General features: G+C 41.9%; 54 protein-coding genes, 1 tRNA gene and 3 pseudogenes (1 of these 58 running past the window's edge). 32 read left to right on the forward strand and 26 right to left on the reverse strand.

Annotation, left to right across the window (positions count from 1 at the left end; translation table 11 throughout):
- Both V7K31_RS16130 and V7K31_RS16135 read left to right on the forward strand, forming a co-directional pair.
- The coding region (locus tag V7K31_RS16130) for a type I restriction endonuclease subunit R (RefSeq protein WP_335095316.1) at nt 1-2587 on the forward strand (2587 nt) is incomplete at its 5' end.
- Nucleotides 2584-2916: a M48 metallopeptidase family protein gene (locus tag V7K31_RS16135; RefSeq protein ID WP_335095317.1), complete on the forward strand. Its 333-nt coding sequence runs from the start codon at nt 2584-2586 to the stop codon at nt 2914-2916. The genes V7K31_RS16130 and V7K31_RS16135, both read left to right, overlap by 4 nt.
- An 11-nt stretch (nt 2917-2927) precedes the next feature.
- On the opposite strand, the gene V7K31_RS16140 is transcribed toward V7K31_RS16135, so the two are convergent.
- Entirely contained in the window at nt 2928-3536 is a 609-nt protein-coding gene (locus V7K31_RS16140; protein WP_335095318.1) for a type II toxin-antitoxin system PemK/MazF family toxin, read from the reverse strand.
- Between the two features lies 1 nt (nt 3537).
- Nucleotides 3538-4023, reverse strand: coding sequence for a type II toxin-antitoxin system antitoxin SocA domain-containing protein (locus V7K31_RS16145; protein ID WP_335095319.1), 486 nt, complete (start codon nt 4021-4023; stop codon nt 3538-3540).
- Nucleotides 4024-4677: 654 nt separating this feature from the next.
- Between V7K31_RS16145 and V7K31_RS16150 the strand changes: the two genes are divergently transcribed.
- Nucleotides 4678-5064 carry a hypothetical protein gene (locus tag V7K31_RS16150; protein ID WP_335095320.1) on the forward strand — a complete coding sequence of 129 codons (387 nt, stop codon included), beginning with the start codon at nt 4678-4680 and terminating at the stop codon, nt 5062-5064.
- Nucleotides 5065-5076: 12 nt separating this feature from the next.
- Here the strand turns inward: V7K31_RS16150 and V7K31_RS16155 are convergent, their stop codons facing one another.
- From V7K31_RS16155 to V7K31_RS16165, 3 genes are all read right to left on the reverse strand, one after another.
- Nucleotides 5077-5667: a hypothetical protein gene (locus tag V7K31_RS16155; protein WP_335095321.1), complete on the reverse strand. Its 591-nt coding sequence runs from the start codon at nt 5665-5667 to the stop codon at nt 5077-5079.
- A 2-nt stretch (nt 5668-5669) separates the two neighbouring features.
- A complete protein-coding gene (locus V7K31_RS16160) occupies nt 5670-6044 on the reverse strand; it encodes a hypothetical protein (protein ID WP_335095322.1) in 375 nt (124 codons plus the stop codon).
- Between the two features lie 76 nt (nt 6045-6120).
- Nucleotides 6121-7434: a lipid-A-disaccharide synthase gene (locus tag V7K31_RS16165; RefSeq protein ID WP_335095323.1), complete on the reverse strand. Its 1314-nt coding sequence runs from the start codon at nt 7432-7434 to the stop codon at nt 6121-6123.
- A 102-nt stretch (nt 7435-7536) separates the two neighbouring features.
- Here V7K31_RS16165 and V7K31_RS16170 point away from each other — a divergent pair, with 102 nt between their 5' ends.
- The 3 genes from V7K31_RS16170 (at nt 7537) to V7K31_RS16180 (ending at nt 9392) form a co-directional block, all read left to right on the forward strand.
- Complete coding sequence (locus V7K31_RS16170) at nt 7537-8379, forward strand: Rpn family recombination-promoting nuclease/putative transposase (RefSeq protein WP_335095324.1); 843 nt, start codon at nt 7537-7539, stop codon at nt 8377-8379.
- A 4-nt stretch (nt 8380-8383) separates the two neighbouring features.
- Nucleotides 8384-8602, forward strand: a complete 219-nt coding sequence (locus V7K31_RS16175; protein ID WP_335095325.1) for a hypothetical protein — start codon at nt 8384-8386, stop codon at nt 8600-8602.
- Between the two features lie 187 nt (nt 8603-8789).
- Entirely contained in the window at nt 8790-9392 is a 603-nt protein-coding gene (locus V7K31_RS16180; RefSeq protein ID WP_335095326.1) for a hypothetical protein, read from the forward strand.
- 344 nt (nt 9393-9736) lie between these two features.
- Here the strand turns inward: V7K31_RS16180 and V7K31_RS16185 are convergent, their stop codons facing one another.
- Entirely contained in the window at nt 9737-9934 is a 198-nt protein-coding gene (locus V7K31_RS16185) for a DUF2283 domain-containing protein (RefSeq protein WP_335095327.1), read from the reverse strand.
- A 34-nt stretch (nt 9935-9968) separates the two neighbouring features.
- Nucleotides 9969-10457 (reverse strand): helix-turn-helix transcriptional regulator, encoded by a 489-nt coding sequence (locus V7K31_RS16190; protein ID WP_335095328.1) that lies wholly within the window; start codon nt 10455-10457, stop codon nt 9969-9971.
- 139 nt (nt 10458-10596) lie between these two features.
- Between V7K31_RS16190 and V7K31_RS16195 the strand changes: the two genes are divergently transcribed.
- The 5 genes from V7K31_RS16195 to V7K31_RS16215 all read left to right on the forward strand — a co-directional run bounded on the left by V7K31_RS16195 (nt 10597) and on the right by V7K31_RS16215 (nt 17909).
- The gene (locus V7K31_RS16195; protein WP_335095329.1) at nt 10597-10941 is read left to right on the forward strand and encodes a hypothetical protein; all 345 of its coding nucleotides are present in this window, start codon (nt 10597-10599) and stop codon (nt 10939-10941) included.
- A gap of 54 nt (nt 10942-10995) precedes the next feature.
- Entirely contained in the window at nt 10996-12276 is a 1281-nt protein-coding gene (locus V7K31_RS16200) for a hypothetical protein (RefSeq protein WP_335095330.1), read from the forward strand.
- 645 nt (nt 12277-12921) lie between these two features.
- Nucleotides 12922-16908 (forward strand): magnesium chelatase subunit H, encoded by a 3987-nt coding sequence (locus V7K31_RS16205; RefSeq protein ID WP_335095331.1) that lies wholly within the window; start codon nt 12922-12924, stop codon nt 16906-16908.
- 258 nt (nt 16909-17166) lie between these two features.
- On the forward strand, nt 17167-17586 hold the full coding sequence (locus tag V7K31_RS16210; protein ID WP_335095332.1) for a XisH family protein: 420 nt from the start codon (nt 17167-17169) through the stop codon (nt 17584-17586).
- The gene (locus V7K31_RS16215; protein ID WP_335095333.1) at nt 17574-17909 is read left to right on the forward strand and encodes a XisI protein; all 336 of its coding nucleotides are present in this window, start codon (nt 17574-17576) and stop codon (nt 17907-17909) included. The genes V7K31_RS16210 and V7K31_RS16215 overlap by 13 nt, the downstream gene beginning before the upstream one ends.
- 51 nt (nt 17910-17960) lie before the next feature.
- Here the strand turns inward: V7K31_RS16215 and V7K31_RS16220 are convergent, their stop codons facing one another.
- The 5 genes from V7K31_RS16220 to V7K31_RS16240 all read right to left on the reverse strand — a co-directional run bounded on the left by V7K31_RS16220 (nt 17961) and on the right by V7K31_RS16240 (nt 20360).
- Complete coding sequence (locus V7K31_RS16220; RefSeq protein WP_334866902.1) at nt 17961-18941, reverse strand: hypothetical protein; 981 nt, start codon at nt 18939-18941, stop codon at nt 17961-17963.
- Between the two features lie 186 nt (nt 18942-19127).
- Entirely contained in the window at nt 19128-19334 is a 207-nt protein-coding gene (locus V7K31_RS16225; protein ID WP_335095334.1) for a hypothetical protein, read from the reverse strand.
- 37 nt (nt 19335-19371) lie between these two features.
- Nucleotides 19372-19671, reverse strand: coding sequence for a type II toxin-antitoxin system VapC family toxin (locus tag V7K31_RS16230; protein ID WP_335095336.1), 300 nt, complete (start codon nt 19669-19671; stop codon nt 19372-19374).
- Nucleotides 19672-19726: 55 nt separating this feature from the next.
- The gene (locus V7K31_RS16235; RefSeq protein ID WP_335095337.1) at nt 19727-19990 is read right to left on the reverse strand and encodes a hypothetical protein; all 264 of its coding nucleotides are present in this window, start codon (nt 19988-19990) and stop codon (nt 19727-19729) included.
- 202 nt (nt 19991-20192) lie between these two features.
- Nucleotides 20193-20360, reverse strand: a complete 168-nt coding sequence (locus tag V7K31_RS16240; protein WP_335095338.1) for a hypothetical protein — start codon at nt 20358-20360, stop codon at nt 20193-20195.
- Nucleotides 20361-20390: 30 nt separating this feature from the next.
- Here V7K31_RS16240 and V7K31_RS16245 point away from each other — a divergent pair, with 30 nt between their 5' ends.
- Both V7K31_RS16245 and V7K31_RS16250 read left to right on the forward strand, forming a co-directional pair.
- Entirely contained in the window at nt 20391-20615 is a 225-nt protein-coding gene (locus V7K31_RS16245) for an addiction module protein (protein WP_335095339.1), read from the forward strand.
- Between the two features lie 3 nt (nt 20616-20618).
- Nucleotides 20619-20909, forward strand: a complete 291-nt coding sequence (locus tag V7K31_RS16250; protein WP_335095340.1) for a type II toxin-antitoxin system RelE/ParE family toxin — start codon at nt 20619-20621, stop codon at nt 20907-20909.
- Nucleotides 20910-21556: 647 nt separating this feature from the next.
- Here the strand turns inward: V7K31_RS16250 and V7K31_RS16255 are convergent.
- The 3 genes from V7K31_RS16255 to V7K31_RS16265 all read right to left on the reverse strand — a co-directional run bounded on the left by V7K31_RS16255 (nt 21557) and on the right by V7K31_RS16265 (nt 25211).
- Nucleotides 21557-23002, reverse strand: a complete 1446-nt coding sequence (locus V7K31_RS16255; RefSeq protein WP_335095342.1) for a PQQ-dependent sugar dehydrogenase — start codon at nt 23000-23002, stop codon at nt 21557-21559.
- Between the two features lie 750 nt (nt 23003-23752).
- Nucleotides 23753-24559, reverse strand: coding sequence for a pentapeptide repeat-containing protein (locus V7K31_RS16260; protein WP_335095343.1), 807 nt, complete (start codon nt 24557-24559; stop codon nt 23753-23755).
- 10 nt (nt 24560-24569) lie between these two features.
- Nucleotides 24570-25211 carry a hypothetical protein gene (locus tag V7K31_RS16265; RefSeq protein WP_335095345.1) on the reverse strand — a complete coding sequence of 214 codons (642 nt, stop codon included), beginning with the start codon at nt 25209-25211 and terminating at the stop codon, nt 24570-24572.
- A gap of 779 nt (nt 25212-25990) precedes the next feature.
- On the opposite strand from V7K31_RS16265, the pseudogene V7K31_RS16270 reads away from it, so the two are divergent.
- A pseudogene (locus tag V7K31_RS16270) lies at nt 25991-26080 on the forward strand (ISAzo13-like element transposase-related protein); the annotation flags it as partial.
- Nucleotides 26081-26360: 280 nt separating this feature from the next.
- Here the strand turns inward: V7K31_RS16270 and V7K31_RS16275 are convergent.
- Nucleotides 26361-26639, reverse strand: a complete 279-nt coding sequence (locus tag V7K31_RS16275) for a hypothetical protein (protein ID WP_335095347.1) — start codon at nt 26637-26639, stop codon at nt 26361-26363.
- Between the two features lie 748 nt (nt 26640-27387).
- On the opposite strand from V7K31_RS16275, the gene kdpA (V7K31_RS16280) reads away from it, so the two are divergent.
- The 10 genes and pseudogenes from kdpA (V7K31_RS16280) to pabB all read left to right on the forward strand — a co-directional run bounded on the left by kdpA (V7K31_RS16280) (nt 27388) and on the right by pabB (nt 39812).
- A complete protein-coding gene (gene kdpA / locus V7K31_RS16280; RefSeq protein WP_335095349.1) occupies nt 27388-29133 on the forward strand; it encodes a potassium-transporting ATPase subunit KdpA in 1746 nt (581 codons plus the stop codon).
- 61 nt (nt 29134-29194) lie between these two features.
- The gene (gene kdpB, locus V7K31_RS16285) at nt 29195-31336 is read left to right on the forward strand and encodes a potassium-transporting ATPase subunit KdpB (protein WP_335095350.1); all 2142 of its coding nucleotides are present in this window, start codon (nt 29195-29197) and stop codon (nt 31334-31336) included.
- A 6-nt stretch (nt 31337-31342) separates the two neighbouring features.
- Entirely contained in the window at nt 31343-31612 is a 270-nt protein-coding gene (locus V7K31_RS16290; protein ID WP_334826210.1) for a potassium-transporting ATPase subunit F, read from the forward strand.
- The gene (kdpC, locus tag V7K31_RS16295; protein ID WP_335095351.1) at nt 31612-32250 is read left to right on the forward strand and encodes a K(+)-transporting ATPase subunit C; all 639 of its coding nucleotides are present in this window, start codon (nt 31612-31614) and stop codon (nt 32248-32250) included. Before V7K31_RS16290 ends, kdpC begins: the two co-directional genes overlap by 1 nt.
- A gap of 495 nt (nt 32251-32745) precedes the next feature.
- The gene (locus tag V7K31_RS16300) at nt 32746-33111 is read left to right on the forward strand and encodes a TrkA C-terminal domain-containing protein (RefSeq protein WP_335095352.1); all 366 of its coding nucleotides are present in this window, start codon (nt 32746-32748) and stop codon (nt 33109-33111) included.
- 93 nt (nt 33112-33204) lie between these two features.
- Nucleotides 33205-33603, forward strand: coding sequence for a hypothetical protein (locus V7K31_RS16305; RefSeq protein ID WP_335095354.1), 399 nt, complete (start codon nt 33205-33207; stop codon nt 33601-33603).
- Nucleotides 33604-33647: 44 nt separating this feature from the next.
- Nucleotides 33648-35348, forward strand: a complete 1701-nt coding sequence (gene kdpA, locus V7K31_RS16310) for a potassium-transporting ATPase subunit KdpA (protein WP_335095455.1) — start codon at nt 33648-33650, stop codon at nt 35346-35348.
- A 179-nt stretch (nt 35349-35527) separates the two neighbouring features.
- Nucleotides 35528-35782, forward strand: a pseudogene (locus tag V7K31_RS16315) (DUF7219 family protein).
- A 117-nt stretch (nt 35783-35899) separates the two neighbouring features.
- Entirely contained in the window at nt 35900-37360 is a 1461-nt protein-coding gene (locus tag V7K31_RS16320) for a hypothetical protein (RefSeq protein WP_335095355.1), read from the forward strand.
- 301 nt (nt 37361-37661) lie between these two features.
- Nucleotides 37662-39812, forward strand: a complete 2151-nt coding sequence (gene pabB / locus V7K31_RS16325) for an aminodeoxychorismate synthase component I (protein ID WP_335095356.1) — start codon at nt 37662-37664, stop codon at nt 39810-39812.
- Nucleotides 39813-40105: 293 nt separating this feature from the next.
- On the opposite strand, the gene V7K31_RS16330 is transcribed toward pabB, so the two are convergent.
- The 4 genes from V7K31_RS16330 to V7K31_RS16345 all read right to left on the reverse strand — a co-directional run bounded on the left by V7K31_RS16330 (nt 40106) and on the right by V7K31_RS16345 (nt 45516).
- On the reverse strand, nt 40106-41503 hold the full coding sequence (locus V7K31_RS16330; RefSeq protein ID WP_335095357.1) for an ATP-binding protein: 1398 nt from the start codon (nt 41501-41503) through the stop codon (nt 40106-40108).
- A gap of 436 nt (nt 41504-41939) precedes the next feature.
- On the reverse strand, nt 41940-43604 hold the full coding sequence (locus V7K31_RS16335) for an FAD-dependent oxidoreductase (protein ID WP_335095358.1): 1665 nt from the start codon (nt 43602-43604) through the stop codon (nt 41940-41942).
- A gap of 64 nt (nt 43605-43668) precedes the next feature.
- Nucleotides 43669-43878: a hypothetical protein gene (locus V7K31_RS16340; RefSeq protein WP_335095360.1), complete on the reverse strand. Its 210-nt coding sequence runs from the start codon at nt 43876-43878 to the stop codon at nt 43669-43671.
- Between the two features lie 600 nt (nt 43879-44478).
- Nucleotides 44479-45516 carry a J domain-containing protein gene (locus V7K31_RS16345; protein ID WP_335095362.1) on the reverse strand — a complete coding sequence of 346 codons (1038 nt, stop codon included), beginning with the start codon at nt 45514-45516 and terminating at the stop codon, nt 44479-44481.
- An 845-nt stretch (nt 45517-46361) separates the two neighbouring features.
- Here V7K31_RS16345 and V7K31_RS16350 point away from each other — a divergent pair.
- A complete protein-coding gene (locus tag V7K31_RS16350) occupies nt 46362-47066 on the forward strand; it encodes a mobilization protein (protein WP_334826425.1) in 705 nt (234 codons plus the stop codon).
- 436 nt (nt 47067-47502) lie between these two features.
- Here V7K31_RS16350 and V7K31_RS16355 read toward each other — a convergent pair whose 3' ends face one another.
- The 3 genes and pseudogenes from V7K31_RS16355 to V7K31_RS16365 form a co-directional block, all read right to left on the reverse strand.
- Nucleotides 47503-49227: a potassium channel family protein gene (locus V7K31_RS16355; protein ID WP_335095364.1), complete on the reverse strand. Its 1725-nt coding sequence runs from the start codon at nt 49225-49227 to the stop codon at nt 47503-47505.
- A 167-nt stretch (nt 49228-49394) separates the two neighbouring features.
- Nucleotides 49395-49871: pseudogene (locus V7K31_RS16360) on the reverse strand (NAD-binding protein); the annotation flags it as partial.
- Between the two features lie 270 nt (nt 49872-50141).
- Complete coding sequence (locus V7K31_RS16365) at nt 50142-50915, reverse strand: glucosamine-6-phosphate deaminase (protein WP_335095365.1); 774 nt, start codon at nt 50913-50915, stop codon at nt 50142-50144.
- 535 nt (nt 50916-51450) lie between these two features.
- Here V7K31_RS16365 and V7K31_RS16370 point away from each other — a divergent pair.
- Both V7K31_RS16370 and V7K31_RS16375 read left to right on the forward strand, forming a co-directional pair.
- Complete coding sequence (locus V7K31_RS16370) at nt 51451-52149, forward strand: HAD family hydrolase (RefSeq protein ID WP_335095367.1); 699 nt, start codon at nt 51451-51453, stop codon at nt 52147-52149.
- Between the two features lie 172 nt (nt 52150-52321).
- Nucleotides 52322-52393, forward strand: a tRNA-Thr gene (locus tag V7K31_RS16375).
- Between the two features lie 290 nt (nt 52394-52683).
- Here V7K31_RS16375 and V7K31_RS16380 read toward each other — a convergent pair.
- The gene (locus V7K31_RS16380; protein WP_335095369.1) at nt 52684-53955 is read right to left on the reverse strand and encodes a HEAT repeat domain-containing protein; all 1272 of its coding nucleotides are present in this window, start codon (nt 53953-53955) and stop codon (nt 52684-52686) included.
- 37 nt (nt 53956-53992) lie between these two features.
- Nucleotides 53993-54238, reverse strand: a complete 246-nt coding sequence (locus V7K31_RS16385; RefSeq protein WP_335095370.1) for a hypothetical protein — start codon at nt 54236-54238, stop codon at nt 53993-53995.
- A gap of 286 nt (nt 54239-54524) precedes the next feature.
- On the opposite strand from V7K31_RS16385, the gene V7K31_RS16390 reads away from it, so the two are divergent.
- The 4 genes from V7K31_RS16390 to V7K31_RS16405 all read left to right on the forward strand — a co-directional run bounded on the left by V7K31_RS16390 (nt 54525) and on the right by V7K31_RS16405 (nt 56489).
- Nucleotides 54525-54764, forward strand: a complete 240-nt coding sequence (locus V7K31_RS16390) for a hypothetical protein (RefSeq protein ID WP_335095371.1) — start codon at nt 54525-54527, stop codon at nt 54762-54764.
- A 28-nt stretch (nt 54765-54792) separates the two neighbouring features.
- Complete coding sequence (locus V7K31_RS16395; RefSeq protein WP_335095373.1) at nt 54793-55701, forward strand: HEAT repeat domain-containing protein; 909 nt, start codon at nt 54793-54795, stop codon at nt 55699-55701.
- Between the two features lie 106 nt (nt 55702-55807).
- On the forward strand, nt 55808-56107 hold the full coding sequence (locus V7K31_RS16400) for a type II toxin-antitoxin system HigB family toxin (protein ID WP_335095374.1): 300 nt from the start codon (nt 55808-55810) through the stop codon (nt 56105-56107).
- The gene (locus tag V7K31_RS16405; RefSeq protein ID WP_335095376.1) at nt 56091-56489 is read left to right on the forward strand and encodes a helix-turn-helix domain-containing protein; all 399 of its coding nucleotides are present in this window, start codon (nt 56091-56093) and stop codon (nt 56487-56489) included. Before V7K31_RS16400 ends, V7K31_RS16405 begins: the two co-directional genes overlap by 17 nt.
- A gap of 345 nt (nt 56490-56834) precedes the next feature.
- On the opposite strand, the gene V7K31_RS16410 is transcribed toward V7K31_RS16405, so the two are convergent.
- Nucleotides 56835-57443 carry a HEAT repeat domain-containing protein gene (locus V7K31_RS16410; protein ID WP_335095377.1) on the reverse strand — a complete coding sequence of 203 codons (609 nt, stop codon included), beginning with the start codon at nt 57441-57443 and terminating at the stop codon, nt 56835-56837.
- Between the two features lie 30 nt (nt 57444-57473).
- On the opposite strand from V7K31_RS16410, the gene V7K31_RS16415 reads away from it, so the two are divergent.
- Nucleotides 57474-57671: the 5' portion of a hypothetical protein gene (locus V7K31_RS16415; protein ID WP_335095378.1), read on the forward strand. The gene runs 12 nt beyond the window's last position; only the first 198 of its 210 coding nucleotides appear in the window; its start codon is at nt 57474-57476; its stop codon lies beyond the right edge, outside the window.

Here is a 57671-nt window from a genome sequence, read left to right on the forward strand (position 1 = left end):
AATTCATTCCCAACTTTCCTCTGTTTTTGGTGTTTTTCTCAAGGAATCATCCTTCCATGTTATATTTTCTCTCTGGACAATTAATCCACCCTGCCCTTCCCTTGCAGGGAAGGGGGCTGGGGGGTTAGGTTCCATTATCCAAGAAGGCGACTATGAAGAGAAAATCAAAACCTTCTTCGACCATCAACGCTTTTTAGATATTCTCAGATATTACATTGTTTTCCTAGAACGCGATGACGGCTTAACCAAAGTCATTTTACGCCAACACCAAACCCGTGCAGTCGAAAAAGTCCTGCAACGCATCCAAGACCCGAATAAAAAACGCGGACTAATTTGGCATACCCAAGGCAGTGGTAAAACCCTCACCATGATTACAGTTGCCGCCCAACTCCGCAATATTAGCGGCGATAATACCGTAATCATGATTATTGACCGCAACGAACTAGAAAACCAACTAGACAAAAACCTCAAAGCTTATGGCATCAAAAGCTATGAAGTCGCAACCAGTAAAGCAGACTTAGAAAAACTAATCCAAGATGATTATCGCGGGTTAATCGTCGCCATGATTCACAAATTCGACAAGATGAGAGTAGAAAATCAGCGTTCTACTATTACCGTCTTAGTCGATGAGGCACACCGTAGCACAGGCGGTAATTTCGGCATATATTTGATGGCTGCCCTCCCCAACGCCACATTTATCGGTTTCACAGGTACACGCGTCAGTAAAGCAGCTAAGGGAAAAAGCACTTTCCAAACTTTCGGCGAACCTAGTGACGACAACTACAGCCTAGATTCCTATTCAACCGCCGACTCAGTACGAGATGGCACAACCCTGAAGCTAAATTATGCCCTTGCTAAATCAGAGTTTCGCGTTCCCAAAGAAATTTTAGAAAAAGAATTTCTCCAACTCCAAGCCGCAGAAGACATCAACGACATAGAGGAACTTGATGGCATTCTCGATCGCGCGGTTAAATTAAAAGAGTTTCTCAAAAGTGCAGATAGAGTAAATAAAGTAGCTAAATTTGTCGCCGAACACTTCCGTGACTACGTTGAACCAATGGGCTTTAAAGCCTTTATGGTTGGTGTAGACCGGGAAGCTTGTAGACTTTACAAACAAGCCTTAGATAAATATCTCCCTAGCGAATATTCAACCGTCGTTTATTCCCGAACTACAGCCGAAGGACTGCGGGAGTATAACCTGACTGATGCCGAAGAGAAAGAAGTCCGCAAAGCCTTTATTAAAAAATCCGTCGTTTCTGCCAGAATATCCTTACCGGATGCAGTCATCGACTTTATCGAATCTCGCCCGAAAGATTTTAATTACGACACCAGCAAAACCCTAACTTTTACAGGTTATTGTTCTGCTGAAGATGCCCAAAATTTAGAAACCCTTTGCGGTGGCGATGCTGATGCTGTTACCAAAATTCGCCAACTGTACGAAGACTACCGCAAAGCCTTGCCCAAAATTCTCATCGTCACCGAGAAACTACTGACGGGGTTTGATACGCCGGTACTTTACTGTATGTATCTCGACAAACCGATGCGGGATCACGTTCTCTTGCAGGCGATCGCCCGTGTGAATCGCCCTTATGAAGACGCACAAGGTTTAGTTAAGCCCTACGGCTTTGTTCTAGATTTTATCGGTATCTTTGGCGACAAACTAGAGCAAGCCCTGGCCTTTGAGTCGGGAGAAATTAACGACATCATCCAAAATGTTGATGTGATCAAAAACCTCCTGCAAACGATGATGGCAAATACTGCACCTGAGTATTTACCGCTAGTTAAGGGATGGGACGACAAAGCAAAAGAACGGGCGGCGGTGCATTTTGCAGACAAAGATTTGCGCGAGAAATTCTTTAAATTTGTCCGCCAACTCCAATCAATTTACGAAATCCTCTCTCCTGATCCTGACTTGCGTCCCTTCATGGAAAATTATCAAAACGTCGTCAGGCTTTACGGAACCATCCGCGCTGCTTACAATACTAGTCCCTACATTGATATTGAACTCACCGCCAAAACCAAAGAACTGGTACGCCGCAACGTCACAATCGGCGAGTTGGAAATGCCAGGGACTATCCACGAACTCAATAGCCAACAATTAGAACAATTCCGCCAAAGTAGCACGACGGATACAGTAAAAGTTCTAAACTTGACTAAGGCACTGTTGAAAGCAGTACACGAGCAAAGTCAGCGATCGCCTTTCTTGCTGAACATTGGCGAACGTGCCGAAATTGTCCGCGCCAGCTTTGAAAAGCGCCAAATAGACGCACAACAAGCTTTAGCCCAACTAGATGAAATTGCCAATGAATGCGTAGAAGCAGAAGAAGAACGGCAACGGCTCAAGGTTGATGAAAACACCTTTGCGATTTACACTGTGATCAAGCAAGCAGGCGATCGCCTTGATATCAACCAAGCCGAAGGCATCAACGCCATTTATAGCAACTTCCCTGATTATTGGTGGGATGCGCGTCAGGAAATTGATTTAAGAACTGAACTTTACGCTACTATTTATCCGATTACAAGCTCAGTTGAGCAAACCATCGAAGTCACCAACAACTTGCTGAAACTCGAACGAGTCGAATCATGATTGCTAACTGCGACAATCTCAAATGGAAAGACGCGCAAGCATTTAAGGACGCTGTGGGAGAATGGAGCGATCGCATTAAAGTCCAAGTTAAACAAATTCAATTGCGTCCAATGAAGCGCAAGTGGGCATCTATTTCTACTACCGGACGCTTAACGCTGAATACTGAACTGCTAGATTTACCAAAAGAGTTGGGTGAGTTTGCGATCGTTCACGAACTGGTGCATTTACTCGTTCCCAATCACGGCAAGGTTTTTAAGTGTTTTATGTCTGCTTATCTGCCTGATTGGGAAGAGAGGGAGAAACGGTTACAAAATAGTTTTCAGAGATGATTGCCCATTCATTATGAGCTTAAATTATTTATTAATTCATCTAAAGCAGAATGTTTTATATCTTCAGGTAGATAATTAAAGACTTTTTGTAAAAGTTCTGGAGATGTATTTTTAGCGAACCAGTCATCACTAGGATTTTCTGTAATATTTAAAAAATACTTTAAACGTTTTTCTATAGCCTCTCTGTCTAGTGGTTCCAGTTGTCCAATTCGATTTAGCCAATCTCCTGCTAAGTCTTTAAAGCAGTTAGCATCAACAGTACATATTTGATGTACTAAGGCAAATGATTTTTTTTTCAGACCATTTTTGCTTGTAGGGTTAATCGGATATACTGTTGGTAAACCTTTATATGTTTCTTTTGAAGTTAATGGAATAAGCGTAAAAGTTTGTATATAGTTACAGTCATCTTGCAATTGGTCATTTGTCCAAATGATGTGAGGATGCTCTCCCCTGAAAACGCGACTAGAATTAATTTGCAGCGTACATGAGACAGCCTTACATTCTAGCTCACCCGGTTCATTTAGGTCATAAATATGATTATGACCTAATGTGCAACGAAGAGATACTCTATGGGGATTTATAAAATAGATCCAACCCTGTTTAGGTTTATATCCAGCCACTCTATAATCCTAATTCACTTATTAATTTTTCTCTTTCCGTTTGTAAGTTAAGCAGAACTTTTTCATCTGGTTTATGGATATCTTTAACTTCAAGCATTGGAGCAGTACTATATACATAATCTAATAACTGATTCAGTTTATCTTGTCCTGAACCAGCCCACTCTCTTCTAATATTATCAAGCACTAGCTTGAGACTCACAGGCAATTCCAGATAATCTGAACTAACCGCTTCAGCACCAAGTTTGATCAGCGTTGTATTTCCTTGAGATTCTTGAATAATCTCTTTTCCATTCATTTTATTTAAAGCAGCATCTATGTCCTCATGCCAAGGACCATAGTTATAATAATACCATTCTAGTTCAGTAAGCTGTTTTCCCGTCCATTTAACAGAGTAAAGGTCAGCCAAGTACAAAAACTTAATTAGTTGTGTTTTTGTGATATACCCTTTTGTCTCGTAGACAAAATACTTTATGAGCTTGTCCAGCATAGCTCTTCGTTCTTCTGATTGTTGATAAGTTGTTGGTTAAGCATTGATATACATAATGAATATTCGTGCTAAGTATTGTTTATTACTGTACCAGATAAACATTTCACAAATAATCAATAATGCAACCTTGTTAGCTCAAGTCTTAGTTCATATGTACTATTAATTTTAGTACATATTCAACAAGCTTGTTAAAACTTTACAATTAACTCAATAAAACAATATGGTTCTGTAAATCCCGCACAGCGTCCTGCTCCTTCCTTGTAATCTGAAGCGTAAAGCCTTCCAACGCTCAATTTGCGGGTGAAGTTCCTGAACGCGATCGTGTCTAAACAGCTTTCTGCAACTCTACCATTTCCCTACTCGATTTTGCTATGACAGAAACGCTCAAAAATAACACACTGCAACCTTATACAATTGAAATGTCTGAGGCTGCCCGCGAACTAATTGCAGGTGTGGAATTAGACGATGAGTCATTAGAAGATGGCTAATTTTGTCAGTAATGGGTGGAGAGTTTACTTTCATCCACAACTATTTGGTACTGAAGTTGTCAACTAGTTTAAATCTTGTTATCATTTATGCTTAAAATTGCATAAGAGGTTTATTTAGCAATCTACTAAAAGCTAAAGTTGACCCTTTGCAGGACTCCCGTAACCGATGCTGACTGAAATTTTGCCTTTCCGCTTTGAGTTAGACACGATCGCGATCGCTGGAGCGAGTTTGTGGTCATTGGCGCTATATCTAGGTTTATCAAGAGTCAATGAATGGGTAATCGAGCAACTCAATCGCTGGTTTAATTTTGCGGAGCGATCGCTTTATACCAGCCAGACAGAGTTTGAAAAGACTCGTAAAGGCAGAGAATCCCAAAACGCTTTTTATGCCTCATTATTTAGCATCGCGCCTTTTTTAGTAGTTGGTGCTTTATGTAACTGGGGTCTGGAAATTAGTTTAGGTGAGAGTTGGGGGATTAGTACAGGAATATTAGCTTGTATGAGCGCTGGCATTTATGAACTTGGCCGCAGGGATGGAGAATCTTCGGATTAAGGGACTTGCAAATCAGAAGTTCACAAAGATTAGTTCGAGAACCTTTTTCAAGGGTGACTTGATATTATAAGACCTTGCCTGTTCTCGAACTATCACTTCAATAATTGCATAAGCTAGATCGTGAAAAAATGCTTTAGAAGAGCCTATTTCGCCAAATCCACCCCATCTAAAAGAAATTTCACCAGAGCCAAATATGTTGCTCACTCCAGTTTCTTGAAGCTTCAATTTTGCGCCATCAACAACACTTGGGGCGTACTCTTCAGTTATGCCAACTCTCACTATATCTAACGATGATGCTAGAGTTGTATTGAGTTGGCGCTCAAATTCAGTTGAAATGCTAACCTTTAATACTAATTTGCCAGAGTCATTTGGCTCAAAAATAGCACCTAAGCAGCCATACAAAAATCTAGCTCCTAGAGGCGCTAATATCTCAATCATTACTCCTCTTTTTGAAAATGAACCAATTTTTATATTATCAAGGATGATTTCTATCCTTTCATCTATTACAGGATAAAAAACAGGTTGGGAATCTCCAGGAAAATATAATGGTTCATCCTGCCAAATACGAGCTTTTCCCGTTAAACCTAAATCAAGTGCTTTCATATTTACTCAATTCCCCAAGCTTTTCTCCAATTTCTATTGAAGTCTTCTGGATAAGCTTTAATTACTTCAGGATGATACAAGCTGTATGGTGATATACCATAATATGCTATGGCCATAGGATGAGCCGTATACCAATCATAACCTTGTTCCATTAGTGCAGCCTCTTTTAGTTCATGAAAGTAGAAACTAGCATCAGCTCCAGAAATTTTGTGTCCCAAATCTAAAGTTTGCTCAAGTCTATCAATCATTTTTTGGCTGGGTAGGAATTCATCAAACTTACTTATGTGCTTCTTAATAATCTCCAGTTTTTCATGCTCAACATCATACTCTTTATCAGTTAAGGTTCCAAGAAAATTTTTGTCGGGATTTACAGACAAAAGAGTAACTCACTTTTACCTAAATGCATCACAGTTTTTCTGTATAGACATAAAAAATCACTATTTAAAATTCAAATTAATTTTTGCCCATCTCCCACGATTTATCAATTTCCTCGCTAACAATCTGTGCGATCTTCTGGGCTGCGCCGCTTTCGCCGCGAATATTGCGGAGTTTAGCGCGGATATCAGCCAATTTTTCTGGATGCGCTAATAAGTCTAAAACCATTTCTCCAACTTCTTGCGGTTGAAGTTTACCCATAAGTTCTGGTACTATCTCTTCCTGTGCCCAGATATTTGGCCATGCTAATAAACCTTTGCGTCTCACAAATCTCAGGAATAACCAATTAATCATCTTAGCGAAAGGCGTACCGACTCCTGGCAGATTTGCCAACAACCCAGGTAAACCATCCCAAGAACGCATAGCGTCAAGTTGCTGAGTTGGCAGCAAAACAATCATTGGTACTCCTAAAGCACCGAGTTCGGCAGTGTTTGCCCCCACTGTAGTCAAGCAGATGCAGCACTGCGATAATAAGTGATATGCAGGGTTTTCTTGCCACAGTTCCACAGTTAAGCCCGTTGTTGTTTTGAGCAATGCCTTGCCTGTAGCGTCCTCTGGGACAATTAAGCAAGCACCGTTAAAGCCAAAAGTTTCCACAAAAGGGTTTTTTTGGGAATCGCCAAAACTAGCTAAAGTTTGTAAATCGACGGTTGGAGCGACAGGAATCACAAATTTAGTTTGGGGTCTGTTGCTGTGAATGTATTCGGCGATCGCTAACATTAAAGGTATCCCTTGGGTTAATTTTGCCGCTTTTGAACCCGGTAAGATACCAATCAAGTCAGTGCTAAGTGCTGAATCAGGAGTTAAAAGTGAGGAGTTAGGAGTCAGCATTTCTTTCTCTCTCCCTGCTGCTTCTAACATCAAATCTCCCACAACAGTGAATTTGTGGGCATATTTTTGCGAAACACGGGCAGCAACTTCAGCTTTCATCACGCCAAAGCGATCAATCCAGTTATGCCAACGGGCTGACCATTCGGCGTAAACCACTGTACGATATCCGAGCTTTTTGCCTATGACTACGGGGAAAATTTGATCGCCACCGAGAAAAACAATTACACCGCGATCGCACCAGTCCCAATTATCAAATGTTTTCCCCCAAAGCAAAAATTTCCAAAAATGCTCTGCTCCCTGAACTCTATCTACTTCTGGGTAAGAAAGTGCGATCGCGGCTTCTTTACCACTGGCATTTGAGCAAGGTGATAATACCACAGAAATCCTCACTACAGAACGGTCATCCCCTAGTTCTTGCCGCAACGCCTTCACTACTGGGCGCACCCAGGTTGTTACCTCACCTGGGCCATTTGATAAGATGAGAATATCTACTTGAGTCATTAGTTAATGGTTAAGAGTTAGGGGTCATTAGTCAAGAGGGAAATATTACCTAATTCGTTCCTAATTTATAGAGGCACAACATTAATGATATAATTGCAGACTATGTTCGATAATGTCTGCAAATTTCTCGCAGAGTCATTTTCAGCCGACTTTGCAACATGGCTACTCGGTGAACCAATTACACTTACCGAACTTAGTCCATCTGAATTATCACTCGAACCCATCCGCGCCGACGCACTAATTTTATTGCAGTCGGATGAGGTTGTTCTCCATCTTGAATTCCAAACTATACCCAAAGCTGATATTCCCTTTCGGATGAGCGATTATCGTTTGCGGGTGTATCGAAAATTTCCCCATAAACGAATGCGTCAGGTAGTGATTTACCTAAAACCAAGCGATTCTGAGCTAGTTTATCAAACGGAATTTGTTCTAGAAAATAGCCTACACCGATTTGAAGTAATTCGACTTTGGGAACAGCCAACTGAAATATTTTTCAATTCTCCAGGTTTGCTACCGTTTGCAGCTTTAAGTCAAACCGAGGATAAAACACGAACTTTAGAAGAAGCTGCCCAAGTTATTGAGGCATTAAAGGACACTCGAATCCGCAGTAATATTGCTGCATCAACAGCAGTGTTAGCTGGGCTAGTATTAGATAAACAGTTGATTAAAAGAATTTTGCGGAGTGATATTATGCGCGAATCTGTGATTTATCAAGATATTTTGGAAGAAGGGCTTGCACAAGGGATTGAACAAGGTATTGAACAAGGTATTGAACAAGGGATTGAACAAGGTATTGAACAAGGGATTGAACAAAAAGCTCAAGAAATCGCCATCAAAATGATTCACAAAGGTATCGATATTGAAACAATAGTAGATTTTACAGGTTTAACTATTGAACAAGTTCAACAATTACACGCTAAAACTCTCACTAATCAAGCCGAGTGATATTATGCGCGAATCTGTGATTTATCAAGATATTTTGCAAGAAGGGTTTGCACAAGGATTAAAACAGGCGCTTGCACAACGTATTGAACAAAAAGTTCTAGGAATGTCCATCAAAATGATTAACAAAGGTATCGATATTGAAACAATAGTAGATTTTACAGGTTTAACTATTGAACAAGTTCAACAATTACACGCTAAAACTCTTGGTAATCAATCCAAGTGATATCATGCGCGAATCTGTGATTTATCAAGATATTTTGCAAGAAGGGCTAGCACAAAAAGCTCAATAAATTGCAGTAAATATGCTCAATGAAGGAGTAGCGATCGCTCTTGTTGATCCCATTCCCAACAAAACAGCTATAAACACGATAGGCTCAATACTCATAGATTAATATTTAATCATATTGATAATGTCTTATAGCGACTTCTCGCTCTCAAAAGTCAAACGCGACTTTAACTTAACAATGGTTGAAAATGGACGGTTTTTACCCGAAACGCAGTCTATAGAACCTAGTCTTTATCTCAAAGAAGCATTAAGCGAAGGACTACCGCTAGCAACAGCGACTGGTTCAGAAAAAGCTCGCTCAGAGTTAATTATTAGTCCTATCCTCGTAGAAGTTCGGAAAATTCTCGAACGCAAAGTCAGTTTTTTTTCGGGTGAAGATTTTACCGTCGCAGCAGATTTAGGCTTAAGTGGAGTGTGTGATTTTTTAATTAGCCGCTCACCCGAACAAATATTTATTGAAGCTCCTGTCATCGTGATTATAGAAGCGAAAAAAGGTGATTTAAAACCGGGTTTAGGGCAATGTGCAGCAGAAATGATTGCTGCACAAAAATTCAATGAAATCAATAATATATCAATTAAGACAATTTATGGCAGCGTCAGCAGTGGTACAGCTTGGCGATTTTTGAAATTAGAAGGGCAAACACTGAGTATTGATTTGAACGATTATCCCGTTCCCCCAGTGGAAATATTATTGGGAATGTTGGTTTGGATGGTACGCGAAGGCTAGATATTTTTATCTTAGTATCTTAGCTCGACTTTATCCAAAATTAAGAACTCGCTTTTATTTATCCAGCAAAAACCCTGGCTTTTTCGCAAATACTTTTTCCACGTCACAGATTATCGATGAAGTTAAAAAAGTAAAACTAGCGTCCCACAAAGGTTTCAGCAATAGCGATTGCGTTGCGAAAAAAATGGATAAAGTCGAGTTTAGCTAAAGTCCGTTAAAACGGACTACAACCTTTTCTCAGTCGTCTTGAGACGACTTTCGCTATTAGACTCAGAATTCATTCTGAGGCGAGCTAGATGAGAAAGAAATAGCCCTGGCTGTACGCTAACACTCTCAAATCTCTATTATGTAGAAATCGAATACTCTAGAAAACGTGGATTATCAATTCTTTTGGAAGCGTCTAATATTTCTAGCCCGATAATATTTCCGTCTTCATCGTAATCTAAAATTACCCCTGGCTTTTCTTCGTCACTATCTTCTATGGGTACATCGCTCAATATAATTCTTAATATATCTACTTCTGGGTCATAGGTAATTTTCATATTTCTCTCCAGTATTTTATGCAGAAGATAAATACTAATTGCTCTTATATTTATCTAAATTATTTAATTCATCTTCCAGAGAATCTGAATTCTCAGAAGCTTGAATCACAACTTTAATACCAATAACTAATTGATGATTTTCAATATTGATATTAGTTACATTCACCAAAGTTTTATCAAGCGATAAATCTAAGCCTGGAACCTTTATCGACTGATTTTTATACCCCGCATCATCGAGCCATTCAGAAATATTTCGCCAATTTTCTAACTTTTCATCAGACTTATCCAACAAACTTTTTACATACCTATATATAGTTGCACACAGGTCAGTTTCTACACCCTTGCCGTTTTTACCGAGTTTCTCAGCTATTTCAGCCGGACTACAGCCACAAAGCAAACCCCGCAAGTGACGCTTTTCCACTGGTGTCAAACGCTTACCTTTCACTGATGACAAATCAGAGTAAAGGGTTTCCAAGTCCCAGTGGTTTTCTGCTTGCATAAAGGGTTCATTGCTAGATGCCATAGTCAAATGTTGAAGATTGTCTTAGATTTCCTGATGTAATCTTACCATAACTCCTGATGGCAGCTAGTGATAATTAGCTTTTAATTGAAAGATACTGAGATCAAAGCAACAAAAATTACATTATATTTAGTGATCTATTATGGATAAGCTAGTTGACAAAATCGCGGCATTAGGTGTACCTGGTCTGGTACTTTTGGTTACTATGGCTGTTACGGGATGGGCTGGAGCGGTTGCAATAACTACAGCTTTAGCAGTGCTTGGTGGCCCATTCGGAATGCTTGGAGGAATTGCTGTACTTGGCTTGCTCGCTCTAATGTCACAAGGATTAGCTGAGTATGGGTTTGAAGCAATTTTTAAGTCTACTGTAGAGCAACTTAGAACAAAAGGGAAATCTAAATCAGATATAGAAAGCGAGATTGAATCCTACCCTATTTCAAGCGATTTGAAGTTGAAGATAAAGGATTATTTGAGAAAACTTGCATAGCTGAGATACTGTTCCATATCTTATTAATCGATACTTCAAACAATAAAATTGACCATGAACACGAATCCAGAACAAGAATTAATTCAAAATCCTGTATCTCAATCAGGCGAAAATAATCAAACGATTGAAGAACTACAAAAAGGAGATTTTTATAAAAAGATAATTTCATTTTTACAACCTATACCATCAGGCTTAAATAAGCTCTTTACTGCCCTATTTAAACCCAATTCTCCGTCCAAGCCTGTCGATGAAGGAACTTTTTCTCAAAAGACAGAGCGTATTCATGCCTATAGTGATTTTATTAAATCTGCATCCAAATTCATTTGGATTGGTGTTGTTTTTATAATCATTATTCAACTATGGGGTAATTTTTCGCTCAATCATATCAGCGATGCATCTAAACGTAAATCAAATACTGTCACCATTACTATTCCTGAACAACAGCGAACTAAAATGTCTGATGACGTTGCAAATGCTCTTGGCAAGGCATTAGTTGGTGCCAGAGAATCTGCATCGAATAATATGGAACAATGGCATGATGAGGTAATGCAACGTGTAGACCATCAGTTTCTCGATTGGTACTACAATTATTTTACTCAGTGGGGTGTTGGTGTAGAAGCTATTTGGGTAAATATTAGTGATACTTCAGAAGAAGAAAAAGCTGAAAAATTAATTGGTAGTTTCCAAAACGAATTTACTAAGAAGGTTTTGCAACCATCATCAATGCAACTTGAAATGGAACGTTTTACAAGAGAAGCAATTGATAAATATGTATCTGAAGCTAATCAAAAATTAGCAGGAATCCAAAGTCAATATCAGATTCCCCGACCTGTTTGGGAAGAATTTCTAGAAGGTTTAGGAAGTACAACATATAATACAGGTAGCAAAGAGCAAAATCTCTCTATTCGCGCACTTTCGCGTGGTACAGGTTATGTAGCCGCTAGTGCAATGATGAAAGCTGTTAGTGTTATTGGTACTAAGAAAATTGCTACAGGAATTGTGAGTAAAGGAACTTCTAAAATAGTTGCTCAGATAGCAACTAAAACTGCAACAAAGGTAGCAACAGAAGGAACAAGTGAAGTTGCTGCTGGACTTTTAGGTTTAGAGTTACTTAATCCTCTTGCTGGTTTAGGAATTTTAGCATGGGATATCTGGGATCATCATCAGACCGTTAAAGTAGAAAGACCAATTCTAAGACAAAATCTCAACAATTATTTGGATGAGGTAAAAGACTCATTACTGAATGATAAAGAAAATGGAATTTTGTCTTCAGTGAATAAATTCCATGATGGAATTATAGATACTTTAAATAGCAAGCCAATATTAGCTAAATAAAAGTGGACAGTGTAGAGACGCGAAATTTCGCGTCTCTACAGGTCTATGTATGGTTATCCAAAAAATCCTTAACTGAACTGTATTTTTTGATAATTTGTCAATTTAAACCGAAATAAACCCAATACGGTTCGGTTAAGGTTATTTGATGAAAATAATAGATCCCAAATCCGCGATAAATCTCCGTCAGTCCGAAGGACTGATTATTGTAAAGACGGCGATTTATCGCGTCTCTTTATTGCGTCTCTTGTCTTGACCGAACAGTATTGGAAAGAAACCTGCCTCTCAAATACTTGGTAAAAATCGTAACTAAGCGGATTAAAGTCTGTCTATACTAACCTAAAAAATATTTAGTCAGTATAGACAATTTTTGTTTTGCAATAAGCTACTAAATAGCTATTTAGCTATAAATAAATATTGCAAAAAATTTACAAATAAGTGAGTAAATACTTTTATACACAGTAAATAATTACAAAGAAATATTTCGTTTTTTATATCAATTTGTGTCAGATACAAGATAAAATGCCCAGTGGGCAAGCGTTTTCTGATAAAAAACACATATTGCCGAAAAATAACGAAGTCAACTGTGGCTGATGATGCCGCTAGGAACTTCGAGTCGAGAACACGCATCAAAGGAGCCGAAGAAGCATGTTCACACACGTCAAGTCCACCATTAGACACATTGCGCCAGATAACTTACGCGGACGTAATTTAATCAAGGTGGTCTATGTCGTGCTAGAGTCCCAGTACCAGAGTGCTTTGTCGCAAGCGGTTCGCACGATTAACGCGAACAATCCCGACTTGGCGATTGAAATCAGTGGGTACTTGATTGAGGAACTCCGCGACCCAGAGAACTATGAGGAGTTCAAACGAGAAATTGAGAGTGCGAATATCTTCATCGCTTCCCTCATTTTCATTGAAGACTTAGCACAGAAAGTAGTAGCAGCAGTAGAACCACACCGCGATCGCTTGGATGTTTCCGTTGTCTTTCCCTCGATGCCAGAAGTAATGCGCCTAAGTAAAATGGGCAGCTTTTCCCTGGCACAGTTGGGTCAGTCAAAAAGTGCGATCGCGCAATTCATGCGGAAACGCAAAGAAAAATCCGGTGCGGGATTCCAAGATGGAATGCTAAAGCTTTTGCGAACACTCCCGCAAGTGCTGAAGTTCCTACCAATGGAAAAAGCACAGGATGCCCGAAATTTCATGCTCAGTTTTCAGTATTGGCTAGGTGGTTCTCCAGAAAATCTGGAAAACTTCTTGCTGATGCTAGCTGATAAATACGTATTTAAAGGTTTAGAGAAACAAAATTTTGCACCTTCTACATATCAGCAGCCGGTGGTTTATCCCGATTTAGGGATTTGGCATCCTTTGGCTGGCAGTATGTTTGAGGATGTCAGAGAGTACCTCAACTGGTATACATCTCGTAAGGATATCTCTAATGATCTCAAAGATCCCTTAGCTCCTTGTGTTGGTTTGGTATTGCAACGCACTCACCTAGTTACAGGCGATGATGCCCATTATGTAGCAATGGTGCAGGAGTTGGAAGCAATGGGCGCACGGGTATTACCTGTGTTTGCTGGTGGCTTGGATTTCTCCAAACCTGTGGATGCCTACTTCTACGAACCAACTACCAACATACAGTTAGTAGATGCAGTGATATCACTAACTGGTTTTGCTTTAGTGGGTGGCCCAGCCAGACAAGATCATCCCAAAGCAATTGAATCGCTCAAACGCTTAAACCGTCCTTACATGGTAGCGTTACCCTTAGTTTTCCAAACCACAGAAGAGTGGATGGATAGCGATTTAGGGTTACATCCAATTCAAGTCGCTTTGCAAATTGCGATTCCCGAATTGGATGGGGCAATTGAGCCGATTGTATTATCAGGTAGAGATGGGACTACAGGGAAAGCGATCGCACTGCGCGATCGGGTTGAAACTGTGGCCGAACGTGCCTTAAAATGGGCTAACCTCCGTCGCAAGCCGAAGCTTGATAAAAAAGTCGCCATCACCGTTTTTAGCTTCCCGCCAGATAAAGGCAACGTCGGAACCGCCGCTTACTTGGATGTATTCGGCTCAATCTACGAGGTGATGAAAGCCCTCAAAAATAACGGCTACGACTTACCAGAATTGCCAGAATCAGCCGAAGCACTGCTGCAAGAAGTCATCCATGATGTCCAAGCGCAGTACAACAGCCCGGAACTCAACGTTGCTTACAAAATGTCGGTTCCTGAGTATGAGGCGCTGACCCCTTACTCTCAACGCTTAGAAGAAAACTGGGGACCACCTCCCGGACATCTCAACAGCGATGGGCAAAATCTGCTGATTTATGGTAAGCAATTCGGTAATGTCTTCATCGGTGTCCAACCTACATTTGGTTACGAAGGCGATCCGATGCGGCTGTTGTTCTCCCGTTCAGCTAGTCCTCACCACGGTTTTGCTGCTTACTACACTTACCTAGAGCAAGTTTGGAAAGCTGACGCTGTACTGCACTTTGGTACACACGGTTCCTTGGAATTCATGCCAGGTAAACAGATGGGGATGTCTGGCGATTGTTATCCAGATAACTTGATTGGCTCAATTCCCAACCTGTATTACTACGCAGCAAATAATCCAAGTGAAGCGACAATTGCCAAACGCCGGAGTTATGCCGAAACAATTTCTTACTTGACACCTCCGGCAGAAAATGCTGGTTTGTATAAAGGTTTGAAGGAACTCAGCGAATTAATTGCTTCCTACCAAACCTTGAAAGATACTGGACGCGGTGTTTCCATTGTTAACAGCATCATGGATAAATGCCGGATCGTGAATCTGGATAAGGATATTAATCTGCCAGAAACCGATGCCAGAGAGATGAGTGCCGACGATCGCGATAATATTGTTGGCAACGTCTACCGCCGGTTGATGGAAATCGAGTCTCGGTTGTTGCCTTGTGGGTTGCACGTCATTGGTAAACCGCCAAGTGCAGAAGAGGCGATCGCAACTCTCGTCAACATTGCTAGTCTAGATCGTCAGGAAGAAGGACTTCAAGGCTTACCGGGAATTATCGCCAATAGCATTGGGCGTAATATTGACGATATTTACCAAAGTAACGACAGAGGCATTTTAGAAGATGTCCAGTTATTGCAAGATATCACCTTGGCAACCCGTGCAGCAGTTACCGCCCTTGTCCAAGAGCAAATCGACGCACAAGGACGAGTTTCTCTGGTTTCCCGGTTGAATTTCTTCAACATGGGCAAAAAAGAACCTTGGGTAGAAGCATTGCATAAAGCAGGTTATCCCAAAGTTGATACAGCCACACTCAAACCCCTATTTGAGTATTTGGAATTCTGCCTGCAACAAGTTTGTGCAGACAACGAACTAGGAGCATTACTCAGAGGCTTGGAAGGTGAATACATCCTACCCGGCCCTGGTGGCGATCCCATCCGCAACCCGGATGTATTGCCCACGGGTAAGAATATCCATGCCCTCGACCCCCAATCCATCCCAACAACAGCAGCAGTCCAATCAGCCAAAATCGTCGTAGATCGGCTTTTGATCCGTAACAAGGCAGAAAATGAAGGAAAATGGCCAGAAACCATCGCCTGCGTCCTTTGGGGAACCGATAACATCAAAACTTACGGCGAATCCCTAGCGCAAATTATGTGGATGGTGGGTGTGCGTCCAGTTCCCGATGCCTTGGGACGGGTGAACAAGTTGGAATTGATATCTTTAGAAGAGTTGGGACGCCCCAGAATTGATGTGGTAATCAACTGTTCTGGTGTATTCCGCGATTTGTTCATCAACCAAATGAACCTGCTAGATCAAGGCGTGAAAATGGCAGCCGAGGCAGATGAACCCTTAGATATGAACTTTGTTCGCAAACATGCTTTGCAACAAGCTGAGGAAATGGGGATTAATCTGCGTCAAGCAGCGACGCGCGTTTTCTCCAACGCTTCTGGTTCCTACTCGTCAAATATCAACTTGGCGGTAGAAAACAGCACTTGGGATAGCGAAGCCGAATTGCAGGAAATGTATCTCAACCGCAAATCTTTCTCCTTCAATTCCGATAACCCCGGAATCATGGACGAATCGCGCGGGATTTTTGAAAGTACATTGAAAACTGCTGATGCAACTTTCCAAAATCTCGATTCTTCGGAGATTAGCTTAACGGATGTTTCCCATTACTTCGACTCAGATCCCACTAAGTTAGTTGCAAGTCTGCGCGGTGATGGTAAAAAACCAGCATCTTATATTGCAGATACAACCACAGCTAACGCTCAGGTAAGGACATTATCGGAAACCGTGCGTTTGGATGCTCGTACTAAATTATTAAATCCCAAGTGGTATGAGGGGATGCTGTCTCACGGTTACGAAGGTGTGCGCGAACTCTCCAAGCGGTTGGTGAATACAACAGGTTGGAGTGCGACAGCAGGCGCTGTGGATAACTGGATTTACGAGGATACTAACGAAACCTTCATCAAAGATGAAGAAATGCAGAAACGGTTGCTGAACCTTAATCCCCATTCTTTCCGCAAGATTGTATCAACTTTGTTGGAAGTGAATGGACGCGGTTATTGGGAGACTAGCGAGGACAATTTAGATCGTCTACGCGAGTTATACCAAGAAGTTGAAGACCGGATTGAAGGGATAGACTAGTCATCAAAATAGAGGCGTTCTCTAGAACGTCTCTATTTTGCCAACCATTTTTACAGATTACAAAAAATGCGCCTTAAATGAACCTTAGTTCGACAAATCTTTTTTGACCTCTCCCCCAGCCCCTCTCCGACGCGGAGAGGGGAGCAAAAAGCCTAATTTTTCATACTCCTCCCTCTCCGAAACGGAAAGGGAGGCTGGGAGGGAGAGGTTCATTGAACTCACGTTAAATGAAAATAAGAAATATAATTATGGATATGTATGTCTGCTAAAGATGTTTTTCATGAAGTTGTCAAAACAGCTTTACAGAAAGACGGTTGGCAAATTACTAATGACCCACTCACAATTAGCGTGGGGGGAGTTAATCTTTCTATTGATTTAGCCGCCGAAAAGCTAATTGCAGCAGAACGTGAAGGACAAAAAATTGCAGTCGAAGTCAAAAGTTTTTTAGAGAGGTCGTCTGCTATTTCAGAATTTCATACAGCATTAGGACAGTTTATTAATTATAGAGGTGCATTACGACGGCGGCAACCGGAGCGTGTTTTGTATTTAGCAGTACCTTTAACAACTTATAAAACATTTTTTCAACTTGATTTTCCTAAAGAGATGATAGCAGAAAATCAAGTGAAAATGCTTATTTATGATGTAGAGCAAGAGGTGATTTTCCAATGGATAAATTAACTCGATATCGCCAGCTTGTACAAAAGATATTACAGGAATATAGTGAGCAAAAACCAGCTTACGGAAATATAGAAGTTGAAACAATTTTTGATCCAGTACGTGACCATTATCAAATAGTTAATGTAGGCTGGGAAGGTCAAGAGTGGGTACATAGTTGTATTATTCATATTGATATTAAGGGTGGAAAAATTTGGCTTCAGTGGAATGGTACAGAAGATGATATTGCAGCTAATTTAGTAGCTGCGGGAGTTCCCAAGGAAGATATTGTATTAGGGTTCCAGTCTCCTTTTATGAGACAGTTTACAGAATATGCTGTGAGTTAGGAGATGTTTTGAAAATCTTCAAGTACTTGCAAATTGTTGGTTTATTGAATTTTATAATTTTTGGCTAGGAGAAATACCTATTGATAAATCCATACCAACAGTACGAATTGTATTTGGACGTTTGATAGGATGAAGTTTTGCAATTTCTAGTTCTGGATAGCTATTTTGAGAATAACTGGAATCATCAGCTGATTTCAGCCAGTAAACAAGGTAAATACCGTAATTTGTTCCTATCGATTGCATATATTTGGGCAACTGGACAGTTAAACCATGCTCCAAATCATCTGAATTAGCCTTTTTGGCTTCTATTGCTATCTTTCCTAGACCTTTGATATTAGATACTGGCGCAACTACATAAAAATCTACCCTGCCATTGCCAGCAACTGTTTCACATAAAACATCGAAATTTTTCATCGTTCCGTAAATGCTTAAAAAAGCCGCAACTCCCTTTGTTATATCTGGTTCATTGAGAGGTTTTCGTATTTTTTTATCTACAGGTCTCCAAAAGAGAGTTTCAGAGCCATGCCGTCGAATGTCTTCCTGACAGCAATGAAGACAATCCAAGACAGTAGAAAAAAAATCATCCATATTTGGATAACTATCATTTGAGAGAAGATTTTCTCTCCTTAGAATTGTCACGATTTCAGCCGGAGGTATTGTAATTGGTGTACGAACAGATATCATATGCTGATTCATATCTGTCAATGAACCGTAAGGAACAATACCACATCCTATAGAGTCGGCATTCCACTGCAAAGATACCTGGCATGGTTCGTTTCCCAAATACTGCTCACTATGCTGATATAAATCATTGCGCTTAATAAAAACCATGCCATTGTGAATCTTAGCTTCAAATACGAAATCACGATATGAAAAATTAAAAAGCTGTACTGAATTCCGTAAAAAACCTTCATAAGCGTTAAAATCTATAGTCCCAGCAGGTACACAGAAGTCAGAAAAAGTTAGGCAAGGTCTCATACTAGAGAGTAGTTCCAATGTGACTTCTCCCAGTTGTACTTTGTCAATTTTCATGTATTTTTAGTATAGTTATAATTTTCGGACTGTATCTCTAAATTGTATCGCTGCTTCTACGAGAGACAACGCCGAAGTTACAAACTTGCCTGGATATTTTATTGATAATGAAACTTAGAAGTAAAATGAGACTGCTCAAGAATTAGGTCTTCCTATTCCTGAATTTAGATAGCGTTTGATGTCTGCCTAATTGATTATAATACCAAGCGCTAACGCACTCTCTCTTTGCCAACAAGCGATCGCATTGTTTTTGAGGTTGTCTGCAAGGCTTAGGCGTAGCCCGTCGTAGACATCGCACTCACTCTTACATAACAGGGATCGCATTGTTTTTGAGGTTTGCTGAAAGGCGATCGCTCTTTTGTTAACTATAATTTCTTCATGGAAAAATATCAAAGCTATTGCAGTGCTTAGGTCGAAATAATCTAAAATCTCACTGATTTAAGGTAAATATTTTTTTAATACCATAGCGTTCAGCTATAGCCATAACACTTGCATCTACAAAATCAATCCGACTATCTGCATACTCATCCAATATTTCTGCCACACGAATTACATCTTGGTCTGTCAAAGCTACCAATCTAAATCGACTTGCAGATAGCTCTTGTAAAAAAGCTACTACCGTAGCTACACCTGCATTACGTCCGACCAAATAAGCTAACTCCGCCAATACTGTTTGTGGCAACAGAATTTGTTTTTGTTGTATATATACTGTTGTGACAATACTGTGCATAAATCTGAACGGTTCAACAATGCTACAACAAAACCCGTATCAGCCACCACTTAATTTATTTCCACGTCCAACCAGATTTTTCAGTAATTTCCTGCTGGAGAATATCTTCAGAATTTGTAGCAAAATCAGGTGTTCCTGCAAATAAGCCAATTAATGGGTCAGATTCATCATTATCAACTGGTTCTAGCAATTGGGTTTCGAGATACAGCCTAACAGCTTCACTAACAATTGATTCAGCAGATTCTCCTCGTTGACTCGCTAAATTTATGACTTTTTCAAGTAAAGTCTGTTCTGGTTTCCAGTTAAATGTAGAATCCACAAGATAACTTCTCTCTAATTAGTAACAAATGATATTTTAACAAATAAGCGTTTGATACTCGTTATCATACTTTTTTTATTTTAAGTCAAATATATACACAGCACGCACTCTTCCACAACAGGCGATGTCTCACGACAAGCCGCTATGGGTCTACGCTTTGTTTCTAAGGTTTTCTGAAAGGCGATCGCTTTTTTGAAGTTTTCTAAAAGGCGATCGCTGTGTTTTTAAGGTTTTCTGGAAGGCGATGTCTACGACGGGCTATTCGGCGTCGCTTTTGGGAATGTGTGAAGTTTTTAGACGGTCGGATTGTCAATTGCAGCAGTTCAATTTGATGTCCAAAATCTTCTCCGTTATATTTGAGGTGTATCACTCGCTTACTTTTTCCTCCAAATTAATCAGCATGGATATCACAGCTACCTTGAACGAAATCGCAACTCTCAGTGTTGAAGATAGAATCCGTATTGTGCAAGCAATTTGGGATAGCATTGCAGCAGAGCAAGTTTACCCTGATTTAACAGATGCACAAAAGCAAGAGCTTGATCGTCGAATTGCTGACTATGATTCAAATCCAGACAATGTGCTGACTTGGGAGGAAATCAAAGCATCAATTAAGGGACAGCAATGAATTATGTCCTGGTATTTCGCCCAGAAGTTCAAGAAGAACTCGGCGGAACCGTACAGTTGGTACGAGAGCCAAAAACCTGGTCTAGGCGACGAGTTTTTGGACTGTGTAGACGAGATGGTGAATCTAATTTGCCAGATGCCAGAATCCTATGCAGTTGCCTACCGTGATATTCGACGAGCATTAGTACGACGATTTCCCTATGCTGTGTACTATCGAATTGTTTCGAGTCGAGTGATTATCACAGCAATTTTTCATGGTCGCAGAGATCCAAAATCGTGGCAGACGCGAACCTAATACTGCAATGCAGTGGACAGATAAAAGTCCCTATGCGTCTACGCCTTGTTTTTGAGGTTTTATGAAAGGCGATGTCTAACGACAAGCCGCTACGTTGATGTGTTAGACGACTGCAATAAATCTACTCTAACGTTACCGATTTAGGGCTGATCTCAATCGGTTTCCTGTTGGGCTAACTCTGAGATTAAAACCTGCATAATGTAAAACTTATCTGCTCGACTAAGTTCTCGCAAAGTGGAAATTAATTCAGATGAAACCATGCAAAGCACTCTAATAAATCTTTACGACTTTTCAAACATCCTCTAAGCTCGACTTTATCCAAAATTAAGAACTCGCTTTTATTTATCCAGCAAAAACCCTGGCTTTTTCGCAAATACTTTTTCCACGTCACAGATTATCCATGAAGTTAAAAAAGTAAAACTAGCGTCCCACAAAGGTTTCAGCAATAGCGATTGCGTTGCGAAAAAATCGATAAAGTCGAGCTAAGTTAAATATACACAGCGATCGCACTCACTCTTCCACAACAGGCGACAACATTTGTTATTTCGGCGATGCCTACGGCTGGCTACGCCTACGCATTTGCTATTTCAGCGATCGCAACTCTCGAACTGGCAAGCTTGATTGAGTGCTAAAATACTCAGTCTGCTTTATCTAGTGGGCATAGTGATTTCCCAAATTCCTTCATTTCCACCATATTCTAGAACATAAATCTTATTGCCGATAATCTCATCATCAATGGGATTACTAAAACCTGCGACAATGCGCGTAGCGTTGAGTTTATAGTTAGTAGTTCCTACTTTAGTTAACTTTAAATGCAGTAGGTCTTGGCCGGCATCTTCAAAAGGACCTGCTACTGTATCGCCAGTGGGATCGCCTATTGTCCAACTCAACATGAATCCATCTTTGTTGAATTCTGGACTCATTACTCCTTTTGTATCAAAAACTAAGCCCAAAGGAGAACGGTGTGATGTAAAAGTACTCACACTTTGCCCCAGAACACTGGCGTCTTTGACTTTGCCATCTAGAGGATCGCGGAACTTGTCTGCGTCCGGACCAAAATTAGGAATTGGTTCAATTAAGTTAGTAGGCCGAATAGGAAAGGTTGGATCGTTACGAAAGTAGCCTTTTGTGACTGCGCCAAATAGGGGGTTTAATAAACGGTCAGTGGCAGGATTATAATTAGAGAATTGTTGAGGATTGTCTGTCCCACCAATCCGCCAGGGAAAGCCATAATTACCACCTAGACGTAGCCAATTTAATTCTTCTGACATATCGCGATCGGGTCCATTTTCTGTACCAAATAAATCCCCATTGGGTGCAAAAGCCATATCGAAAGTATTACGTGTTCCTTCTGCAAAAATATAGCCCGCTGTCTTTAAAGTTGCTCGATTGTTTGCAAGAAAGAGATTTTTGCCATTAGTAGGAAGACGGAGTATACAGGCGGTTAATCCGACTTCGCGAGTATTGGGATATTGACCATTAACAGACTGAACCTCACCATGATCGGTACGAGAACCGCTATTCACATAGATAAAGTTACCATCCGGGCTAACAACCACGCCGTTGAAGCGATGGTCATAGGCTGTTTTGCTTTTGGGATAGCCTGCACTCTGAGCTAAGATCGACCAGATGCGCCCTCCTGTACTCGAATTAATTACGCCTTTAACAATAATTGCTTTGGTCTGGTTATTCACAAGGTCTGCATTGCCAACCAAATAAATTGTACCGTTAGGACCAATGGCCATACCTTCAGTCTCAGGGAGATTATGATTACTAGAGTTGTAGACAAGTGTACTAATAGAAGCGGCTAAATTGACTTGATAAATCTCACCATTTTGTTTGAGGTAATAGAGCGTATTGTTTCGCGGATCTTTTGCAATCCGAACAGAAGGAGAAGGCGATAACGTATTGATGATGTTGCGAATCTTAATATCAGGACGAAGGGATTGAGGTGCAGCATTTACTCCAGTAATGCCATGATTTAATAGAACTATTGTCAATAACAGTGTTTTGGCAGCGAAAAAACAGCTTTTTAGAGCGAACTTCCCGATAAATCTGTGTTGAACTTGGTTGGATGATTTAGTGTTATTCATTATTTTCTTCATAAAATAATCAGATTATTTTGTTCCTAGATATTGTTGATTAGGGAAAAATTTTAGAGATTAGGGGGTGAAATGAGCAATGAGTACTAGCTTATCAATAGTCTCTTGTTGGGTAAGGAGGGAAAAGATTAATTATTGATTTGGTTAGTTGATTATGCAAATTGTAAGTAAGTCGGCGTTAAAATTCATTTATTTTAATTATTTTTCCTATATTTTTTCATTTTCAACTCACCTGTAATTATTTAATTATCATGAAGTATAAGGTTACATCAACTTCTTTACCAAATCTTAAAAATGTAAAGTTCGTAATTTTTAATACTGCTAGAAATATTTGTAAAGTTTAATTAAGTCTTTTTTCAAACATACTGTTTTTTTAGTATAGGTTACAAGATTTTTCATTCACCTTCATACAGCATTTTTGTTAAGTTAAGTTTCAATATAATTTTTTGTTCGTAAAAAAAAATGTATTTCTATTATACAAATACATTTTAAAATACATAAGTTAAATTGATAGATTATTCAGAGCGTTTTTTATGCTTAATAACAGTTAAGCTTTACATAAATTTTATATGCTTCCTTTAAGTACTAAAGCTTATCCTGGCAAGGGATGCCCCAAAAAGCATGGTGATAAATTCAAGCTTAATGAACCTAATTAACTCAGCAGTGTTGGGTGATTTTTCACCGCAAATTTGTCTAAATTCCAAAAAATGAACCTAAACGTCAATTACTTTTTCTTGTAAACTAATCGTGCCTTGAAGCGTCAGGCATAATTGCCTCCTGAAGATTTACGCCACTGAGGTTAGCTCCCCTAATGTCAGCTCCTCTAAGGTTAGCTCCTCTGAGATTCGCCCCTGCCAAATTCGCACTTCTAAGGTTAGTCCAACTCAAATCAGCTTGACTCAAATCAGCTTCACTGAGGTTAGCCCGCAGCAGGTAAGCACCAGTGAGGTGAGCCTTATTCAGATTAGCTTTGTATAAGTCAGTTTTATAAAGATAAGCCCCCAACATTTCGGCCTCGTATAAACTTGCCTCGCTAAGGTCAGCCGCAATCAAGTTAGCTTCAGTGAGGTTGGCAAAAGAAAGATTAGCCCGTATTAACTTCGCTGCACCTAAATCGGCATCTCTCAAGTTAGCGCCTTTCAAGTCTGTTCCAATTAGATTAGCATGAGCGATCGCAGCGTCTCTAAGATTTGCCTCACTCAAGTCAGCTCCAATCAAATTGGCATGACTCAAATCCGCCTGCGTAAGTATAGCACCACTCAAGTTAGCAACACTGAAGTTAGCATCACTCAGGTTAGCTTCAACGAGGAAGGCTTTGTAGAGGTTGGCACTACTAAGGTCAGCACCACTGAGGTTTGCTCGCACGAGTAAAGCATTACCCAAATCCACCTTTCTCAAATTTACCCCCTGGAGGTTTGCGCCTCTGAGGTTATCCCCTTGCAGGTTTGCGGCGCTGAGGTCTGGTTCAATTTGAGGATTTTTCTTTCTCCACTCAATCCATGTAACTGCACCTGCTTTCAATAAAGCTAGATGCTCTCGATTTGCCATTTTCTGTCCTTTACTCCTGACGCCCACCCAAAGGATTTGCCCGACCAGCTACACTATCAATGGCCGCTAACGCTCCTGCCGCACCTGCGAGAATATCTTGTTCTTTTCCACCTAAGTAAAGCCGTCCAAAGCTACCTACAGCTTGAACCTCAAGGATGTTAATCGCCGCCGCTTTCTCCGCTTCATTCGCAGCCAGTGCCGCGTAAGCAGCAGGCTCCACTTCTAATACATACAGCGTTTGCCCTGCTAGTAGTAGCTGTCCCCGGCGCGTGCGATTAATAAGTTGTGTTTGGTAAGCATCGATGTTGCGGATAATCTGGCTAGAAACAACACGCGGTTTGAGACATTCCTCTCTTCGGACTCCCAGTAACGCCAAAATGGCTTCACCAGCAGCTCGCGTTTCGCCTTGGGAGCTAGAATGAACTTCTAATAGTCCGTAAAGTCGTTCAACTACCTGCACTCCAGGACGGACTGAGGCAGCTTTCAGGGCTACATCCGTAATCTTATTAATTTCGATACCAGGAGAGATTTCAATCCACAGCGATGTATCCCCTGGTAATGGTAAGAAGCCTTGAGCTACTGTTCCCATATATGCTGCATGTTGAGGTTGCAGGCTGTCGAGAAATACGAAACTGCGTAGCTCTATTCCCAAGATTTTGCTCTCCAGTCATAAGGGTAAAAGTTATCTATTGCAAGATATGAGCGCCTAACTTGGAGCATTTTAGCCACAAGTCAAGGATGGAAAAAGACAAAGTAGAAAAATTTTGCTGTCGATAAATCTTACGCCTGATACTAATTTATAATGGGCTGCGCCCCTCTTCTCTACGAGAGGTTAAGCGTAGCTTGCTCAAAAGTAGGGATACGCTATAGCGGTTCCCATTCAGATGCGGTACAACATTATATCGCCTGGTGTAGGGGTACGGCACTGCCCATTGGTGTCAACTTAGCGTGAAAGCCAGTCTAAAAGAAGATTTTATAGATTATCTCGTTCCCAGTCAAAGACTAGGAATGCCGTTCTAGAGGCTCCGCCTCCCTTGCTGGCGGCAGAGCCGCCAGGAGGTGCATTTCCAGCAAGAAGGCTGGAAACGAGATTTGAAAAGACTTTTAGCTTAAGTTGACACCCGTAAGGGCACTGCCCATTGGTGTCAACTTAAGCTTGTCGGGAAACGCTATAACGTAATTCCTAATTCGTAATTAAGATATATTCCAAAACCTTGTTATGAGAGGTTTCCCATCCGTTATCCTGCTGTTGAAACAATACATCCTTTCCTTATTTGGTATGACAAGTACTTTGATAGTAAAAACCGCCTTGCCAATTGTACAAGTTTTACTAGACACAAATCACTGCCTACAATGCCCAAATCAAGCAATGCTTGGCTTCATTTAGAGAACTCCACAGAATGATTGATCCTATAATCGTTTCAGTGTGCAGCCTATTATCCGCCCTATCATAGCAAATACAACCCGATAGAACGTTGCTTTGGTTGGTTAGAACAGCATTGGAATGGTAGTTTACTTGACCGAAAACGCAAAGGATACAGAGCAACTGAATTTATTTATCGAGAAGCAAAAAAATGTATTTCGAGAGGCACAGCACTTTTAAATTCAAAGCGGAGCCGGAGACGCTCCGCCTCCGGTCCTTATTACAGAGCAACTAAATTTATTTATGGGGATCAAAAATCTTTGCATTTTGAATGCATGAATTTTGAATTCGGAGCGTTCGCGCAGCGTCTCGTTAGAGAAGCGACGTGACTTCATCGCTCTGGGTGACGAGGAACCCAGATGGAACTCCACTAACAAATCAGTGATTATCTTTATTTGTATTTGACTGAATAGCTCTGTTGAAATCTCGCAGCAAGTCTTCTTCCGCATCCCGCTCTTGCTTGAGTTCTCGAATCATTTCTTGACTAGAACCAATCACCAAGCCAGCAAATGCACCAACTATTGCGTATTTCTGCTCCAGATGTTGATATATTTGACTTGTGTAGTGGCAAGGAAATAAATTAGCAATAAGAAAGCCAAGTCCTCCACCCACAAATGCCGTCACAAAGCCAGAGAAAGCGATCAATCTAACATTCATTTGCTTTGCTCCAATGCTTATAACTTTGCTAAATTCTCAAAAGATACTCTACAAGTTTATTATCTCAGAGACTCCCAAAGTTGTAGCTTAATCTTTACCTCTTGTAATAGAAGGCAGAGTGGGCGAATGAGGAAAATGGGGGAGATGAGAGGAATGAAGATAATAACTCCCAACTCCCTTTCTACTAATGTTTGTCCACCTAAGTAGCTAGGCGAAATTAAATATAAAACGTTCTAAGACATATCAACCTTTGATACTTCGGGCTTCCATACCGTCAATAATTGCCATAGCCAAATCATAGTTCCAGTTACTTAGAAAGTTATTCTGTGCGATCGCCTGCTTTTTCATGCCCTATTTGAGTTGTCAAAGTCTTTGGCGATAACCTTAACCTCCTGTTAACAAAACTTAATTACGCTAACGAGTATGCGAGCATCATTAGGAATTACTTACGCCGTCCTAGTTAGCTGTTTGTTTAGCATTTAGCTGTCCTTCTATATTTGCAGATATATATCGAGATAAACGTTATGAAGACTTGTATATATATAAATATATTCCTTATATAGACTAGTTTAAATATCAATTTATACCTTGTGTTCCCTCACAAAAAGCCCGATGATTGATTAGGAAGCCCAGAGTTATAGGTTAGCTAATTAATAATGCCAATATACTTGATTATTTTTTCTGATTCGTGGCAAAAAATATCTGATATTCATCTGAAATTTATTCATGTCGGAGTTTAAATAATCCAATGCTACAAGGATGGATTCAAATTGCACTAACGCTACTAATTATAGTAGCGATAACTCCATTTTTTGGGCGCTACATGGCGCGTGTATATTTAGAAGAAAGTACTTTTTTCGACCCAGTTTTGAATCCGGTTGAGCGACTGCTGTATGCCTTGGTTGGCGTTACAAATAAAGAAAACATGACGGGTTGGCAGTATGCGCGAGCAATCCTGTACAGCAACGTAGTCATGATGTTGCTGATTTTCTTGCTGATCGCAAATCAAGGATGGCTACCGCTTAACCCAACCAAGATAGATGCCCCAACCTGGGACACCATAGTACATACCACGATTTCCTTTATTACTAATACCAACCAGCAGCATTATTCTGGTGAAACCTACTTGAGCTACGGTAGTCAAATGTTCGGGCTGGGCTACCACATGTTCACCTCTGCTGCAACTGGTTTGGCGGTAGGAATTGCCTTTATTCGGGGATTGACGGGGAGATCGTTAGGCAACTTTTATGTAGACCTAATTCGCACGATTACCCGAATTTTGCTGCCTATTTGTATTGTGGGCGGCATCGTCTTTATGGCAGCTGGCGTTCCCGAAACACTGGCGGGTGCAGTTGTATTCCCTACCTTGGAAGATCCAAATATCAGTCAGGCGATCGCTCGTGGTCCAGTTGCCCACTTTGAAATTATCAAGCAATTAGGAGAAAACGGCGGTGGCTTTTTTGCCATCAACTCAGCACATCCTTTTGAAAATCCCAGTGGATTTACTAATTTAATTCAGATTGTGGCAATGCTTTCCATTCCCACATCCCTGATCTATACCTATGGCTTGTTTGCAAATAACACCAAACAAGCCTGGTTACTCTACAGCATGGTCGGTGTAATTTTTCTCGGATTTCTGATTGTCACCGCTATTGGTGAATACAACGGGAATCCGGCTGTAAATACGCTTTTGGGCAGTCAGCAACCGAACCTAGAGGGTAAAGAAGTCCGGTTTGGTTGGGCACAATCTGTATTATTTGCGGTAAGTACAACCGGAACCATGTGCGGAGCCGTCAACAGTTTCCACGACTCCTTTATGCCCGCCGGTGGTTTTATTTTTCTCTCGAATATGTTCCTGCAAATCATGTGGGGTGGACAGGGTACTGGAACAGCTTACTTATTTGCCTATAGCATCCTGGCGGTATTCGTCACGGGTTTAATGGTGGGACGCACGCCAGAATTTCTGGGACGCAAGATTGAGAAGCGTGAAGTTGTCCTTGCTAGCTTTCTAATTTTGCTAGTTCACCCGATCGCCATTTTGATTCCGGGGGGAATCGCCTTAGCTTTTCCTGACCAACTGGCAGGAATTAGCAATCCCGGCTTTCACGGCTTTTCTCAGGTGATTTACGAATATGCCTCAGCTGCTGCGAACAACGGTTCTGGGTTTGAAGGTTTAGGCGATTCCCAACCTTCTCCTTTGGCGATCGCTACAGGCGCCAAAACTACCGCAACCGCCCTCTGGTGGAACCTGAGTACCTGTTTCAGTTTACTGGCAGGACGCTATGTCCCAATCATCGGTTTGCTGTTGCTAGCAGATAGCATGTCCCGTAAGCAAGCTGTTCCCTACACAACTGGGACATTGCGAACCGATACCGGACTATTTACAGGCGTTACCGCAGGCGTGATTTTAATCTTGGGCGCACTCACATTCTTCCCAGTGCTGGCATTAGGTCCCATTGCTGAAGCCTTTTTTATCGCCAAAGGCATCGGCTGAGAGAATTTTAGATTTTAGATTTTGGATTTTGGATTCAGTCAGATTGCTCTGATATTAATGTATGCCAACTACTACTGATTCTCCTTCACCCCGTATTCCATCTGGAACTCGTGACTCACGCAAGCATACCCCTAAGGTGGATACGCGGGGACTTTACCAGAGAGCAATTCGTGAGTCATTTATCAAGCTCGATCCTCGAATTACTGTCAAAAACCCAGTTATGTTTGTTGTTTGGGTGGGGACAATTGTCACCTTTCTTGTTACTCTTAACCCAAATCTGTTTGGCACAGTCCAGGCAGATATCAATCAACAACGCTTGTTAAACGGGTTGATTACCTTTATTCTCTTTTTCACCCTGGTTTTTGCCAACTTTGCCGAAGCTGTGGCTGAAGGACGTGGTAAAGCACAGGCTGATTCACTGCGATCGACGCGATCGGATACGATCGCTAACAAAATCCTCCCTGATGGTTCTGTACAACAAGTCAACTCTACAGAACTGCGGCGGGGCGATTTGGTTAAGGTGGTTGCAAATAATATGATTCCCGCCGATGGGGATGTGATTAAAGGCATCGGCTCAGTGGATGAGTCTGCCATTACTGGGGAATCTGCCCCTGTATTGAAGCAACCAGGTACAGATATTGCCAGTTCGGTGACAGGAGGTACACGCCTACTTTCAGACGAGTTGACAATTCGCATTAGTGCTGATCCTGGTCAAGGCTTTATCGATCGCATGATTGCCCTCGTAGAAGGGGCAGAACGTAGCAAAACTCCCAACGAGATTGCTTTGACGGTATTGTTGGCAGTGCTAACGCAGGTGTTCTTGATTGTAGTCTCAACCATCCCTCCCTACGTGGGCTACATCAGCAGCTTTATCAGCACAGCATTTGGGGCTGAGGCGGGAAACAGTTTGCGTGCGGGTGCTAGCGTTGCGATTTTAATATCGTTACTGGTAGCTTTAATTCCCACAACTATCGGTGGTTTGCTCAGTGCGATCGGCATCGCCGGGATGGATAGGGTTGCCCAATTTAACGTCATTGCTACCTCTGGTCGAGCAGTAGAAGCCTGCGGTGACATTAACACCCTGGTGTTAGATAAGACAGGCACTATTACCTTGGGTAATCGGATGGCTGATGAGTTTATTCCTCTAGATAATCACTCACTAGAAGATGTGGCGCGAGTCTCCCTAGCTGCTAGCTTGTTTGATGAAACGCCAGAAGGCAAGTCAATTGTGAAATTGGCAGAAAAATATCAGGCTGCGGTAGATTTCAATATTGACAAAGCCGAAGGTGTGGAATTTACGGCGAAAACCCGCATGAGTGGCACGAATCTACCCGATGGCAAACAAATTCGCAAAGGAGCGGTGGATGCCATTAAGGGATTTGTCCGTTCTCGTGGCGGCTACATTCCTGATGATACAGACGCAGCTTATGAGCGAGTTTGCCGGTTAGGCGGTACACCTTTAGCTGTTACCCTAGATGACAAAATTTATGGTGTCATCTACCTCAAAGATATTGTGAAACCTGGACTGCGGGAACGGTTTGATCAACTCCGCCGCATGGGTGTTCGTACCGTCATGCTCACAGGTGACAACCGAATTACCGCTTCGGTGATTGCTGAAGAAGCTGGGGTGGATGATTTCATTGCCGAAGCGACTCCAGAAGACAAAATTGAGGTGATTCGCTCCGAACAAGCTCAGGGTAAACTGGTGGCAATGACTGGGGATGGTACTAACGATGCACCCGCCCTCGCTCAAGCAAACGTGGGTGTGGCGATGAATTCTGGGACGCAAGCTGCTAAAGAAGCTGCTAACATGGTGGACTTAGACTCTGACCCCACGAAGCTGATTGACCTAGTAACCATAGGTAAACAGTTGCTAATTACCCGTGGAGCCTTGACAACATTCTCGATCGCTAACGATATTGCCAAATATTTTGCGATCATTCCCACTATCTTTGCAGCTGCTGGAATCGGCGCACTTAATATTATGGGATTAAAGAGTGCCCAATCTGCGATCGTCTCGGCGTTGATTTATAATGCCTTGATTATTCCGGCATTAATTCCGCTAGCACTCAAAGGGGTGAAGTTCTTACCTTTAACAGCAGATCAACTGCTACGTCGCAACATCTTGATTTATGGACTTGGTGGCATCATTGCTCCCTTCATTGCCATCAAACTGATAGATATTATCTTACCTTTGTCTTAATTTACTATGAAACCCGTTCAGATTCGACGCACGATTGCTGCATCCCAAGTATTAGAAGAAATAACTGAAATCTGGTGTCAATGGCGCAGACAAAAGCTGCCACTGTATTTGTTCCTGGCCATGTGTTTCAACCTAGTGGTTGCACCTATAGTCTATGCTGCTACTGGTGAACAACTTTCCCGCAGTCAATCTTGGGGATTGGGACTGTTAGGAATGGTGACGCTAGGGCTTTCTATCTATTTATTTTTTGTCATGTTTGTACCGGAGAAATTCTAATGAGTTTTGCACGCGAAGCTAGCAGAGCTGTTCGTTCTACCTTGGTACTTTGGGTCATCGGAGCAATTATTTATCCTTTGGCGATGATTGTCATTGGGCAGATTGTGTTTCCGTTTCAAGCAAACGGTAGTCTACTGAAAAATAGCGCCGGTCAAGTTGTGGGTTCTGCCTTGATTGGTCAACCTTTTACTAGCGATCGCTATTTTAACAGCCGTCCCAGTACCACTAGTTACAGCACAGCTGATCCCAAAAAGGACGATGGGGGAGTTTTGAAAACTGGGGTTTCTGGTGCTAGTAACTTGGCTCCCAGTAATCCCGCATTACTGGAACGCATCAAAGGTAAAGATGACCCCGACCCCACCAAAAAAATTGAAGGTGACTTGAATCGTCTGAAGAAAGCAGGTGTGCAGCCGACTGGCGACCTACTCTACACCTCTGGTTCCAGCCTTGACCCCCATATTACCCCCGAAGCTGCGATCGCACAAATTGCACGCGTGTCCAAGGCGCGAGGATTTCAGTCGAACCAACTGGAAACTTTGATTTCTCAAAACACCGATGGTCGCTTTCTCGGTATCTTTGGTGAGCCTGGAGTTAATGTGTTGAAGCTGAATTTAGCTCTGGATCAGATTAAAAAATAACAATTTAAAATTCCAAATTAAAATCGAAAGCCTAAGATTCCCGACTTCTTCAAGAAGTCGGGAATCTTATTATTCATGAATGATTATCGGATTTCCTAATCACATGAAATACATGATAGCCCTCTCTCCAAGAGCCTACGGTGTACACACAAGTTATCCGATTACCCAAAACCTGATCCTGTCCTATCTTTAATCCCTCTCCTTAATAAGGAGAGGGACAGGTTTTACTACGTAAAACCAGGGTGAGGTATCTTAGGGGCTATGAGACTCAACCATAAATTGCGTTCAGAAAGACTGATGTGTACACCGTAGCCTCAGTTGCTTAAGGATTCGCTATAACTAAAGCTATATCTCTAAATATATGCTTATTTAGCTAATCAATAAACATATATTTAATTTGGTTAATCCATTTTATATATCCGGAAAATATATCTCATAAAAAAATATTTTGTCTGTAAAATATTGCACAATACTATTAGAGTTAAAAAATGTTTTGTGCTGAAAAATAAAAAAGCTTTAGAACCAAGCCTGTTTGGGGTTTTAATCCAAGCTAATAGCGTTTACTGTGGCATTCCTTTAACTGAAATTCAGTTACCCGATCAATGCATTTTTCTAGGAATTTTACGAGAAATTCAAGTAATTTCAGCAACAGAAAATCCCACAATTTTTGCTGGAGACTACATCTTAGCGATCGCAACCCATCCCATGATGGTTCCGGCTCTCAAAGTCACTCTCAAGAAAATTCACTCTGTTTACTACGCCCTCAACTATTGCTTACTGGAAGCTCGACCAACAGCTAGCCAATCTGTTGATTCAGATGATTCAGAGGTAATAACTAGTTTCAATTCTACATATTATTAGACAGATGAATATTTAGTTGAGCTATCTTCTGAAGATGTTTAATTGTAGATGAAATTTACTGAATCTGAGTTCGACTAACTAAAGGTTTTTAATATGCATATTTCGGAGCTTTTCCGACTTGATGTATCCGCCCAAAAAAGTGTTCATCAATCCACCCTGATTGAAGCTAACCCAACTAAGGCAACACATAATGCTCCAAAACCACATGAAGGAGACATTCCCTTTGTAGCAGTATTTTTGGCTCACATTTCCTTCATGATTGTTTGGACAATTGTCGTTTTTCTTGTTTCATATGCCTGCAAAGCAGTAGAAGATCCCCCAGAAACTGCGGCACAAGATAAAGACGAAATAGTAAGCATCAAACATTTTCAGCAACATCCCTGTAAAAACTGCCAATTTTTTAACAACAACCATTATCTAAAGTGTGCAGTAAACCCTGCCAATGTTCTAACTAAAGAAGCACTCAATTGCTCTGACTATAGGATTAAATAGGTGAGTCACACTATGGCGATCGCTTTATGCCCAGCTTGCCAATTATGCTCCAAGGATTTGTGCAAATCTTCCTCACCCTGTTGCTAGTTGTAATGTTAGTGCCAATCGTAGGACACTACTTAGCTGAAGTCTTTTTCATGCACAAAACCTGGCTCGATCCAGTGATGAACCCATTGGAGCGCTTAATTTATCTCCTCATAGGTATTGAATCGCAAAAGAGCATGACTGGAAGAGAATATGCGATCGCAGTCTTACTCAGCAATACAGCAATGGCAGTTTTAGCACTACTACTGCTGCTTTTTCAGAGTTTACTACCGTTGAACCCCACCGATTTAGGGATCCCCACTTGGGACACAGCATTACACACCACGATTTCTTTCTTAGTAGCTGCCGATTTGCAACACTATGTACCAGAAAGCACAATGTCCTACCTGAGCCAGATAACAGCATTGGGCTTCTTGATGTTTGTTGCGCCTGCTACCGGATTAGCGGTGGGAATTGCCTTCATTCGCGGCTTAACAGGTAGACCTTTGGGCAACTTTTATGTAGATTTGACTCGCTCGATGACGCGAGTATTACTACCCTTGGCGATTGTCAGTACGGTGTTGTTGATCTTGGGTGGTGTGCCCCAAACTCTGGGCGGTCCTGTAAATTTTACCACCTTAGAGGGAGCAACTCAGGCGATCGCTCGTGGCCCCATTGCCCATTTTGAAAGCATTAAAATGCTGGGTGAGAACGGTGGAGCCTTCTTTGCTGGCAACTCTGCTCATCCTTTTGAAAATCCCAATGGCGGTACGAATTTGCTGCAAGTGGTGTCAATGTTGCTGATTCCCACGGCATTACTCCACACCTACGGTATCTTCATCGGTAACTTAAAACAGACTCGCCTACTGTTCTGGATGGTATTCGCCATTTTTGTAGTCTTAATTAGCGTAACTGCGATCGGGGAGTATCAGGGTAATCCCGCCGTGAATGCCCTGTTGGGTAGTCAGCAGCCCAATTTGGAGGGTAAAGAAGTCCGGTTAGGCTGGGCGGAAACTGCCTTATTCGCCATCACCACAACAGCAACCATGACTGGTTCTGCTAACGGGATGTTCGACTCGCTGATGCCATCCGGTGGATTTTGTGCTTTGCTCAACCTGTTTTTGCAAGTGATTTGGGGAGCGATGGGTACTGGGGCTGCTTATTTGGTGGTGTATATGTTTTTAGCAGTGTTCCTAACTGGCTTAATTGTGGGACGAACGCCAGAGTTTTTGGGACGAAAAATCGAGAAACCGGAAATTACCCTGGCAAGCGTAATTATTCTGATTCACCCGCTATTGATTTTACTGCCCAGTGCTATTACCATTGCTTTTCCTGACCAACTTGCAGGGATGAGTAATCCTGGCTTTCATGGTTTTACCCAGGTGATTTATGAGTATGCATCGGCGGCGGCGGGTAACGGTTCCGGGTTTGAAGGCTTGGCAGATACCCAACCCGCCCCGACTGCTTTGTGGTGGAACCTGACAACAGCATTTACCCTCTGGATGGGACGGTTTATTCCGATCATTGTTTTGTTATTGCTAGCAGATAGCTTGTCGTGCAAGCTACCCGTACCTACCTCAACCGCAACCCTAAATACAGATACTCCATTATTTACCAGCGTGACTGCCGCCACCATTTTGATTCTGGGAGCATTGACATTTTTTCCTGTTTTGGTTCTGGGTCCTGTTGCCGAAGCTTTCCAAATTGCCATAGGAAGATAATCTCTAATCCTCACTTCTAGACTGAAGTTTGTATTTATGAAGCTTCAAAAAACAACGACATCCAGGGTAACAATTCTGTCACTCCCTACGAAACAGTATTGCCAAATGGAATTATCTCAGGTCGCTGCAATCAGCCACCCAATAGCTAAAAAATCAGGTTTTTCATCAGGAGTAAATTAATGGCACAGTCCCATTATGAAGATATAAATAGCTTTCTCTACCCTCGCGATCGCTACTACGGTCAAGTGAAGCCAAAGAACCTAGTATTTAATGCCAACCTCCAAGAATTTGCTCAAAAAATTAGCTATATTACTAGTTTATAAACTGGTGCAAAACTATCTCCTGAAGAAGCTTTTAGTCAAATTGAAGCACTATGGAAACAGTTAGAACGTAGTAAAAATCAGCTAGGAATTGGTAGCGATCTATCAGTTTAATTTAGTTGAATATCCTGATAAAAATGCAACAAAAGCGATGCCTTGATTGGTAGACTGAGAACATTTAAACAGAGTTTGAACTGTTGATACTTAATTTGATAAACCTAAACACATTTTATGAAACAAAAAGAGACGATATTTGTTATTCCGACTCATCGACTGAGAGATGTAGCAGAGACCATCGAAAAATATGATGAGAACTTCTGGGCAAATGGTCATGCTTTAAAAATTATCGTCTTTGATGATTCCAGCATTGCCAACCACGAGAAATATTACCCACTTTTAGAGCAGACTAAGACTGTCAATGATGTGTTTTATGTCGGTCCCCAACAGAAAGAGGAATTTATTACATTTTTAAATGAAAGACTGCGCGATCGCAAGCTTGAATCATTAGTCAAAAACTTATTCCGACCTAGTTATGGCGGAAATCGCAACTTCACGCTGATGTATACTCTTGGTCATTTAATGGTTAGTGCAGATGATGATATGCGACCAGATGCATTAATTGAAACTAGCCCAGAATCTTTAACAGGCGATGAAATATGTCGAGGTAAATTAATCAAGTCTAGCCAACAAGGCGGCTACGTCCATAAATCTTTTGACTTACTCACAGCTTTTGCTGATGTTCTAGGTCAAAAAGCTAGCCATGTACCGAAAAATTTCGAGGCTGGAGAATTAGTTGTTGATACAGCAATGGATTTAGAAACTAATACGACTAAGGGATACTTTCGAGAAAACAGCCTCGTATTACAACAGGGAAGAGTCTTAAATAATGCGATCGTCAAGATTGCCCAAAGTTTTCGCACAGGAACTAATGATATCGATACACTTGATTTTATTCAGATGTATCTCAATGATGAAAACCAAATAAGTCCAAATGACCTGAATGATTTTTATATTCTCACCAATTTTCGACCTGTCATTACTAACAAAAACTGGAGAATGGATTGTGGAGTCGCTGGATATGATAATCAGCTAGGTTTACCACCATTTTTTCCAACTCGGCTGAGATTTGAAGATTATATCTACAGGATTTGGATACAGCAAGAGGGGATTGTGGCTGCACACGTTGATGCTGTCCAAAACCACATTAGAAATAATTATATGCGTAATCCTCTGGCTAGTGAACTCTTTAATGAGGAAATATGTAGCCTGCTGAAAAAGAAGATTAAAAGCAGTGTTTATCATCTTGATGATCTGGGAATCAAGTTTGATTACTCTGGCGAGGTAACGTTGCTAGACTCTGAGGAAATCCTGGAAAAAATCTCTGGTATCCACAGCCAGGTAGTCAAAGCCTCAATGTCTACCCAGAATGAAGAACGTAAGCAGTCCCTGCAATTTTTTGCTGAGAACTTATCGAGAGCATTTTATGGGTTTGAACCAGACTTTTTTCAGCAAAACGTTTCCAGAATTATTGATGATGTCATTAGCCAATTTCACGGTTCTCTAGAAATATGGCCAACTCTAGTGGAAATTTGTTACTTTTACAAAGATAAAAAGGATTTACCGCAAATCAGGGTTAAGAATAAGAAGATCAAGTCCAGAAATGGCACAAAATCTAGCGAAATTCTGGTATAAACGCGAACTTTAGCAAACAAGTCTCTCTGGACGCAATTTACGGTTTATCGAATAGCATTAAGAAAACCTCACCCTGGTTTTGCTATGCAAAATCTGTCCCTCTCCTTAGTAAGGAGAGGGATTAAAGTCTTGTTAAGAGTCTCCGACTGGCGGCAGAGCCTCAATTGAAGTGCATTTCCAGCAAGAAGGCTGGAAACGAGGTTTTAAAAGGGTTTGTGCTTAAGTTGACACCAATGAGCAATGCTGTGCCATTACAACAGATGTGGTTCAAATACTTGAATTCTGCTGTAATTTAGTATGTATGCACACATTAATTATTGATAATTATGACTCTTATACCTTTAATCTTTACCAGATGATTGCCGAGGTAAATGGGGAACTGCCTCTGGTAATTCCTAATGATCAGCTTAACTGGGATGAATTGAAAAAAATTGCATTTGACAACATTGTGATTTCACCTGGTCCCGGTCGTCCAGAAAGGTCAGAAGATTTTGGAGTCTGCCGACAGATAATTGAAAACGTGGATGTGCCTTTGCTGGGAGTTTGTCTGGGGCATCAAGGACTTGGCTACCTATATGGTGGAAGAGTGATTCATGCACCGGAAGTTCGACACGGTAGACTCAGTAAAATTTATCATAATGATTCCAAATTATTCCAAGGCATTCCCAGTCAGTTTTCTGTGGTGCGCTATCACTCCTTAATAGTTGCTGATGAATTACCTGAGTGTTTAGAAAAAATTGCTTGGACTGAGGAAGGACTGGTGATGGGATTGCGTCATCGACATCTACCTTTTTGGGGTGTGCAGTTTCACCCAGAGTCTATCTGTACAGAATATGGACAAACATTGCTAGAAAACTTTAGAGATATCACGCTGCAATTTATAGATAAATCATTAAGAAGTTCAGAAAAGCGGTATTGGACTGGATATGGATTTATTGCTCCTCCTATCGATGAACCCTGCGAAAAACAGTCTCAGAAGTTTGAACTTCATCGGCGCAAACTGGATATTTGCCCGAACACAGAACAAATATTTGTCGATTTGTTTCGGCAAGCAGCAAATGCCTTTTGGTTAGACAGTAGCCGTGTGGAACCCAGTCTATCTCGCTTCTCGTTTATGGGCGATGGGAGCGGGGAAAATAGCCTCTTGGTGCGCTACCATACCCAAACGCAAGAACTGACGATCGCACAGTCAGATCGTGTTACCCATCGCAGCGAAAATATTTTTGAGTATCTCAAAGGAGAAATTGACCTCCGAAGTTGCCAAGCTGATGATTTACCGTTTGATTTTAACTGTGGATTTGTTGGCTATTTTGGCTATGAACTCAAGGCAGAGTCTGGATCGTCATTGGTGCATTCTTCACCATTACCTGATGCAATTTTCTTATTTGCCGATCGCATGATTGCCATCGATCACCAAGAACAGTGTATCTATTTGCTGCAATTAATCAAAAAAGGACAAACACAACAGTTAGAAACTTGGTTTGATACTATTCAACAACAACTCGAAACCCTGACTCCTCTTCCTCCCCTTGTAGCTCAGGGAAATAGTCAGCCAGTCAAATTCCGTTTAAGTCGTACTTACCAGACTTATATTAATGATATTCACCATTGCTTAGACGAAATTCATGAAGGGGAAACCTATCAAGTTTGCCTGACAAATCAGCTTTATACTAATATAACCCCCGATCCATTGACATTCTACCGCAGATTACGTAGGCTCAATCCTGCCCCCTATGCAGCATTTTTGCGCTTTGGTGAGATTGCGATCGCCTGCTCATCTCCAGAACGATTTTTGCGGATTGATCAGGAGGGTTGGGTAGAAACTAAGCCGATTAAGGGAACCCTGAGACGCGGAAAACTCCCTGAAGAAGATTTTATCCTCAAAGAACAGCTACGCAACAGCGAAAAAGACAGGGCTGAGAATCTGATGATTGTCGATCTGTTACGCAATGATTTGGGACGAGTTTGTGAAATCGGTAGCATTCACGTACCGAAGTTAATGGATGTAGAAACCTATGCAACGATGCATCAACTGGTAACAACAGTACGTGGGCATTTGCGACCAGATTTAACAGCAATAGATTGCGTGCGGGCTTCATTTCCCGGAGGCTCGATGATAGGTGCGCCCAAACTCAGAACTATGCAAATTATCGATCGCCTGGAACAAGAAGCGCGGGGAGTGTATTCAGGAGCGATCGGCTTTTTGGGATTGAATGGTTCAGCCGATTTGAATATTGTAATTCGCACTGCTGTTCTAACTCCTAATCAAACTTCTATTGGTATCGGTGGCGGGATTGTGGCGCTTTCCGATCCTGAGATAGAGTTTCAAGAAACGCTGCTGAAAGCGGAAGCTTTAATTCATGCGATCGTTCTCACAATGCACGGCACATTTAAGCCAGAGATGTATCACATTCTGGGATTAGAAACAACAACTGCATCCTTCTTTAAATAATTTATTAGACCTCTTGCAAAAGTCCCTAACACCCCACCCCCAGCCAGTTATCCGATTACCCAAAAGTCCTTTAAAACCTCAAAGAGTCCTATCTTTAATCCCTCTCCTTAATAAGGAGAGGGACAGGTTTTACGTAGTAAAACCAGGGTGAGGTATCTCAGAGGCTATGAGACTTAATCCGAAAATTGCCGTTCAGAAAGACTCGTATGTACACTGTAGCCCCGCAAGCAGGAGGGGAGACAAGCGTAGCTTTGGCGGGGTGGGGTTCAAATTTATTGATTTATGCAAGAGGTCTATTGATTTGATAACGGCAAGCAAATGGTGAAAAAAGTTCTCCCTGGTTGCGACTCAAATGAAACCGTACCGTGATGGCGATTTTCTACAATCCGGCGAACGGTTTCCAAACCAAGTCCTGAACCACGCCCCACTGCTTTGGTGGTGAAGAAAGGTTCAAAAATGCGCGTTTGAATTTCAGGTGGAATTCCACTGCCAGAATCGATGATGTGAATATGGGCAAAGCGATCGCAATGCTGTGTTGTAATTTCCAGCAATCCCTTACCATCCATTGCATCAATGGCGTTGTCAATTAAGTTTGTCCACACCTGATTCAGTTCGCTGCCATAAGCAAGCATTTTCGGAAGATGTTGATCGTAATTGCGTTGAACTTGGACACCACACTTAAGTTTATGAGCAAATAATCGCAATGTATCTTCTAAACCTTGATGCAGATTCACTTCTTGCTGAACGCCTTGATCGAGATAAGCATAAGACTTCATCGCTTGCACAAGTTCGGAAATCCTCTCGGCTCCTCGCAAACCATGTTTAATCATCGATATGACTTCAAAAGAAAGCGATAGCCAGTGCAATCCCATTTCTCGCAATTCAGTGTCGTCGCTGCGCCAACGTTCCATCATTTGATCTAGAGTTTCGACCTCAACACCACCTTCCGCTAAAGGTTCTGCTAATTTCCATGCCTGTTTTACACCATAATCTTCTAACCATTCCAGCAACACGGTTTCGCGATCGCTTAGTGTGACTGGATCTAGGCGATTATTCAAAATTGCATCATAGCCTTGATCGCGCACTTTTAACCATTGTTGAGTATGCGCTTGGTCAACATTGCGTTGCCCATAAACTAAGTTCATTCGTTGTAGCTCTAAGATGGCGGCTGGCATTTCCTCTAAAGTCCGAACGAGGGCTGATGCTGGGTTGTTGAGTTCATGAGCTAAACCGGCGGCAAGTGTCCCTAAAGCTGCCATCTTTTCCCGTCCACGAATAAAAGACTCTAGCCCGCGAAGACGACGTTCCATAATGCGGAAGACCATCCGCTCAAAATCACGACATTCATGCAGCAGTTTACGGAAATCTTCTGCCTTAACTTCATAGAGGTTGCAATCTGTCAATGCCCGCATTGTCACAGGTACAGGTTCATCTGTGAGGACTGGAATTTCACCAAAAAAGGATGGGGCTTGATGTTGCCCGATGGGAATTTCAACTCCTTGAGTGCGGCGGGTAAGATTAATTTTACCTTTGACTAGGATAAATAAGCCGTGTCCAGGATCTCCCTCATGTGCCAACACTTCTCCGGCAAGGAGTTCAACTGTTTGAGCGCGATCGCAAACCCACTCCAATTGCTCTTTCGGAAGCTGTTGAAAAGGGTCTAAGTTAATCAATTCCTCAATACACAACATCAATTAACCTCCTTAGTAACGTAGATTAAATAAAATGCAAAACTTCATCCTGTCTTTAGCTTCCCTCTCCTTATATTCTCTAGCTTCCCTCTTCTTTATAAGGAGAGGGATTGAGGGTGAGGTAAGCCAGGGACATAAATTGTATGTTATTTAATTCTTATTCTTAGTACAGTTTTGTGTAAAAGCGTAGCGTTTTTAATGCAGGGGAACGCATTAACATTGCATTGGGAAGCATTAACATTGCAAGGGGAAACATTACCATTGCAAGGGGATGCATTGGCATTGCACAGAGACACATTAACATTGTATTAGGATGCATTGGCATTGTAGAGGGACGCATTAACAATGCATCCCGATGTTTTAGCATTGCAACGTATTGCTAAATTTAATTCGCTACGAATTAATGAAATGCTGTACTTAGTTTTTCTTGCTCCAGCTAAACATTGCTCAAGTAGCGGTGAACGAATTGAATGGCGATGGAACCTTCACCCACACCGGATGCCACCCGCTTAATTGATCCGGATCGCACATCTCCGGCTGCAAAGATCCCAGGAACGCTGGCCTCTAGCAAAAAAGGAGAGCGTTCTAAACGCCAACCTGGAGGAGATTTTTGATTAGGCATTAAGTCTGGCCCTGTGATGATAAACCCCTGAGCATCGCGTTGAATAACACCATCAAGCCAATCAGTTTTAGGGCTAGCACCGATGAAGATAAAAAGCGATCGCGCTGGTAGGGTTTGAGTTTGTCCAGTCTTGGCATGGGCAATCACAATTTCTTCTAGATGTTCATCTCCCTTTACTTCCACGAGGCTACAACCTGTGCAAACTTTGATATTTGCAGTAGCTGCAATCTGGTCAATCAAATATTGGGACATACTCGATGAAAGCGATTCACCCCGCACTAAGACGATCACTTTGCTAGCATACTTAGAAAAATGCATTGCTGCTTGTCCCGCAGAATTTGCGCCGCCTACTAAGTAAACCTCTTCATTGCTACAGGCGATCGCCTCAGTCATGGCAGCACCGTAATAAACCCCGGCTCCTGTGAGCTTCTCGGCTCCTGGGACATTTAACCAACGGTAGGAAACGCCGGTTGCAACTAAAAGTGCATGGCAACTAATCTCGCTGCCATCTTCCAATTGCAGAACCCGATAAGGATCTTGCAGCCTAACACCGATGACTACGGCAGGAGTGAGAATTTCTACCCCAAATCGCCGCGCCTGAGTGACTCCCCGCCGAGCCAAATCGCTGCCGCTCAAGCCAACAGGAAACCCCAGATAGTTCTCAATGCGTGAACTCGTGCCTGCTTGACCGCCTGGTGCTTCACGCTCAATTAAGACCGTACTTAATCCCTCGGAAGCGCCATAGACGGCTGCGGCTAGTCCGGCAGGTCCACCACCCACGATCGCTAAGTCATAGAAGGGTCGCTCTGCCTGGGTTTGCAGGCCAATTTTAGCGGCAATCTCTAAATTAGATGGTTGGATTAATCGAGAACCATCGGGAAACAGCACTAAGGGCAATTGCTGTTTGCCATCAGCTTCTGCGTATTCCACTAATTTTGCTGCATCCGGCTCCAGTTCAATATCCAACCACTTGTAGGGAATCTGGTTACGCGCCAGGAATTCTTTTACCTGATGGGACAAAGGCGACCAGCGATTACCAATGACTCGAATCCCTTCAAAGGGTGGGCGGAATCCAGCTAGCCAGTCATCTAGCAAATCATCCAAAATCGGATATAGTCTCTCTTCTGGTGGATTCCAGGGCTTAAGTAAGTAGTAATCAAGTCTGACACTATTAATTGACTTAATCGCAGCATCTGTATCTGCATACGCTGTCAGCAAAGCACGTTTCGCATCAGGAAAGATGTCTTTTGCCTGTTCAAGAAACTCCACACCTCCCATTTCGGGCATTCTTTGATCCACCAAAAACAGAGCAACTACTTCATTCCGCAATTTTAATTGCTGCACCGCGTCCAGAGCGGTAATACCGGAATCTGCCCGGACAATGCGAAAGCGATCGCCATACTGATGCCGCAAGTCTCGTGACACGGCTTGCAACACTTCTGGATCATCATCGACCGTTAAAATTGCAGGTTTTGCCATAACTACTGTTACTTAACAATTGCATTGCCTAGCCGCTATCTTCAAAAATCTCTGGTGAAAATATCTACTGTTTAACCAGTTGCTTTAAACGCAGGTATGCCTCTTCTGGTGTCAGTGGTTGTGATTTACTTTCATTAGGTATATAAAATACCCAGGTATCGGCAAAGTAATGTACCACAAAGCTAGGAATCAAACCTAATGTTACTGCTTGCTTTCCAAGTTTTTCAGTTTGTTCTTCTAAACTCAGTTGGTCATTAAATGGATGTTCAGCCATACTTTTTGATCTCCCTGTACTTTCTTTGACTCTGGAAGAAGGTTTAACACCGGCATTCTACGAATTACCTAAAGGTGATTCACCACGTTCCAGAATGAGCTTGATAATATTTTGGTAGTAGACCTGAATAATTTCAAATCTGCTTTCGTAGAAAATCATAAAGCTATTTTGGTCATTGATGTTAATCCTTAACCATTTTTGATCCGGAAATTATACCAGCAGGGTTTTGAGCGTGAGGATGTATGAGCAAATCAAAAACGGCAAGCTGTTATACTTTCATCTTCGCTTCCTACTTCAGCGCGAGAGGATCTGGCAAGGGCGTTACGGAGACTTGTTAAAATACCGTTGTCATCAATTAACAAGCCGTTATTTCTCCCTTCGTAGAGGCGGTTTCCACGAGCGATCGCAGTGATATTCTGGAGTTATTCTTCACAAAAATTTAGAAACAATAGACCTCTTGCAAAAGTCCCAAACACCTCAGCCTTAATCCCCTCCTCGCTCTTCGGGAGGGGAGACAAAGCGTAGCTTTGGCGGGGTGGGGTTCAAATTTATTGATTTATGCAAGAAGTCTAATAACCTTTGCTTGGGCAAGATCGTTTACTATCTCATTAATTCTGACAACATCTGTTCTAGAATATCTTGCATAATTTCCTCGTCTAAGGAGTGCAAGCTTACTGGTCCATCGAGAAATTCTTTGATAGTGATCTTCTGCTCTTTAAAGTCCTTAACAAAATCCCGAATCTGATAAACAACATCAAGTTGAGATTCTATTGTTTCTACCATAATAGCCATAGAGTCAATACCTTTTTTAGCGGCTTGACGAGAATCAGAAACCATCGCTCCTTCTGGAGTATTTTTTGCCAAACGTAGTTCCCGTTTAAAGTTTTCATATTGATTGATCAGAATTTGATTTTGCTGTTCTAGAGTTCGACATTTTCGAGTTAAATCATCCTCGTTATTATTATCAATAATTTCTCCGACTTCCTGAATTCGTTCAATTTCTAGAAGTCTTGCCAAATCTCCTTCTTGGTAGGCTTTATTGATTTCTTTCATAATTTCTGTATGATATCTCTGTGTCTCACTGTCTTTTACCTTATCAGGGTGAAAGATTTCAGCTAATTTCAGAAATGTTTGACGAATTTTTCTAGATTCCTCTGTTCTTGCTACAGACGGAGATTCTACAGACTCTTGTGTTTGCCAATGTTGATGACGATCTTCAGCAGTTTCTTTTGAGAAACCTTCTTCTGTAGCGGAACTTTTAAATAGTTCCTCTAGCTCTGGATTGAATTGTTTGCGACTAATGATTCCTGTCATCTGGAGGTTAAGATAAACTGCTTCTATATTTTTAAGGGTTTGTTTGCCAAACTTTCTACTAGTAAAGATTTCATCAAATAGAGTATGAATATTATCGTCTAACTCAGCCATTTTTTGGAAGCTGGGACTGGCTTGATGAAATATTTCTGTGCCGAGAGTTCGCATCTGTTCAACAAAATTCTTCAGTTCCGTTCGCTTTCTCTTAATCTTTTTAAGTAGAGATTTATGTTCTTTTTCTAAAAACTCTAATCTCAGATGTAATTCCGAAAGAGCCAGTGGAGTTACTCTAGTTGAGTGGGATGGAGATGAGTTGGTTCGAGGCATAAAAGATTTCTATTTTTTTCAAGGTTTAAAAAAACTATATAGCGTTTCCTAATCACATGAGTTACATCATAGCCCCCTCTCGAAGAGCGGGGAGGGGGTTGGGGGTGGGGTTCTTGTACCTCACTAAACTGAGAGAGAACTGCTATAACTGTCAAAGTTATTAGATCAATGCGAAAATAACACACCTCAGACAGGAGGCAGGAGGCTCAGTTGGAATCCAAGCGCAAGGACGCTTTGTATCTCGCGCTGCACGTCTCGATACAATTCTTCTTTTTTAACTGGATTTTATACTCAGAACTATGATTACTGAGCTTGTCGAAGTAAAGTTTTCATTCATAATTGTTTGCTCACCAAGAACTGCCGTCTGCCTCCTACCTTCTCTTATAAGGGCTGATTGGGCTTTTGAACTTTTTCATCAACGAGCGGCTTCCGAGATTACATCTTGTGGCACAGTTTCTGTGTGAAAAGCTATCATTTCAAAGGGTTCAAAGTCAACACCCTAGTCAGGGATACCTAGTGACTCCAAGGAGTTTGAGAAACTACATCTTCTCTAGCGAGTTTCTGAAGGTGGAAGGGGTAAAAGTCGTGTACTGGTTAATTCAGTGGATCAAATTTGATTAATATGTATGATCTTATCAAGCACACAAGAGGGTGTGGTGATAGGATTAATTAAATTTTGAGCCAATTCAACAGAACGAATGGTACGCACAACCCCAGGACAGAAAATTCCTTGAGATAAAGGCATCTCAGAAAACTACCAAAACTATTAGGCGGCAACCGCCAAAAAGTTCTCAGCCTGGGAAAGATGTATCAGACAAGTTTAATAAGTATTAGAGGTGGCTGTAATGCCGACGATTCATTTGGTGGATGGTGAAAAAGGCGGGGTAGGAAAGTCTCTCTTTACTAGGACAATGATTCAGTATTGTCTGGATAAGAAAATCCCGTTTGTACCAGTGGATACAGATAGGTCGAATCCAGACGTAGCAGGGGTGTATAAGGAGATATGTAAGTATGCTGTGTTTAGTGAGAATGAACGACAGGCAGATAAGGCAGATAAAATATTTGAGTGGGCGATAGAGAAGCCAGTAATTGTGAATTTAGCCGCACAATCGCATAGAGCAGTACAAGGGTGGATTGACTCTAATCAATTATTTGAACTAGGGAGTTCGCAGGGAGTGATGTTTTGCAAATGGTTTGTATCGACAGGAGGATACGACAGCATGAACCTGTTTGCTCAGTCACTGAATACCTACGGTGAGAGAATCCCTCATATTCTGGTGAGGAATTTAGGGCTGTGTGATGATTGGGAGCATATAGAGTCAGACTCAAACTTTCAGAAAATAGTAAATAAATATAAGATAAAAGTTATAGATTTTCCGAAGTTAGCATATAGAGAAAGAAACATAATTGACCAAAATCGTCTGACGTTTGCGGAGGCGAGAGAGTATAAAGAATTTGGGATAATTGGGAGACAGAGAGTAGTGAATTTTCTGAAGCTTTCCTATAGTGCGTTTGAGAGAGTAGGTATCTGGTATGAAAAAGTTGAATAGCAAAGCCCTAGATAGGAATGGCACGCTTGTTTAGTTATTTATTAGGCTGAGGCAGTTATGACTGGAGTTTTAAAAGAGACGCGATAAAAGAGACGCGATAAATCGCCGTCTTTACAATAATCAGTCCTTCGTAGAGACGGCGATTTATCGCGTCTTTTGGTCTATTATTGACTCGTTGACTCGTTCCCAGGCGGAGCCTGGGAATGCATTCATTGAGGCTCCGCTCCGACTCAATTTTGACTGGAGGCAGAGCCTCTAATCAGCCATTCCCATGCTCTGCATGGGAACGAGAAATGGTCAATGGAGCTTTTTTCGACTTGTGTGTACACCGTAGCCGAGTCGGAGAGGGACGGTTTTGCATAGTAAAACCTCTCTAGAGGTCTTTTCATTCAGCTAATTAGACAGACACTAAATTAGCCTTCAAAGTGACGCTAATTTAGCTATTTGATGGTTGCCCAATAAAGATTATATTTGCCAAAACTTGTATTTTTGTTAACTCGCGCACCAGGCGTTGAGCTTGATGTTTATAAAGTGGTATTGGCAATACTATAGGCAAATTATTCATCCATTGCCTAGCAGTAGCGGAACTACATCCCGTAATTAGGACTATTTCTTCAACACCATACGTAATCGCATTTGTAGTCAGAGCTTTTTCAATCTGCACGCTCCATTGGCGAGGCAGCATTTCACCCCATTCAATTCGCTGTAAACTAGTGCTTGTGGCTAAAACAATCAAGCGATCGCCAGCATGAAGTTTAACATCATACCAGGGCATCAAAGAATAATTACCTTGCTGATATTTCTGGTAGAGAATCGGCACAACACTGTAGCCATAGGCTATTTCAGATAGAAGCAACCCATTGAGAGTATCGCCTTCTTCAATCTTGTATTCCGTCACCATGACTATTTGCTCGCTTAAGTGAAACAAGCTCAGAACATTTTCTCCAAAGGCGGCACAAGCAAAGACTTCCGCCGACAAAGCCGCACCACACAGAACTTGAGCATAGGGAAATAGAGGGGCGATATTATCACTAAATTGGCGGTCTTGAGAGCGGATAATCAAGGTAGTGGCGGGGTTCATTGCATGAGCCATCAAACCAATTTCCAGATTTTCCATGTTATCGTCCCCGACTAAAACGATGCTTTTGGCATGGGAGAGATTCACCTTAGTCAGTGCTTCGCTAGCATTGCCAACAATCAGGGGCATATCGGGTAAAGTGTCTGGTTCGAGAGTGTTAGGATGAATTCCTACTAACGGCTGGTTGAGTTCTTGCAAAAGAGCAGCCACTCTCTGTCCCAAGCGATTTAAGCCAATAATCACCACATGGTTGCGTTGTGGGATGGGAGGACGGGAATTGAAAAACTGGAATCTGGAAGTGACAAGGGCATCAGTTAGTAGTGCATACAATACTCCTACGAAAGCTTGACCTGTCAGCGTGAGTCCCAGGCTAAACAACCGCAACCACCAAGGCATATGGTCTGAAGGTTCTGATTGCGATGTAAACTCAACACCGCCAAATAAATCTCCGTATCCTCCTAACAGCAAGACTCCTGTTGCATAGAAAGCTTCTTCGAGGGAGATGTGAGGATAATATAAGCGGTAAAGAACTATTCCAAGGAACCACAGAATAAATACAGTAATGGCATAGATTGTCGCAATTCGCTGGATTTGATTTTGGCTTCGGTAGTAAGATTGCCAAAATTGCGCTATTTTATCCTTGAGATTTTTCGCTGTGATGCCTTGGATAAACTGTTGCCACTGCCACCTTTGGCCATGAGATTTCCGGTGTTGCTCAGATAAAGCCAAATCGTATGCAACATCAATGTAAACTAGCGTGTCTCCTACCTGGACTTCTGCCTCTGGGTTCCAGCCAAACAATTCTTTGAGTGGGTCAGATGAAACAGGTCTGTGACTCAAGATGCGGCGAGTTCTAAGATTCAGTCTATGTACTGGCTTGCCATTACACCAGCTATCCTTCGCTTGTACCTGGTGCTTTATCACTTGCAATAGTTCCCCTTCTAAGAGGATGTTTGAAAAGTCCTCCAGCGTCTGTTTCACTACCCTAGCTACCGAGAAACTGCTACGAGAGAATCGGAGTTTTAGGATTTGAGATCGCGCCCTGAGTCGCACTTGAGGCTCAAACTGACCCTTTTCAAACATCCTCTTAGAGGATGTTTGAAAAGTCGTAAAGTATACTAGAAACCCCTCTCCAAACCTCTCCCCCACAGGGAGAGAGGCTTTGAAACCCCATTCCCTCGTAGGGAAGGGGGACTAGGGGGGTTAGGTTCTTAATGCTTTGATGTTACCAAAAATACTTTTCAAACATCCTCTAAGGTGAAATATCCAATAGCTTCAGAGCCGAGGGCTGTCAGAGCGAAGGCATGAGCTGAGAGATGGGTAGGCTCAAAGGCAACAAAATTGCCGAGATTTTCCCACAAGAGTTTGTTAAAATTTTGTTTGTCGGAACGTACAATCAGGCGAATGTGCGGATTCAGACGTCGTGCTGCAAACGCAGCTTCGATATTTATCCGCTCATTTCTGGTAACTAAAAGTATTGAACGACACTGGCTGATACCTGCCTGCTCTAAAACACTTGGCTGGCGGCAGTCTCCGATGATTAACTTTTCTAGTAAACTTGGTACTTCAGGGACTTCCCAATGTTCGCGCCGCACATCATCAATGGCGCTGACTTTAACATCGTACTCCTTGAGGACTGCAACACAATGTTGCCCTAAACTTTGGAGTCCGCATACTAAGAAAAGGTCTTGGGGTTTTTTGGGATTGGTGCTAGGAGGGAGATGCACTTTCTGTTGATGGCAGCATTTGAGACTGCTAACAGTACGTGTTTTCTAGGATTATATAGCAGTCCTAAATCATTTGTGAAAATTTTTGTAGATTCCTCTCTCTGCGCTCTCTGCGCCTCTGCGGTTCGTTAAAACAGTAATTTTCACAACTCAGATAGGATTGCTATATCTTACCATTCACGTAATGGAATTGGGTATTGGGCATTGGGCATTGAGCTTGATACATCACCAAATACTTTTAAAACATCCTCTGAGAATTCAGAGAGAAATTCAAGAAAGCAAACTAGCAGAATTTACGTCCAAAAATAACGTTGCTTGGGATTGTTGGCGGAGAATAGAAGCCGGACAATCTGTACTTATAGCTCCTTGCAACATCTCTTTTACCACATTCGCTTTACGTTTTTCTGGAGCGAGAGAGATAATTTTTTTAGCTGAACAAATCGTCGAGATGGTGACAGTAAAAGCATACTGTGGGACAGTTTCTAGATTCGGAAAGTGACCTGTGCTTACTTGTTGCTGACGGTTCATCTCATCCAGTTTCACTAGTTTCACGCTATAAGGATCTTGAAAATTTGCTACTGCTGGATCGTTAAAAGCCAAATGTCCATTTTCACCAACACCAAGGCAGCATAAGTCTATTGGTTGGGCTTGCAGTAGTTTAGTATAGCGATCGCACTCTGCCACTGGTTGCAATGTATCACCTTCTATATAGTGAAATTTCTTAGGGACAATCCGCTTCTCTACACGTTCTCGCATATAGCGCCGGAAACTCGCAGAATGGTCAGCAGGAATTCCCAAATATTCATCTAAATGGAACAAAATAATTCGTGACCAATCTACACCACCCAATGCAATCAAAGCATCGAGAAATTTGAGTTGGGAGTTACCTGTTGCTAATAATACAGCAGCTGTATCCTGTTGCTTGAGAACTTGCTGTAAATGCTTTTGTGCAATTTCGGCAACATCCTGAGCCATTTCGACTTCAGAGTTGTAAATCTGCACTAGTAGATCATCAACGCGAAAAAAGTTTGTAGCGGCTAGCATTTGCTTACACAGAAGGTTATTAATTATACGGCAGTTTGTTGATAAGCTCTACCTGTCTGCCCTTACATGGCTGATCCAGTATAGATTTTAGGATTTAGCGCAACTTTTTGCCCTGTATTGACCAAAGAACAATCACTAAGCTAGGACTTACGTACAAGATATCCTCAATCGGCTTTTTAAGCTACGGTGTACACACAAGTCTTTATGAACGCAATTTACAGTTAAGTCTCATAGCCATTGAGATACCTCACCCTGGTTTTACTACGTAAAACTTGTCCCTCTCCTTATTAAGGAGAGGGATTAAAGATAGGACAGGGTGAGATTTTAGAGGATGTTTGAAAAGTCCTCTTGTCGGTATCAAAAGTTCTAGATCCTCCTAAATACCCCGATAAATTGGGGGACTTTGATTCCAGTTCCGCCCTTTTTAAGGGGGGTTCAAGGTTTGAGGTTTTCACTACATAATTCCTGTAAAGACAAAAAACAATGTAAACTATTTAAATTAAGTTAACAATTATTTACATTTTACCGAAAAATCATGCTGGCTGCAATTCTCTTTGACCTAGATGGCACTATTGTCAACACTGACCCGATACACTACCGAGCTTGGCAGGAAACGCTGTTAAATTACAGCATAGAAATTGATGAAGCATTTTATAAATCCCGAATTAGTGGTCGGCTAAATCCAGAAATTGTCAAAGACATTCTGCCACAATTATCAGCAGCAGAAGGACAAAAATTTGCAGAGGAAAAAGAGGCGCTTTTCCGCAAACTCGCCCCGAATCTTAAACCACTGAGTGGATTTTCTGAACTACTAGCATGGACAGAGACACATCAATTAAAACGTGCATTAGTAACTAATGCCCCTAGATTAAATGCAGAATTTATGCTAGAGGTTTTGGGAATAAAAGAAGCTTTCCATACAGTTGTTTTAGCGGATGATTGTATTGCAGGTAAACCCGACCCTGCACCGTACCAAGTTGCCCTGAATAAGTTGGGGATTACAGCAGAGGAAGCGATCGCTTTAGAAGATTCTCCCTCTGGAATTCGTTCTGCGGTGGGCGCAGATATCCGCACTATTGGTATAGCATCCACCCACGATCCGCAAATTTTGCAGGAAGTTGGCGCATCTATGGCAATTTCAGATTTTACTGATTTGCAGTTGTGGACATTGCTAAACTCACTCATCGAGCCAAATTTAAGCGCGATCGCTCCATTAGTCAATAGAATGCCATAGCGATCGTTTGGATGTAAAATCCCGACAGCAACTGATAAAGCTAATATAGTCAGTCGCTCTGTGGTAAATTTCTGAAGAGACAGATATTTTTTAGCGATCGCAGCTAGACAAATCAGTTGATTATGCTACAATAAGAAATTGTGGTTGCTATTTAAGAGCGATCGCCTAACTTGCCAGCATAGCACAGTGGTAGTGCATCCGACTTGTAATCGGAAGGTCGCGAGTTCAAATCCCGCTGCTGGCTTTAACGGAAAAACAACGTGTTCTTTCACCACAAAAGCTTTTAGCTTTTTACCCACCGTGATTTGGGACATTAATATTATGCTTAATTGCCTTAATTCATGCTTAATCTTGACATTTACCATTTCTAAATTCGAGAGCTTTTGTATAGCAAGCGATCGCGCGATTCTTTTCTAATAACAAATACAAGACCGATTTTTTTCTAATAGTATAGCTTGTATTGATTGCCTCATGAGGCTTCTAGCGATCGCCCTCACGGAAAGTGACAGAAGAGGGATAACTCCTAACTCTTAACTATTGAGTACTCGTCGCTTTCGCCTTAATTAACCAGTCAGCATCATGAGTGCAAATTTCCCGACCGGATGAGTCTCCCAAACGGTCTAGCGCCAATAAACAAGCATATTTTAAATCCCAAATTGGCGTATTTAGGCAAATTTTGAGTTCAGCAATTGCTCGTGAATCACCCAATTCACTAAGAGCGATCGCACACGCTGCACGGGATTTCTGAAACTGGGGTTCGCGGTTGTGCAAGTTTTCTACTAACAAATCGTAGGCGGGAGTATATTTCAGCCAGCCGAAAAGTTTCATGACATGATAATGAGCGCCATAATCGTTATATGCCTTGTCGGAATAAGTTGCTAGGAGTGCTGCTGGTGCTTCTTGTGAATAGATATCAAGTAAGGTTTTTGTTGCTAAATAGCAGCGTCCAAAATCGGTTTCGTAGAGTTCGTTAATCACAAAATCTAGTACTGGGGTAAGGTCATACTCATGTACTAAATCAAGGTTGTTGGGATGGTCATACAGCACTTGCTCTAGGTAAGGTTGAATTTCTGTAAAGGTAATTTCACCACTGGGAACACCTGCATCCAAAAGCATCCGCAATCCTCGCAATCGGAACACCAGAGATACAGGACAACGGGCGATTTCTGGGATGGCTTTGTAGTAGCATGAATCAATCAGGTCTTGAATAGAACTGCGCCGTGCATTGACGCTGGAACTTTGTAGCAGCGCCATCACCTCAGTTATTTGGGAGTAGTCACCTGTGAAACGACAAACTGTAGCGATCGCAGCACTACGGGTAGGTTCATCCTCAACTTGGGTAAATTTTTTTATACGTTCTAGGGATGGCTGATAATCAGCGTTAGCTAAGGTGTGAATAATTACTCGATAGATTTGCCCTGGTTTATCGAGCAGTTGCGCCACCTCTTCAAGAATTTCTGGATCTTTAGTGCCGATTTCCCCGATCGCCCACACGGTATTTTCAACAGTATAAATATCATCATCTTTGAGGCACTGCCGAATTACAGGTAAAGTTGATTCAGCCTGCAATCGCCCCAAACTTTCCACAGCCTTGCGTCGAACAATCCGGTGGTCTAATTCATCAGGGTTACTGGTTTCAATCGCCCGTACCAAAGCCGCGATCGATTGCTCAGTGGGGAAGTTAATTAAATGGGAAACAGCAATATACTTATCAGAAGCGTCTTCAAGTTGTTCTAATGGTGTATCAATAATTGCGATCGCTTGTTCTTCTGTTAGCCCAAACATTTTAAAAAAACGTTTATCCATTGATCTATAAATGGCTCTTGGATAATTGTCACGTTTACTATCGTACTAGCAGTGGGGATTGAGAAATAGCAAAGCATTCGTCAAACTTAGACGATAGCTTACTAGGTTCTAGAAACTTTATCTCATTTGCCCACGCCTCAATCTTTACCAAGAAGGTACTCAAGTCCTGCTGCACTTTGCTCAGTTCTGTCTCGAAGCTGGATTGCTCAAAATCGAGGTGAAATGCACTGGCTATTGAATCCATTCCTCCGTCTGACCATACACGAACAAAACCATCCACCATTTCAATCCAGGGGCTTGGATCGTGACCAAGCCAAAGCGATCGCCCTAAGGTTGTAATTGAGTTCGACTTTTGAACATTTCCGTCAAAAAGCTTTACCAGTGGTAACGCGATCTGAGAAGATCAGAATATATACATTTGTTAGCTATTTAGTTAGTTGCCTCTTGCCAATTATGCAGTTGTATGCAACAGCTAAGTGGTGGTCTTTAGCGAGTCACTAAATACAAACATTCTTTGGAATATTAACCACACATTATTCATATAAACATGCATTTAGGAAACAAAAGTTATGGATGAAACCTCAAAACTCACAACAAGCGATAACATAAGCGCTCAAGATGTCGCAGAAGTTATTGCAGAACTTGAGCAATATCGGCAACGTCTAGTTCAAGAAACTACAGAAACAGCAAAACGGGCTAAGTTGATGAGGGTAAATGTTACAGCAAAACTTGAGCCTGAGCTTGCCAAGATTGATTCTGCGCTTGAAGAACTCCGAAATCAGCAAGCCTCTCTGAGTATCAGCAACTAATCATCTTGATAATTTAGCTAGAAGTTATATGCTCAACTCTAAAACTCAATCCGGGACGGATTTGTTAAATCTGTCGCATGTAGAAACTGATGCTTTATTTGCAGCAGTCAGTGAGCAATTAAGCTTAAACACCTTCAACCCGGATGACCAAGAGTTACTCAAGCGCATGGTTGAGAGTATGGGAGACTCACGGGGAATGGTTCGGTTGAGTTTTGCAGAGGCGTTGGGTAAAATTGGCAAACCAGCGACCTCTTTGTTAATGGAAGCTGTGACAAATCACCCAAACCCAGTTGTACGCAGAGCTAGCGCTAAAACTCTCACACTGATCGCTGATCCGATCGCAGTTCCCACTTTGGTTAACGCCCTGTTAAATGATGAAGATACAGTAGTGAAAGGTTCGTGCGTGGGAGCGCTGGCCAAAATAGGTGAGGCAGCTGTGCCAGCATTGCTGAAAATCTTAGCGTCAACCGAGTATCCAGAAAGCGCCAAAGGACACGCGGTATGGGCGTTGGGATTTATTGGGGCACAGGCGAAGGAGTATTTATATCAAGAGATTAACTCAGACTCGGCTGAAGTTCGGGCTGCGGTGGTGGGTGCGATCGCTAAAATTGCTGAAGAAGGAACCCAAGAAGGAGCATTCAATATTTTAGTTAACGCTCTTACCGATCCATCTGAAATTGTGCGGTGTGAAGCAGCAGCAGCATTAGGCAGCCTCACCTATCAACCAGCGATTCCTAACCTCGTCGAGTTACTGCATCATGACGATTGTGAAAGTCGAAAAGCGGCGGCTCTGGCATTGATGAAAATTGGCGATCGCGCTGCTTTAGAACCTCTGCAAGCCGCATTAACCAAAGAAGCGGAAGCAGTGGTTCAGGCAGTATTCAAGTTGGCAATTTCTCAAATTGAGAGACAGTTGGAGGAGGATGCTTGGAAATAGGGCGATGCGCGTTTACATCTTGACATCTTCCTCTCGTTTTGAGAGTATTTAATTAGCAATTAGTTTTTTGTTGATTGATGAATATGGACAAAGAACGTAGAGACGAATGCATCTGATTGCGATTCGTAACCTCCGTATTGATGCTGCCCAGTACGCCGATGTCAAAAAGCAAATCGACGACTGGTACGCAACGGTCAAGAAAGTAGAATGGCAAAACTTGGAGGAGGTTCGTCAGATTTATCGGGATGCTGAAGCGGTTGGAAATTTTACTGTCTTTAACATCAAAGGGAATGACTATCGCCTGATTGTCGGTATTGACTACGAAAACCAAACGGTTTACTACAAATATTTTCTGACCAATGCCGAATATAACAAAGGTAAATGGAAGAATGACCCTTACTTTTGACCAAGTTGCTTATAGTAGTCTACTAGCTGAAGTTGCTCCCAAGGTGATTGAGACAGAAGAGGAGTATGATCGCGCCCTTGCTGTGGCAGAGCGTCTAACGTTTTCCAAGAACCGGACTCCAGAAGAAAAAGCTCTGCATAAGCTGATAGTAATTCTGATTGAAGCGTATGAGACAGAGAACTATCCAATGGATGAATCTGCACCGCATGAAATTCTCAAACACATTATGGAAGTCAGTGACACCCGTCAAGCTGACTTGGTGAACATCATCGGGTCGAGTGGCGTGGTATCTGAGGTTGTGAATGGTAAGCGTCCGATTAGTAAGGCACAAGCTAAGGCACTCGGAAATTACTTCAAGGTGACACCCAGCCTGTTCATCTGACTTTTCACGGTATCTGGAAAACCTCTCTCTAAATCTCTCTCCTACAAGGAGAGAGACTTTGAATTTTCCCCCTTCCCGTGTCGGGAAGGGGGCTAGGGGGTTAGGTCAATCGTTAGCTTTTCCACATGACCTGAATTGTCAGGTCTGTTCATCTAATGTTTCCGTGCTACTGCGATTGATAATAAAGGTAGTTGCACTTCAGAGCGATCTAGGACTTACGCACACTCTACGATTCTTCTCTACGAGACGCTGCGCGTTGGCGTCTTGGCGGTAGCCTGCGGCAACCCACTACGTGTCTATGATAAATTAAGCTTTTTGGCGATTTTTGCGTAAGTCCTACGATCGCTAACTTCTCTTATAATTAATCACCTGATCTAATCGAGGCAAAGCACTCACTGCTGACTCTCGAATATATGGATCGACAGATTCATCATTTGTCAATGCCGTCAGCACTTCCACTCCTCGGATATCACCCATCGAACCGAGTGCATTGACGATCGCCACAGCCAGCGCAACATTATCTATTGTTTTCAAAGCTTCAGTCAAAATTTCAAAGGCAGGAGAACCAATCTCACCCAGCGCCATGACTGATGCAATATAAACAACGGCATTAGGATCATTGAGCGCTGTTTTCAATCCCTGTAAGCCCTCATCTGGGAAAGAAACATCGTGATGGTTCGCAGCAACCTGTGCCAGGGCATTCGCACAACTACCCCGAATAGTTGCATTATCGCTATTTACTAATGACTCTACTAGTAGCGGTACAGCATCTGTACCAATAGCACCTAGCGCCTTTACCGCAGTTCGACGGTAGGTGACATCTTCCTCATCCAAAATACCCATCAGGCGAAGAATAATATTTTGATCACGGACATCAGCCAGTTTCCACATAGCTCGTTCCCGTAGATTGGGGTTGGGGTGTTTCAACTGTTCAAATAGAGAATCTATTGTCATAAAATTAAATTTTCTTATTTCAATCCCCTAATGGCATTGTTAGCCGATGCAATGGCATTGTCAGCCGATGCAATAGCATTGTTAGCTGATCCAATAGCATTGTCAGCTGATGCAATGGCATTGTTAGCTGATGCAATAGCATTGTCAGCCGATGCAATAGCATTGTCAGCTGATGCAATAGCATTGTTAGCCGATGCAATGTTATTACAAGAGATTTGTATGTACACT

Source organism: Nostoc sp. (assembly GCF_036917675.1).
GTDB lineage: Bacteria > Cyanobacteriota > Cyanobacteriia > Cyanobacteriales > Nostocaceae > Nostoc.

Bases quoted from the DNA above. Each gene is read 5' to 3' on its own strand.
- V7K31_RS16135 (WP_335095317.1), top strand. From the start codon at position 2,584: ATGATTGCTAACTGCGACAATCTCAAATGGAAAGACGCGCAAGCATTT.
- V7K31_RS16145 (WP_335095319.1), bottom strand. From the start codon at position 4,023: ATGCTGGACAAGCTCATAAAGTATTTTGTCTACGAGACAAAAGGGTAT.
- V7K31_RS16150 (WP_335095320.1), top strand. From the start codon at position 4,678: ATGCTGACTGAAATTTTGCCTTTCCGCTTTGAGTTAGACACGATCGCG.
- V7K31_RS16155 (WP_335095321.1), bottom strand. From the start codon at position 5,667: ATGAAAGCACTTGATTTAGGTTTAACGGGAAAAGCTCGTATTTGGCAG.
- V7K31_RS16165 (WP_335095323.1), bottom strand. From the start codon at position 7,434: ATGACTCAAGTAGATATTCTCATCTTATCAAATGGCCCAGGTGAGGTA.
- V7K31_RS16170 (WP_335095324.1), top strand. From the start codon at position 7,537: ATGTTCGATAATGTCTGCAAATTTCTCGCAGAGTCATTTTCAGCCGAC.
- V7K31_RS16175 (WP_335095325.1), top strand. From the start codon at position 8,384: ATGCGCGAATCTGTGATTTATCAAGATATTTTGCAAGAAGGGTTTGCA.
- V7K31_RS16180 (WP_335095326.1), top strand. From the start codon at position 8,790: ATGTCTTATAGCGACTTCTCGCTCTCAAAAGTCAAACGCGACTTTAAC.
- V7K31_RS16185 (WP_335095327.1), bottom strand. From the start codon at position 9,934: ATGAAAATTACCTATGACCCAGAAGTAGATATATTAAGAATTATATTG.
- V7K31_RS16190 (WP_335095328.1), bottom strand. From the start codon at position 10,457: ATGGCATCTAGCAATGAACCCTTTATGCAAGCAGAAAACCACTGGGAC.
- V7K31_RS16195 (WP_335095329.1), top strand. From the start codon at position 10,597: ATGGATAAGCTAGTTGACAAAATCGCGGCATTAGGTGTACCTGGTCTG.
- V7K31_RS16200 (WP_335095330.1), top strand. From the start codon at position 10,996: ATGAACACGAATCCAGAACAAGAATTAATTCAAAATCCTGTATCTCAA.
- V7K31_RS16205 (WP_335095331.1), top strand. From the start codon at position 12,922: ATGTTCACACACGTCAAGTCCACCATTAGACACATTGCGCCAGATAAC.
- V7K31_RS16210 (WP_335095332.1), top strand. From the start codon at position 17,167: ATGTCTGCTAAAGATGTTTTTCATGAAGTTGTCAAAACAGCTTTACAG.
- V7K31_RS16215 (WP_335095333.1), top strand. From the start codon at position 17,574: ATGGATAAATTAACTCGATATCGCCAGCTTGTACAAAAGATATTACAG.
- V7K31_RS16220 (WP_334866902.1), bottom strand. From the start codon at position 18,941: ATGAAAATTGACAAAGTACAACTGGGAGAAGTCACATTGGAACTACTC.
- V7K31_RS16230 (WP_335095336.1), bottom strand. From the start codon at position 19,671: ATGCACAGTATTGTCACAACAGTATATATACAACAAAAACAAATTCTG.
- V7K31_RS16245 (WP_335095339.1), top strand. From the start codon at position 20,391: ATGGATATCACAGCTACCTTGAACGAAATCGCAACTCTCAGTGTTGAA.
- V7K31_RS16250 (WP_335095340.1), top strand. From the start codon at position 20,619: ATGTCCTGGTATTTCGCCCAGAAGTTCAAGAAGAACTCGGCGGAACCG.
- V7K31_RS16255 (WP_335095342.1), bottom strand. From the start codon at position 23,002: ATGAATAACACTAAATCATCCAACCAAGTTCAACACAGATTTATCGGG.
- V7K31_RS16260 (WP_335095343.1), bottom strand. From the start codon at position 24,559: ATGGCAAATCGAGAGCATCTAGCTTTATTGAAAGCAGGTGCAGTTACA.
- V7K31_RS16275 (WP_335095347.1), bottom strand. From the start codon at position 26,639: ATGAATGTTAGATTGATCGCTTTCTCTGGCTTTGTGACGGCATTTGTG.
- kdpA (WP_335095349.1), top strand. From the start codon at position 27,388: ATGCTACAAGGATGGATTCAAATTGCACTAACGCTACTAATTATAGTA.
- kdpB (WP_335095350.1), top strand. From the start codon at position 29,195: ATGCCAACTACTACTGATTCTCCTTCACCCCGTATTCCATCTGGAACT.
- V7K31_RS16290 (WP_334826210.1), top strand. From the start codon at position 31,343: ATGAAACCCGTTCAGATTCGACGCACGATTGCTGCATCCCAAGTATTA.
- kdpC (WP_335095351.1), top strand. From the start codon at position 31,612: ATGAGTTTTGCACGCGAAGCTAGCAGAGCTGTTCGTTCTACCTTGGTA.
- V7K31_RS16305 (WP_335095354.1), top strand. From the start codon at position 33,205: ATGCATATTTCGGAGCTTTTCCGACTTGATGTATCCGCCCAAAAAAGT.
- kdpA (WP_335095455.1), top strand. From the start codon at position 33,648: ATGCTCCAAGGATTTGTGCAAATCTTCCTCACCCTGTTGCTAGTTGTA.
- V7K31_RS16320 (WP_335095355.1), top strand. From the start codon at position 35,900: ATGAAACAAAAAGAGACGATATTTGTTATTCCGACTCATCGACTGAGA.
- pabB (WP_335095356.1), top strand. From the start codon at position 37,662: ATGCACACATTAATTATTGATAATTATGACTCTTATACCTTTAATCTT.
- V7K31_RS16330 (WP_335095357.1), bottom strand. From the start codon at position 41,503: ATGTTGTGTATTGAGGAATTGATTAACTTAGACCCTTTTCAACAGCTT.
- V7K31_RS16335 (WP_335095358.1), bottom strand. From the start codon at position 43,604: ATGGCAAAACCTGCAATTTTAACGGTCGATGATGATCCAGAAGTGTTG.
- V7K31_RS16340 (WP_335095360.1), bottom strand. From the start codon at position 43,878: ATGGCTGAACATCCATTTAATGACCAACTGAGTTTAGAAGAACAAACT.
- V7K31_RS16345 (WP_335095362.1), bottom strand. From the start codon at position 45,516: ATGCCTCGAACCAACTCATCTCCATCCCACTCAACTAGAGTAACTCCA.
- V7K31_RS16350 (WP_334826425.1), top strand. From the start codon at position 46,362: ATGCCGACGATTCATTTGGTGGATGGTGAAAAAGGCGGGGTAGGAAAG.
- V7K31_RS16355 (WP_335095364.1), bottom strand. From the start codon at position 49,227: ATGTTTGAAAAGGGTCAGTTTGAGCCTCAAGTGCGACTCAGGGCGCGA.
- V7K31_RS16365 (WP_335095365.1), bottom strand. From the start codon at position 50,915: ATGCTAGCCGCTACAAACTTTTTTCGCGTTGATGATCTACTAGTGCAG.
- V7K31_RS16370 (WP_335095367.1), top strand. From the start codon at position 51,451: ATGCTGGCTGCAATTCTCTTTGACCTAGATGGCACTATTGTCAACACT.
- V7K31_RS16380 (WP_335095369.1), bottom strand. From the start codon at position 53,955: ATGGATAAACGTTTTTTTAAAATGTTTGGGCTAACAGAAGAACAAGCG.
- V7K31_RS16385 (WP_335095370.1), bottom strand. From the start codon at position 54,238: ATGGTGGATGGTTTTGTTCGTGTATGGTCAGACGGAGGAATGGATTCA.
- V7K31_RS16390 (WP_335095371.1), top strand. From the start codon at position 54,525: ATGGATGAAACCTCAAAACTCACAACAAGCGATAACATAAGCGCTCAA.
- V7K31_RS16395 (WP_335095373.1), top strand. From the start codon at position 54,793: ATGCTCAACTCTAAAACTCAATCCGGGACGGATTTGTTAAATCTGTCG.
- V7K31_RS16400 (WP_335095374.1), top strand. From the start codon at position 55,808: ATGCATCTGATTGCGATTCGTAACCTCCGTATTGATGCTGCCCAGTAC.
- V7K31_RS16405 (WP_335095376.1), top strand. From the start codon at position 56,091: ATGACCCTTACTTTTGACCAAGTTGCTTATAGTAGTCTACTAGCTGAA.
- V7K31_RS16410 (WP_335095377.1), bottom strand. From the start codon at position 57,443: ATGACAATAGATTCTCTATTTGAACAGTTGAAACACCCCAACCCCAAT.